This window comes from Paraburkholderia sp. Ac-20342 (genome assembly GCF_017104985.1).
Lineage (GTDB): Bacteria > Pseudomonadota > Gammaproteobacteria > Burkholderiales > Burkholderiaceae > Paraburkholderia.
Genome location: NZ_JAAGPQ010000048.1, coordinates 1 through 57,671 on the forward strand (window position 1 = coordinate 1; position 57,671 = coordinate 57,671).

The following is a 57,671-nucleotide window of genomic DNA, read 5'->3' on the forward strand; positions in this document are numbered from 1 at the left end:
GCCCGCACCCGCGCGGCCCGCCGAGGCCGCCACCGAAGCGCCGGCGACACCCTCGCCCGCGATGCCCGCCACGAGCGCGCCGAAAAACGTCTCGCACATCGATTGCACGATTCCCAAACCCGATTATCCTGACGTTTCGAGGCGGCGCGGCGAGAACGGCACCGCGATCGTGCGCTTCGTCGTCGGGCTCACGGGCCGGATCGAAACCGCGCAGTTGCAAAGCAGCAGCGGCTCCGCGCGGCTCGACGAGGCCGCGCTCGCCGCCGTCCACGCGGGCGCGTGCCGGCCCTACCTCGAAAACGGCACGCCGCTGCGCGCCGCCTACTCGCAGTCGTTCGTGTTCGGGCTGAGCGAATGACCGATTAAGCGCATGACGCCGTTGCCTCGAAGGACCACAGCCAGGGAGCCAGGAAAACCGCCATGCAACATTACGGACTCGCGAATGTCTGGGAAACCGGCGATCTCGTCACGCGCTTCATTCTGAGCGTGCTGGTCGTGATGTCGGTCATGTCGTGGACGGTCATCATCATGAAGCTGCTGCAGGTGCTGCGCATCCGGCGCATCACGCGGCAGAGCGACGCGCGCTTCTGGAGCGCGGACCGCTTCGACGACGGCCTGCGCAGTCTCGGCGACCCCGAGGCGGACGCGCATGACAACCCGCTGCTCGCACTCGCGCTGGCGGGCCACGAGGCGGCCACGCATCATCGGCAGACGCAGCAGCATCTGCACGACCGTATCGACGTGTCCGACTGGATCACGCGCGGCCTGCAGGACACGATGGACGACACGGTCGCGCGCCTGCAAAGCGGCCTCGCGATCCTCGCCTCGATCGGCAGCACCGCGCCCTTTGTCGGACTGTTCGGCACGGTGTGGGGCATCTACCATGCACTGATCGTGATCGGCGAGACCGGGCAGACCTCGATCGATCACGTCGCGGGACCGGTCGGCGAATCGCTGATCATGACCGCGTTCGGGCTGTTCGTGGCGATTCCCGCCGTGCTCGGCTACAACGGGCTCAATCGCGCGAACCGCGCGATCGTCACGCGCCTGAAGCGTTTCGCGCACGGCCTGCACGCCTACTTCGTGACCGGCGCGCAATTGCCGTCGAGCGCGGGCCCGCCGATGCGCGTCGTGCCGCGCAACGGCGACGCGAGCCGCGACGGAGACCTCGAATGGCAATGAGCCCGTTCTCCGACGACGACGATCAAGGTCTGATGAACGAGATCAACATGACGCCGCTCGTCGACGTGATGCTCGTTCTACTGATTATTTTTCTGGTCACGATTCCGGCGATGCAGCATGCGGTCAGGATCGACCTGCCGCACGCGAGCAGCCAGCCCGAAGCGCTGAAGCCCGCGCACGTCGACGTCGCGGTGCAGGCGGACGGCTCGCTGCTGTGGGACGGCCAGCCCGTCACCGATGCCGGCCTGCGCGCGCGCATCGCCGAGGCCGCACAGGCGACGCCGCAGCCCGAGCTGCATTTGCGCGCCGATCGCAAGGTCGCGTACGAGCGCGTGGCCGAGGTGATGTCGGCGGCTCAGAGCGCCGGCTTGACGAAGCTCGGCTTCGTGACCGATCCGCAGCGGCGCAAATAGCGCGGACCCATACTTAAGGACCGGCTTATCGGCGGCGAAAGAATCTCTGAATTCAAATCGGCCGGCGACTCCGCTATCGTGGTAGAGGTCCGAACAGGCATCACGATAGCGGAGCCGCGCGATGCAAGCCCTTATCTTCGACGTCGACGGCACGCTCGCCGACACCGAAACCGCTCATCTGCACGCATTCAATGCCGCGTTCGCGGAAGCGGGCCTCGACTGGTTCTGGGACGAGGCGCTCTATGCGCGCCTGCTCGAAGTGGCGGGCGGCAAGGAGCGTCTGCGGCATTACTGGCGCATGGTCGACGGCGCAGAAGCCGAGGGCGCGCAAGCCGCCCGGGTCGTCGACAAGCTGCACGCGCTCAAGACCTTCCACTACACCGAGCAGGTGCGCCGCCACGGCTTGCCGCTGCGCCCCGGCATCGCGCGCCTGCTCGACGAAGCCGCCGCGGCCGGCCTGCGCGTCGCGATCGCGACGACCACGACGCCGGCCAACCTCGACGCGCTGCTGCGGGGCCATTTCGGCGCGGCCTGGCGCACGCGCTTCGCGGCCATCGGCGACGGCGCGACCACGCCGGCGAAGAAGCCCGCGCCCGATGTCTATCGCTACGTGCTCGAACAGCTCGGTCTCGATCCCTCGGCTTGCCTCGCCGTCGAAGACTCCGGCAACGGCCTGCTCGCGGCATGCGCCGCGCAGGTGCCGGTCGTCGTCACGCCGACCGCGTACACGGCGCACCACTCTTTCGACGGCGCGCTGGCCGTGCTGCCCCATCTCGGCGATGCGCGCCTGCCGCTCATCGAGCCGGTGCGCGGCGAACGGCATCGCTGGGTGGATCTGGAGACGCTGCGGCGCTGGCATGGCGACGCGCTGCGTCATGCCGCGCCGCATGCGCAGCCGGGCGCGAGCCCAACCAATGCGGGAACCCCATGACGACGAACAGCCATTGCAAAGCCCTGCTGTTCGACCTCGACGGCACGATGATCGACACCGCGCCGGACATCGTCGCCGCCGTCAACCGCATGCTCGACGAATTCGGTGCGGCGCCGCTGCCGTTCGACACAGTAACCTCGTTTATCGGCAATGGCGTGCGCAATCTCGTGCGCCGCTCGCTAGCCGCGGCGGGCCTCGACGAGCGCGTCGGCATCGACCGCGCGCAGCCGGTATTCGAGCGGCACTATGCCGCGACGAACGGACAGTTGGGGCGCGTCTTTCCCGGCGTCATGACGGGGTTGCGCGAATTGCGCCAACACGGTTATCGCGCCGCCTGCGTGACCAACAAACCGCAGGCGCTCGCGGCGCCGCTGCTGGAAAAGAGCGGACTCGCCGCCTATCTGGACGTGCTGATCGCGGGCGATACGCTCGCGAGCATGAAACCGTCGCCGCAACCGCTTTGGCATGCATGCAGGCTGCTCGACGTCGATCCGCAACGTTGTGCGCTGGTCGGCGATTCGTCCGTCGATATCGCGGCGGCACGCGCGGCCGGGTTGCCGGTGTTTATCGTCAGCTACGGATATGGTTGGCGCGGCGGCAACCGCGAAAGTGGCGCGTTGCAAGGCGATGCGCTGATCGACTCGTTCGAGGCGTTGCCGGCGCTTCTCGCGCGGCGGCCGTTGACCGCTAACCATGCATAAGCACGCAAACAGCAGCACAAGCCCGACGCAGCGGCCATTTTCCAGCGACTCGGCGAGTGCTTGCGGAGCAAGCACGCCGCTGCTTCAGACACTATCCGACGCCACCGGCAGCCCCTCGATCTTCCAGCGCAGCATGCCGCCCGCGAGATTCGCGACCTTGCCGAAACCGGCCTTGCTCAATAACACGCTGGCCTGAGCCGAACGAACGCCGGAGCGGCACACCGCCACGACCGGCCGCTCGCGATCGAGTTCGTCGAGCCGGCCCGTCAACTGGGACAGCGGCACAAGCTTCGCGCCCGGCAAATGCCCGAGACGATCGATGAATTCCGGCGCCTCGCGAACGTCGACAATCTGGAACGACGCGCCGTGTTCGAGCAGCGCCATCGGCTCGATTTCCCACACGCCGCTAAAGCGCAGCGTGAGCGGCGCCCAATCCGGCATTTCCGCCGCCATCGCCGCCGCGCCGTCCTGCGGTTTTCCGCAGCGCAGATTGGCGGGCACCGCCACGGCCATCAGCTTCGGATGCGGCAGATTCAGATTGTTCATATGACCGGTGAAGTCGCCGAGGTCCACGTCGCCACCGAGGCGCGGATTGAAGCGCCGCTCCTCGGCCACGCTCGTCACGGTAATGCCGCGATAGTCGTGCGCGGGATACAGCAGGCAATCGTCGGGCAGCGTCAGGATCTGCTCGCGCACCGAAGCGAACAGTTGCTGCGGGCTGCCCTGCTGGAAATCGGTGCGGCCGCAGCCGCGAATCAGCAGACTGTCGCCGGTAAAGGCCATGCTCCGGTCGTCCAGAACATAGGTCAGGCAGCCGTTGGTATGGCCGGGCGTCGCGCGCACGCTCAGATGACGCGTGCCGAAATCGATGCGCTCGCCGTGCCGCAGCGGCCGGCTCACGCCCTCGGCCTCGACCGCCTCGGCGAGCGCAATCCGGCTGCCGCAACGCTGCTGCAAACGCCACGCGCCGGTCACGTGATCGGCGTGGACGTGCGTGTCGAGTGTCGCGAGCAGGCGCAGGCCCAGTTCGCCGAGCAGCGCGAGATCGCGCGGCACCTGCTCGTAGACCGGATCGATCAGCAGCGCCTCGCCGCTGTCGCCGAGCAGGTAGGTATAGGTCGACGAAACGGGATCGAATAGCTGGCGAAAGATCATCGCGAACCTCGGAAACAGGGAAGGCGCGGCGGGCCTTCGTGCGAGTCGGGCATAGAGGGCACTGCGGCGGCGCGCGAGTTACCGTACGAGTTACCGCTCGGGCCGGCGCCGTGCCCGCGTTTCAGCCCGGCTGTTTGGTGGTGCGCAGATACGGCTTGATGGTCTTGAAGCCGGGGAAGCTCTGCTGCGCCTCTTCGTTGCTCACCGCCGGCGTGATGATGACGTCCTCGCCCTGCTTCCAGTTGACCGGCGTGGCGACCTTGTACTTCGCGGTCAACTGCATCGAGTCGAGCACGCGCAGGATTTCGTCGAAGTTGCGGCCGGTGGTCATCGGATAGGTCAGCATCAGCTTGATCCGCTTGTCCGGACCGATCACGAACACCGAGCGCACGGTGGCGTTGGTCGCGGCCGTGCGCCCTTCGCTCGTGTCGCCGGCATCCGCCGGGAGCATGTTGTAGAGCTTGGCGACCGCCAGATCGGTGTCGCCAATCATCGGATATTTGACGGCGGCGCCCTGGGTTTCCTCGATGTCGGCGGCCCATCTTGCGTGGTCTTCGACCGGGTCGACCGACAGGCCGATCAGCTTGGCATTGCGCCGCTCGAACTCGGGTTCGATCTTCGCCATGTAGCCCAGCTCGGTGGTGCACACCGGCGTGAAGTCCTTCGGATGCGAGAACAGAATGGCCCACTGGTCTCCAATCCACGTATGGAAATCGATGGTGCCCTGCGTGGTGCGCGCGGTGAAGTTGGGCGCGACGTCATTGATACGAAGTGACATATTGCCGTCCTGTGAAGTAAGGGTTGAGAGGAAGACTCGAGCCAGGCCGGTCTGCATCTGCAACGGTCCAGCGCGGGCCCGAAAAAACGGCGGAAAACACCAGACGCTCATGATCGACGAACTTCGCCGCCGGCCGCAAGAGCCGGTGCGATGTTCGGCGATGTTCATAAGTGACGAATACAGAACTGCGCGAAGCCACGAGGTCCCGCCTGTCAAACGAATCGGCGCGGCCTCGCCTTGACAGAATGATAGTCGGGAATGCGGCCCGGCATCGGTGTACCGACGACGCAGCAAATTGCTGCGTCGGTCGAACTTCGCGCGGGAGGGGGAAGCGCTACGGGGATAGCGTATGCGCGAGGTTGGCGGCCGGGTTGCTTCAGGCGCGTTGCTTCAGGCAGGCCTCAAGCGGGCTTCAGGCGAGCGCTCAATCAAGAGCGTCAATCGGGCGACGCGTCGCACGCGCAATCGAGCGAAGCCGCCCTCGCGGGCCGTTCCGCCGCGGCAAGCCGTTGCAGCGTCACCATGCCGAGCAAGGCGAGTCCGAGCCCCAGCGTGAAGTCGGCGTGCACACCCGCGCGGTCGACGATGGTGCCCCCGACCGCCGAACCCGCCGCAATCGCCACCTGGATCACGCTGATGAACAAGGCCGAGCCCGCTTCGGGCAAGTCGGTCGTGCCGCGCTGAATCCATACGCTGAAGCACAGCGGAAGTGCGCCGAATGCGATGCCCCACAGCAGCATCCCCACAGTCTCGCCGATGGGCGAATGCTCGAGCAGCAGCATCGACGACATCGCACCGAGCAGCAGCAACACCATCGCGGCAACGGACTTCTTGAGATGGTCCGACACCGCCATCGACATCAACGCATTGGAGAAGAAGCCGATCAGGCCGAATCCGAACAGCAGCAGCGTGATGGCGCTCAACGAGAAGTCGTGCTCCAGCAGCGGCGCGATGTAGGTGTAGGTCGAGAAATGCGCGCCGAACACGAGCGCGACCATCAGCATGCTGAGCCGCATATGAGAGCGGCCGAGCAGTGTCTTGAAGTCTGCGATGCGCAACGCCGATGCCGACGGCAACGCGGGCACGAGGAACACCTGCGCCAGCAAGGCGAGCGACACGAGGCCCGCGGTGGCGGCGAAGGCCATGCGCCACGAGGCGAACGACGCGATGAACGTGCCGAGCGGCACGCCGATCACCGTCGCGAAGGTGACGCCGGTCAGAATGGTCGCGGTCGCCCGGGCCGCGTCTTTTGCCTGCACGAGTCGCGGCGCCGCCGCCGTCGCCAGGGTCCAGAAGCCGCCCAGCGCGGCGCCGAGCAAGGCGCGGCCCACCAGCATGACCGGGAAATTCGGCGCAATGGCGCACACGATGTTCGCGATCAGCAGCACCGCGGTGAGCAGCAGGAAAACGTAGCGGCGGTCCGTGCGGCCGGCGCCGACGATGAGGGTCGGCGCGAATATCGCGGCCATCACGCCGGGCGTGGTGACCATGAGACCTGCGACGCCGGTGGACACGCTCAGGTCGTGGGCGATTTGCGGCAGCAGGCCGACCGGCAGAAACTCGGCCGTCACGAACGCGAACGCGCTGACGGCAACGGCAATGACGGATAGCCATTGACCGGCGGACGTCGAACCGCCTTCGAGGGAGGCTGGGGTTGAAGCTCGGGTTGAAGCGGTGGGTGTATCGATATGCATGGGGACACTGATGCCAGATTGAAGGCCCACACTTTAAGCCGGGTTTCGATCCGGAAAAAGTATCGTCTGCTGAAAAGACTAGCTGGCGTGGCTGAACAATGTCGGTGCGAGCCGCCAAAGCGCGAACGGCACGGTCACGAAGCGCGAAGCGCCGCGTACTTTTGACCGACACGAATTTGACCCGATCGCAAATATTTCCAGACAATATTCAAGATCCGAACCGCATGGCCGTAAACATCGTTGTGCGCCGTGCCTGACTCCACGGCATCCGACATCCATTTCGCTTAGCTAACTAATTGCAATGCTGAAGAATTTGACGATTCGCGCCCGACTCGCGCTGGCCATGGGTTTTCTGGCGTCTTTGCTGATTATCGGGGCCGCACTCGGCGCCGTCGGCATCTGGATGAGCAATGCGGATCAGAAGCAGATGTACACGAATCAACTCGCCTCGTCGGTCACGCTGTCGGAAGCCAGCGTGAACTATGCGCGCGGCCGGCTCGTGCTCGACCGGATTGCCGTCGAGCCCACGCGCAGCGACGTCGCCGATCTGCTCAAGCGCGCCCGCGGCTTCTTCAGCAAGTCCGACACCGCATGGGAAGCGTATCGCGCGCTGCCGTCGAGCGGCGAGGAAGCACGCCTCGCCACCGATCTGACCGAAAAGCGCAAGACGTTCGAGGCGGGAATTCTCGCCAGAACCTTCAACGCGATCGACACCCATGACACCGCGACCCTCAGCGATATCGTCGCCCGGCAGTTGACCCCGCCGTTCAATGACATTGCCGAAGGCATTTCGTCGCTGCAAAAGCTGCAGGGACAACAGGCCAAAGCCCTTTACGAAAGCGCACAGGCGCGCTTTCATCTGATCATGTCGATCACCGGCATCGGTCTGCTCGCGGGACTCGTCCTCGCGTTTTTTGCATGGAACACCCTGCGCGCGGCGATCGCGCGCCCGCTCGACGAAGCGCTCGCGCATTTCCGCGCGATTTCGTCGGGCGACCTCACGCAGCACGTCGAGGTTCGTTCCCGCGACGAAATGGGCCAGCTCATGGATGGCCTCAAGGGCATGCAGCAGAAACTCACGACCACGCTCGCCACCGTGCGTCACGGCACGCAGTCCATCGCGACGGCAACGGCGCAGATTTCGGCCGGCAACACCGACCTCTCGCAACGCACGGAAGAACAGGCCGCGTCGCTCGAAGAAACCGCGTCGAGCATGGAGCAACTGACATCGACCGTGCGCCAGAACGCGGACAACGCGCGTCAGGCGACCGAACTCGCACGCACCGCCTCATCGGTCGCGCACGAAGGCAGCGCGGTGGTCTTGCAGGTGATCGAAACGATGGACGGCATCAATGGCAGTTCGAAGCAGATCGCCGACATCATCGGCGTGATCGAAGGCATTGCGTTCCAGACCAATATCCTCGCGCTGAACGCCGCCGTCGAGGCGGCTCGCGCGGGCGAACAGGGACGCGGCTTCGCCGTCGTCGCGGGCGAGGTTCGCACGCTCGCCCAACGCAGCGCGACGGCCGCCAAGGAAATCAAGGCGCTCATCAACGAATCGGTCGAGCGCGTCGGCAACGGCACGGAACTCGTCGGCCGCGCCGGCCACACGATGAACGAAATCAACAACGCGGTGCGGCGCGTGACCGACATCATGTCCGAGATCGCGGTGGCCTCCGAAGAACAAAGCGACGGCATCGAGCAGGTCAACCGGGCCGTCACGCAGATGGACGAAGTCACGCAGCAGAACGCGGCGCTCGTCGAGGAAGCGGCTGCCGCGGCGGTTTCGCTCGAGGAGCAGGCCGCGCGTATGTCGGATGTGGTGAGTGTCTTCCGTATCGCGCCGGTGGCGAAAGTCTGAGTTCGCCGCGGTTTCCGTACGGGCTCAGCGACCGTTACGGCTGCGCCATGCCGCGAACCTGTCGAGCGTTTCCTGTTTCGTCGCCGGATAGAGACCGACGATGGTTTCGCCCGCCTTCACCTGCTCCATCACGAAGTCCTCGAATGCGGTCATCTCGGTGGCTTCCGCCGCGATCTCTTCCACCAGATGCGCGGGAATGACGATCACGCCGTCGTTGTCGCCGACGATGACATCGCCAGGAAACACGGGCGCGCCGCCGCAACCGATCGGCACGTCGATATCGAGCGCTTCGTGCAAGGTCAGATTAGTCGGTGCCGACGGACGCGTGTGGAACGCGGGCATGCCGACGCGCGCAATATCGTCGGCGTCGCGGAAACCGCCATCGGTCACCACGCCCGCCACGCCGCGCTTCATGAGCCGCGTCACGAGAATGCCGCCGGCCGACGCCGCGCGCGGATCGTTACGGCTGTCCATCACGAGGACCGCGCCCGCGGGGCACGTCTCGACGGCCTTGCGCTGCGGATGCTCGGGGTTGCGGAAAACTTCCAGCCCGTTGCGGTCCTCGCGCGCCGGGATATAGCGAAGCGTGAACGCCTCGCCCACCATGCTCCTGTCGAGCCGCGCGAGCGGAGTGACACCCTGAATCACCTGCTGGCGAAAGCCGCGCTTGTAGAGCGCGGTTGCGAGCGTGGCGGTGCTGATCTTTTCCAGTTGCTGGCGCAATGCGGCGGTCAGAATCGACATATCGGTTGCCTCTTTTGTGAAAGTTGAATGCGAGCGGATGCGGTTCGATGCGAGCGGATGCGGTGATTCAGGCCGATTCTCGCACCGTTGCGTCAGCGTGGTGCCGAGTCCGGGAAGAACCGGCGCCTGTACCATACCGCGTTCGATGACGCGCAGTCACTCCCGAGCGTATTCCGATGACGGCCTCGTCCCTCACAGACGTTGCCGATCAAGGCACTCCTGCTCTCGTCGATTGAAACAGGCTGCTGCCTGACTACAAACGACCTGGCGAAAACCCCAAGGCGGAAATGCCGGACTCGCTCAACTGACCTCTACCGGCTTTTGTTGACAGTTTTCCACGATGTTGCGAAATGCGCTAACTCGCACACGGCATGTTGCTGCGCCTGCCAGGGAGTACTACGGCATTCGCAACGGCTTCAGCGATTCATTCTTTTGTAATACGCGATTCGACGCCATGACAGGTTTGCTCGCTGATCGTGCAATTCAAAACTGCCAGAACTGTCGAGGTTATCAATGATTGACCGGCAAACCGCTTTCATCACTTTCTACGACGAGCAAACAGGTCAGGTGAAATTTTGCGTCGTTCCACGTCCATTTGTGCAGACCGCGATCAACCGCGTCATGGCTATTACAGTACCGCCGGACGCGCCCGAACATTCCTCAGCCCCCTTCACCGACGACGACGCACGCAAGCTAGGTGGCATGGCCATCATGGCTCTTGCCGGGCCTAATCCGGAATTGCGATCGCGCTTGCAGATATCTACCGAAGCGCCAGTCAATTGGTCGCATCGTGATCCATCGAAAAAGACCCAATGCAGAGGCTCTTAATGCAACCCAAACGCCCAACATGCATCATCACTCTCCACGACGAAGAAACACAAACGATCTCCCATCATCACGTCGCGCAAAGCGCGGTCACCAGCGCAATGGCGAAAAGCACCAGCTTCGATGTTCCAATCGCGGATTTCGGATACACGCTCGACGATGAGTTTGCGCGCAAGCTTGGTGCAACGATCCTTCTGACTTTAGCTGGACGCTATCCCTCGCTGCAAAGCCACCTCGCCATCACAACGAATGCAAGCGATAGCGACAAACCGCCAGCCACGTAATTCTCGATGCCTGCGCACACGCCAGCAAAACGGCAGCCATCTCCGGTTCCTCGGTCACGCTCTACGGCATTCTCGATAGCGGACTCGAATACCTCACCCACGCATCGTTGTCGAACGGACAAACCCATAGCATCACGCGCATGGCGTCGGGCGACATGTCCGGCCCCTGCTGGGGCATCACCAGCAACGAAAACCTCGGCGGCGGCTTGCAGGCGCGTCTCGGCGAAGCCGCATGGACGCTGTTCGACAATCTGCACAAGAACGGCATGGTCATGCTCGGGCCGAACGCGCAGGCGATCAACCCGGTTCTGCAGGGCGCGAAATCCGCGGTGTTCGGCGCGGTCGACTATGTCGCCTACGGCGCGGCGGCCAACGGCGAATCGGTGAAAGTGATCTTCCCGAGCAGCGGCACCGTGATCGCGCCGCGTCCGATGATGATCCTCAAATCGTCGCATGCGCAGGCGGACGCGCGCGACGACATCGACACGCCGCGCCAGCGTCTGAAAGACCTCAAGCTGCTGCAGCAGGATGGCGGCGGCAACACGAAATCGCGAACCGAAGTGCTCTCGCGTTTTAACGCACTGTTCGGCGAACACTGATGGCCGGCGTGCTCGCGCAGCGTCCCGCCACGCGTCGGACGTAGCGTTTGCGTCGCTCTGGACGCGACGGCTCGATACGCTGCATTGATCCGTCTCTGCACCACTGCGCCTCTGCAACGACCTCCGTATCCACCTCTGAATCGCACCGCACCGGCTATCGCAATACGCCAGCGCGGTGCCGCCACGAACGTTACTGGCTACAGAAGCTCGGCTGGTACTTGTAGACCCAGGCCGTTTTCGTCGAACTCGGCGACTGCACCCAGTTCGTCATGCCCTGAATCGTGTTGAAGATCAGCTGCGAGCGCGCAGTGACCTTGTCGGTAAACACACCCTTGTCGCTCACGTCGACTTCGAACGAAATTTCCGCAAGTGCCGGCGTGGTCGAGCCATTCGCATACCAAACGGTCATCGTGAAGTCGGCATCTTCCTGACCGATATCGCTGGTGGGGCCATCGAAGGTCAGTTCATGGATCGACAGACCGCTCACCGGCACAAGCGGCTGCGAGCTGATGCTGTCGAACGCGTGCGTAGTCGGGAACAGATCGTTGATATCGCTGAGGTGGTTGATGTTCTTCGAATCCGAAAGCGGCTCGCTCGTGGAATGCGAGAAGGTTTCGTTCGACGGCGGCGTGATGTCGTCTTCGAGCTTGCTGCTTGCCTTCGATGAACTGCCGGTGACATCGGTATTGGCCGACGTGCTTTCGTTCGGCGAACCGAACTTCAACTCGATCTTGCGATCGCCGCTTTCGTCGCGCTCACGCATCGAATAGCCGGTCTGCCTGACGACGCAGGTGCCCGGCGAATCGTAGTACAGCACGGTGCGGTCGTGGTCGGCCTTGAAGCTCTTCTTCACGGTGCTGTCGAAACCATTGGCCGCGAGGCTCGCCTGCAGGTCGGTCAGAAAGCGGTTGGCGGTATCGACGGGAGAACTGTCGAATGCGGACGGCATAAGCAGTACCTTGTATTCGCGGCTGCCGACGCTCGGTGCGCCGGCGTGGGCGACCTGGGACGCCGCGAAGAGTGCGAGGGCTGCTGCATGATTCCACTTGATCTTTGTCATTCAGGCTCTCATTAGTTGAAGGAGTACAGCACAAATGAAATTAGAGATTTCAGGTGACCAAGTTATGAAGTGGACAGATAATTCTTTTGCGAATGGCTCAAGATATTCACTACGCAAAATCAAGGCCTATTTCCAGGCTCATTTCAATTCATGCCAGTCAGATATTCAGTCACTCCGTATCTATCGCTCTGCCTGTTACACTACGAAGAGAACGGCGACCTTTATGCAAAGGCAATTGCAACGCCTGCGACGTCACTTCATAAATAGAGGACAAGTACTTCAATGACGCTTTCGAAAAGAAAATTCGGCCGCACGGGCTGGGACGTGTCGGAAATCGGTTTTGGGGCATGGGCGATCGGCGGCTCGTGGGGCGATGTCGCGGAAGACGATGCCAAGGCCGCGCTCAACGCCTCTCTCGATAACGGCGTCAATTTCATCGACACCGCCGACGTCTACGGCGACGGCCGCTCGGAACGAATCATTCGCGACGTATTGCGGCAGCGGGGTGGCGAACGTCCCATCGTCGCCACCAAGCTCGGCCGCCGGCTCGACCCGCACGTGACCAGCGGCTATATGAACAAGCAGGCGCTCGAAGGCTTTATCGACCGGAGTCTGTCGAATCTCGGCGTCGACACGCTCGACCTCGTGCAATTGCATTGCCCGCCGACCGAAGTCTATTACCGCCCCGAAGTGTTCGACGCGATGGAGAGCTTCGTCGCTGCCGGCAAGATCCGCTTCTACGGCGTGTCGGTCGAAAAAGTGGAAGAAGCACTGAAGGCGATCGAATATCCCAATGTGGTTTCGGTGCAGATTATCTACAACATGTTCCGTCAACGTCCCGCCGGTCTGTTCTTCGATCAGGCACAAAAGAAGAACATCGCGGTCATTGCGCGAGTACCGCTCGCGAGCGGCATGCTCACAGGCAAGATGTCCGCCGATTCCGTTTTCGCGCCCGACGACCATCGCGCCTTCAATCGCCATGGCGAGGCGTTCGACGTTGGCGAAACGTTCTCCGGCGTACCCTATGACGTCGCGTTGAAAGCGGTCGACGAACTGCGCGGCCTCGTACCGGTAGAGGCATCGATGGCACAACTGGCTCTGCGCTGGATTCTCATGGAAGAGGCCGTCTCGGTCATTATTCCGGGCAGCAAGAACGCAGCTCAGGCGGCGTCGAATGTCTCGGCGGCAAGCCTCGCTTCACTGTCCGAAGAGGCCATGCGACGTGCGCGGGAAGTCTACGAGCGCCATATTGCGCCTCATGTTCACCATCGCTGGTAAAGCGCCGAACACGCGACAGGGTTTCGCGTGGCCAAAGTGGGCGGCAGGTTGACTTCCTGCACCGAGACTTCTCGCATTCGCTGCATGCAGTCGCAAGCCGCCCCACTCGTTATGTCTCTGGCGCCAATTTGCGCGCCCTACTCCATCACGCCAGCGCGATAGACCGTGACCTGCCTATAAGGCTTCTCGCGCGTCACAATCATGCTCTCACGATCGGGCATATTGATCTGGTTCGGAAAGCCGCCGGCTTCGAGGCAGAGTCCGGAATTCCGCCTGTATGTCGAGCCGTCTCTCCCTCGTACTCCTTCGAGCCGGTTTCCGCTATAGAACTGCAGCCCTGGCTGGTCAGTCTCGACCGAAAGCACACGCCCGCTTTCGGGTTCGACCACCTTCGCTACGGTACGCGGTTTGCGGGTCCAGTCCGCTTGCTCGTTCCCCGCGCGATCAAGCACATAGCAATGGTCAAAACCGTAGGCGAGTTCCAGTTGCCGATTCGACGCGTCCAGCCGCGAACCGATCGTCGCGCCCTCGCGAAAGTCGAACGGACTGCCTTCCACGAATGCACGCCGTTGCGGAATCAGTTCCTCGTCAATTTCAAAGTACTCACCGGAATCTATGGTCAGGCGATGATTGCGAATATCGCCATCATGCCGCCCCGACAGATTGAAATACGGATGACTGGTCAGGTTCAACGGAGTCGCGCGATCGGTATGGGCGGTGTATTCGATAGTCAGTGCGTGATCTTCACTCAACGTATAACGCACCTCGACCTGCACGTTTCCCGGAAAACCTTCTTCTCCCTCACGCGATTCCAGCCGCATGACCAGGGATTGCCCCTCGTATTCGGCCATCCACAACCTGGCGTGAAACCCGCCGGCACCACCATGCAGCAGGTTCTGCCCTTCGTTTGGCGTGAGCCTGTAGTCGATATCGTCAAGTGCGAATCTGGCACCTGCGATCCTGTTAGCCCAACGGCCCACGAGCGCGCCCATATAAGCACCCGCGGCCAGGTACTCCGCCGGCGTATCGTGCCCGAGCAGGATCTCCGCGCATCGGCCGGTCCTGTCCGGCGTGAGCCACGATACGAGCGCCGCGCCAAGTTCGCTGATCCGTACACAACCTCCCTGCGAATTTGCAAGAAGATACGTTCGCACGTTTCGTCCATCGGGGAGTGTTCCCCAAAAGGCAGCCTTGTTCATGTTTTTCCCGCTTTTTTGCCCATTGATCTCACAACGACGCGTATGACGGGCGCGTGGTCCGGGTCAAGGACACAAGACGTTCGACCGTGAAACTGACCCGGCGCGTCAGCGTCTTTCCCGCGCCGAGAACCGTCAGCCCGCACACGTTATCGCCGTCCTGAATGCAGTTGTGTTCCGACTGGTCATTGACCACCTGAAACGAAAACGAATCTTCCTGAGGATGCGCGCGAAGCCGATAACAGTCCGTATTGCCCACGATCGCGAGAGAAAACTGGCGCGCGGGCCATTCAACCAGCGCTCTCCCGCCCCAGCGAGTAAACGTGTGATCGATCTTTGTCGCCGGCAAATGGTGCGTCACTCCGAACTGCCAGGCCACCGGCGTCGGCACGAGCCTCGGCGCATGGCCGCTTTCTCCGGCCAGCCAGATTCCGCCTGCTGGTGCACTAATGCGCGTATCGAGATCCCGCGTCAGGACAGGCCTGATATCGATTCCGCACTGTAGCGGCGCACGGCCGCAATTCTCGAGTTCCACGGTGATGGCCAATGTCGGCCCATCAAGCTCGTAGGTCTGGATCGCCCGACAGGAACCGGCAACTTCAGTTTTGAGACGGGCGGTTCGCTCGTCGGCGGATTCGACGTTCCAGTCATCCGCGAGCACGACGTAGGCAAGCGGAAACGGTCGTCCGACACCGGTCAGCCGCCCCCCCGACGACTTCCTCGCAGCCCCGAGTACCTTTCCCGGCTTCGTTATCCGAATCAACGGCTGACACGATAGCCCACGAGCAATCGGCATATGACCCGATCGTTCCGCCCGTCGAAAAACGGGTGTCCAGATGCCCCGGTCATGCCAGTCCAGTTGCGTGATGCCGCCGTGCATCCCTGCCTCGATGCCGAGCCGCAGATAAGCGTTCGAAAGCATCGTTTGCCGGTGCATCCTCTCCGCTGCGCCGCAATCGGGGCCACCGAGTCTCGCGGCCTTCACGAAGACAGGTTCTCGTAAATCCGCTTCCCATGTATCGAGCACGTTCCTCTCCCCGATCAGACAGACTGGATGGCAACCGGAAACGCTCAGACCATCGTGACAGGATCGCCGCCGCCATGCTGCTCCGGCCTGCGCTGCCCGCCGTTCGACGGCTCTTTCGAGCGGGGCCCCAGACCGGCGCCGCCCGTGCGGCGGCGTCCCGCCTGTCGCTCGATCATCCGTTGCAGAAGGCAGAACACGCAGAGCAGTGCGCCGATGACAATGCGCGTCCACCACGAACTCAGCGTTCCGTCGAAAGTAATCAGCGTCTGAATCGTGCCGAGAATGCCGACGCCGAAAAGCGAACCGATGACGTAGCCGACGCCCCCCGTCAATAGCGTTCCGCCGATCACCGTCGCGGCAATAGCGTCGAGTTCCATGCCCTGCGCCTGAAGCCCGTAGCCCGAGAGCACGTACAGCGTAAAGATCACGCCGCCGAGCGCCGCGCAGAAACCGCTCAACGCATAGACGGCGATCTTCGTTCGCGCGACCGGCAAGCCCATCAGCAACGCGGAACGCTCATTGCCGCCGATCGCATAGACGTTGCGCCCGAAGCGCGTAAAGTGCGCGATAAAAATCGCGACGACGAGCGCCGCGATGCCGATCAGCGCCCCCGCATTCAGGGAACCGCCGCCCAGCGGCAGGCTCAATGACGCAACCGCGTGGAAAGTCGGCTCGTTGATCGTGATGGACTGTGTCGTAATCAGAAAGCACGCGCCGCGCGCAAGAAACATCCCGGCCAGTGTGATGATGAACGGCTGCAGACGGAAGAAGTGAATCAGCACTCCCATCGCCGCGCCATACAGCGTGCCGAATACGAGCACGATCGGCACGACGATCCAGATGGGCCAATGCAGCCACTCCGCGCCCACCGCGCACAGTATCGTGGTCAACGCGACCACCGCCCCGACCGACAGGTCGATGCCCCCCGACAGGATCACGAACGTCATGCCGATAGCCACGACGAGCAGGAACGCGTTGTCGACGAGCAGGCCCGTGAGTACCTGCATCGAAAAGAATCCGGTGTACATGACGGAGCCAAAGCCGAACAGCGCGACGAACAGCACGATCGTGGCGACGATGGGCAAGGTTCTCGGATCGGCCAGCCGGCCAGTCAACTTTCTCATGATGTGCTCGTTCCGGTGGATGCGCGCTGGCGCGCCGGGGAAAAAAGATTCTTCATTGGTTTGAGCAGCATCGCCCGCGCGGCTTCCGACTGGATCACGCTGACCACGATCACCACGACCGCTTTGACGACGAGCGTGGCCTCGGGCGGCACGCCGATCGAATAGGTCGTATACGTCAGCGTCTGGATAATCAGGGCCCCGAGCACCGTGCCGCCCAGGCTGAAGCGCCCGCCCAGCAGCGACGTACCGCCGAGTGTCACGGCCAGGATCGCATCGAGTTCGAGCAGCAACCCGGCATTGTTTCCATCAGCACTCCGCACGTTCGAGCTGATGATGATCCCGGCCACCGCCGCCATCAACCCGCAGATCACATACACGCCGAACACGATCGCGCTGGAGCGCAGCCCGACCAGCCGCGTTGCAACGGGGTTGATGCCGATGGCGCGCACGAAAAGTCCGAGCGCCGTGCGGTTCACGAGCAGCGTAAGCACCACGCTGACGACGAGCGCGATCCAGACCGAGCACGGCACCATCGCCAGATAGCCATCGCCGAGCCTGAGGTAGCCTTCCGCGCCGATGGGAATGATCTGCCCGCCGGTCAGCAGTTGCGCCACGCCTCGCCCGGCCACCATCAGGATGAGCGTGGCGATGATCGGCTGCATGCCGACGAACGCGACTAGCAGGCCGTTCCACATCCCGGCCAGCAGCCCGACGGCGAGCGCCGCGCCAAGCGCCATGCCGACGCGCGACGGGTCCGCTTCGAGAATGACCGCGGCAGCCGCGCCGGCCATCGCCACCGTCGCCCCGACCGAGATGTCGATGCCGCGCGTCGCGATGACCAGCGTCATGCCGAGCGAGACGATCACGAGCGGGGCGGCACGATTGAGGATGTCGATCGGTGCGCCGAAAAGATGGCCGTCGAGAATCGTCAGGGAAAGGAAACTCGCGCGATGCGCAACGTCGAGAAGAATCAGCAGGATCAGCGTGAGGGCGGGCCAGAGCAACTGATGCCGCGCCAGCGCGTGGAGCCGTTTCATGACTGACCTCCTGCAATGAGTTGATACACCTGGTCCTCCGAAAGATGTTCGCCGGCAATCTCGGCGACCTTGCGCCGGTCGCGCAAAACGGCGATCTTGTGGCTGACGCGCACCACTTCGCTCATTTCAGAGGAGATGAACAGAATCGCGAGGCCTTTCGCGCACAGCGAGCGCACGCGGTCCATGATCTCGAACTTCGCGGCCACGTCGATGCCGCGTGTCGGCTCGTCCAGAATCAGGAGTTTGGGCTCCGTGGCAAGCCAGCGCGCCAGCAGTACTTTCTGCTGATTGCCGCCCGACAGCAGCCCGATCGGCTGCTCGGCGTCGTGTGCCTTGATGCCGAGTTGCGCGATGTACTGCTCGGCCATTTTCCGCTGGCGGGCGTAGCTCAGCAGACGCCACCAGCCGCGTCGCGCCTGCAATGCCAGGATGATGTTCTCCCGGATCGACAATGCGGCGACGATGCCTTCCTTCTTGCGGTCCTCGGGACAACAGGCGATGCCGTGGCGCACCGCGTCGCGCGGCGAAGCGAGCTTCACGCTGTGCCCGTCGATCCGCATCGTTCCGGTGTCCGCGCGTTCGGCGCCGAACACGAGCCGCGCGGTCTCGGTGCGGCCCGAGCCGAGCAGTCCCGCAAGGCCGACGATCTGGCCGGGGCATACGTCGAGATCGACGGGACTCATCAGCCCGCGCCGCCCTACTCCCTGCATGGAAAGGAAAGGCGCAGCCGCGCTCGCCGAACGTGCAGCGTCCGACGCATCGGCCTTGAGCGCCTCGTTCGCGCCTTCGCGGCCGGTCATCTTGGCCACCAGTACGTCGACGGGCAAGTCTTTGGCCAGATACTCGCCTTCGCGCGTGCCATTGCGCATCACGGTAATGCGGTCCGATACCGCATAGGTCTGTTCGAGAAAGTGCGTCACGAACAGAATCGCCATGCCCGCTTCCCTCAAGCGGCGCAGCACGGCGAAAAGCCGCGCGACTTCGCCGTCGTCGAGACTCGAAGTGGGTTCGTCGAGAATCAGCACGCTCGCGTCAACCGACACGGCGCGCGCAATCGCCACCATCTGCTGAACCGCAATCGGATAGGAGTCCAGCGAACGCGTAACGTCGACGAACAGATCCAGCGCGGCCAGGGCCTCGCGCGCTTTGGTATTGATCGCCTTCCAGTCGATCGTTCCGCGCTTCTTCGGATGCCGGCCGGCGAAGATGTTTTCGGCCACCGACAGGTTCGGACAAAGATTCACTTCCTGGTAGAGCGTCTGGATGCCGGCCGCTTCGGCTTCGAGCGGCGCGGCGAAGCGGACCGGCCGCCCACCAAGGCGAATCTCGCCGAGATCATGCGGAAACACGCCCGTCAGCACATTGATGAGCGTGGATTTTCCCGCGCCGTTCTGGCCCATCAGCGTGTGAATCTCACCGGGGAATAGCCGGAAATCGACCTGCTGCAACGCCTTGACGCCCGGGAACGTCTTGTCGATGCCGGTCATTTCGAGAATGGGTAGGTCGCTCATGATCTTCTCGAATAATCTTCGCGAGACCCGCGCAAGGCCGCGCCGAAATGGTTAGGGAACCGTAGTGAATCACCCGGGCGCTTCATGCGCGCCGTCGCAGTTAACTCGGACCGCGCTTGCCGCACCGGAATCGGCCGCACCGCATGGTAGCGCACGGCAAGCGTTCAGTGACCGAAGGCCTCGACCTCGACGTGCCTGCCGAGCAGGAACGCGTCGGCGACGAGGCGCAACGGACGCACGTCCACGTCGTCGATGCCCTGCGCGATAAGCTCGTGAAAGCGCTCGTAGAGCGCCGCGTATTCGCGCTCGGCTTCGAGCTCGACCGGCTCGCCCGCGATAGCGAGGCGCTTGCCGCCCGCCGCGATCGAGAGCAAACCGTCGGTCGTTTCGACATCGATTTCCCATTGCTCGACAGGGCCGTGGCGCCAGTCGAATTCGGCGCGCACCGGCACGCCGTCGGTATCGATGCAATCGAGTTCGGCGGCGATCGGCGTCGAGCAGTCGCGCGGCACATGCAGCGTCGCGCCGCGCAGCAGCACCTCGCGCGGCAAGATGCGCGTGACGATCGAGAGCGCGTTGATGCCCGGATCGAACACGCCGAGCCCGCCCGGCTCCCAGATCCATTGCTGGCCCGGATGCCAGCGGCGCACGTCTTCCTTCCAGCGCACGTGCACGGCGCGAAGCGTTCGCCCGGCGAGCCACGCGCGCGCCGGTTCGACGGCGCTCGCACAGCGCGAATGCCACGTCGCGAACAGCGTACGGCCGCGTTTTTGCGCAAGCTCGCGCAATGCCTCGACTTCGCTCACGCTCGCGCCCGGCGGTTTTTCGAGCATCACATGCTTGCCTGCTTCGAGCACGGCGCGCGCCTGCGCATAACGCACCTGGGGTGGCGCGCAGAGCGAGACGGCGTCGAGGTCGGGCTCGGCGGCCAGCAGCGCGCCGATATCGGTGTAGTTGCGCACGCGCTCCACCTGCGCATTGCGGCTCGCGCTGGCCACGAGCTCGAAGCCCGCATTGCCGGCGATGGCGGGCAGGTGCTGGTCGCGCGCGATCTTGCCGACGCCGACGATACCCAGCTTGTACGACGCATTCATGAGTGTCTCCGTCACCTTGTTATTCTGACTGGAACTGGATCGCTACCGGGCTATTTCGCCCAGCGCAGCACGAGCGGGTCGAGCCGGCGAGCGATATCGACCAGTTCCTTGCGCGTCTCGGGATGCATCGAGGGTAGCGGATGACGCGGCAGTTCGCAGTCGATCACGCCGCCTTCCTTCATCAGCGACTTGCAGGCGAGCAGACCCGCCTGGCGGTTTTCGTGATTGATCAGCGGGAGCCACTTCTGATAGAGCGCGAAGGCTTCGTCGGTGCGGCCCTGGCGATGCGCTTCGATAATCGGGCGAATGCCGTCCGGAAAGCCGCCGCCCGTCATCGAGCCGGTTGCGCCCGCGTTGAGGTCCGCGAGCAGCGTGATGCCTTCTTCGCCGTCCCATGGTCCTTCGGCCGCCTCGCCCGCGAGCCTGATGAGTTCGCGCAGTTTGTTCGCCGCGCCTGGCGTTTCGATCTTGAAGTACGAGACCTGCTCGATCTCGCGCGCCATGCGCGCGAGGAACGCGGCGCTCAGCACCGTGCCGCTCGCGGGCGCGTCCTGGATCATGATCGGAATGTCGATCGCGTCGGACACGCGCGCGTAGAAGTCGTAAATCTGCGGCTCGGGCACGCGAAAGGTCGCGCCGTGATACGGCGGCATCAGCATGACCATCGCCGCGCCCTGCTCCTGCGCGCGCCTGCTGCGCGCGGCGGCCACGTTCGTGCCATAGTGCGTGGTCGTGACGATCACGGGCACGCGGCCCGCCACGTGTTCGAGCACGCTGCGCGTGATGATCTCGCGCTCGTCGTCCGAGAGCGAGAACTGCTCCGAGAAATTCGCGAGAATGCACAACCCGTCCGAGCCCGCGTCGATCATGAAGTCGACGGCGCGCTTCTGGCTGCGCAAATCGAGTTCGCCGGTTTCGGTAAAGGTTGTCGGCACGACGGGGAAAATGCCCTGATAACGGGGCGTACGGCTCGTAGTCATATCGTCAGTCTTGCTTGAGAAAGAATCAGCGTCCACGCTTTCACGACCCGCTCGCGGCACGCGGCGGCGTGCGCAACGCCGCGCGCACGGCGAACGTCACGAGCACCGCGAACACGAGCGTGGCCGCGAGAAAGTATAGGCCGGCCGCGAGGCTGCCCGTTGCGTCCTTGATGAGCCCGATGCCATAGGGGCCGAAATAGCCGCCGAGATTGGCAAGCGAATTGATCGTCGCGATCCCGACGGCCGCGCTCGCGCCCGTCAGAAACTCGCCGGGCAGCGCCCAGACCACGGCCTGAATCGAATAGATCGAGAAAGCGGTCAGGCAGATAAACAGCAGTTGCAGCGCCGGCGCGCGGAACCATGCGCTTGCGGCCATCGTCAGCGCCGCGGCGGCAGAGACCACGACGATATGGCCGTAGCGTTCGCGATGCCTGTCCGAATGACGCGGCACGACGAGCAGCCCCACCACCGCGAACAGATACGGCACGGCGGAAAGCAGGCCCGCCGTCGAATCGCTCACGCCGAACGCCTTGATGATGGTCGGCAACCAGAGCGACAAACCATAGATGCACAGCGGAAACGGCAGGAACAGCAGCGCGAGCAGCAGCACGCGGTGATCCTTGAGCGCACTGAACGGATTGCGATGCGTGTCGAGCTGGTAGGCGCGCCGGTCGGCGGCAAGCTCGCGCTCGATCCAGCGGCGCTCAGTTTCGCCGAGCCAATGCGCGTGCGCGGGCGACTCCGGCAACAGACGCAGCGTGGGAATGCACAGCAGCACGGCCGGCAAGCCGCTCACGACGAACAGCGTCTGCCAGTTCGACATGCCGAGAAAGCCGTGCGTTTCGAGCAGCGCGCCGGCGATCGGGCCGGTAACGATGCCCGCGATGGGCTGAGCGAGTACCAGCAGACCGATCACGCGCGCGCGGTGGCGCATCGGAAACCAGTGTGTGAGGAAATACAGAATGCCGGGATAGAGCCCGGCCTCGGCCGCGCCCAACAGAAAGCGCAGCGCATAGAAACTGGTCGGGCCGCTCACGAGCGCCATCGCCATCGTGATCACGCCCCACGTGAAGAGAATTCGCGCGAACCATACGCGCGCGCCGAAGCGCGCGAGCGCGAGATTGCTCGGCACTTCGCAGAGGAAATAGCCGATAAAGAAGAGGCCCGCGCCGAGTCCATAGGCGGCATCGGACAGGCCCACGGCCGCGTTCATATGCAGCTTCGCGAAGCCGACCACCGTGCGATCGACATACGCGACCACGTAGATCAGCGCGAGAAACGGCACGAGCCGGCGCGCGATATGGCCGACGATCTGCTTTTCCTCTCCGCTTTCAGCGGCCGCCGGCGCGACCGCCTCACCGGATTGCAACGCGTTCGTCATACTGTCTCCTTGATTGCGCTCGCCAGCCGACGTCGTGCCGCGCCGCCGGCTGGCGCGTCGGGCACGCGGATGGCCGCGTCGCGCACGGCCATCGAGCGGGCGTCAGCCGGCGAGCCGAATCGCCCTGATTAGTTTTTTAAATCCGTCAATGCGAGTGGCGCGGCACAGCCGACCCACGCTTGCCGACGAGAAAGTCGAGATCGCAGCCCTCATCGGCTTGCAGCACATGATCGACATAGAGGCGCGCGTAACCGCCCTTGCCGATCTGCTCCGCCACGCCGGGCGCGGCGGCGGGATCGACGTCGCTCAAGCGGCGCTTCAGTTCTTCGTCGCTGATGTCGAGATGCAGGCGCCCCGCTTCGCAGTCCAGTTCGATCCAGTCGCCGTTGCGCACCGCCGCCAGCGGTCCGCCCGCCGCCGCTTCGGGCGCGACGTGCAGCACCACCGTGCCGTAGGCCGTGCCGCTCATGCGTGCATCGGAAATCCGCACCATGTCCTTCACGCCCTGGCGCAGCAGCTTGGGCGGCAAGCCCATGTTGCCGACCTCGGCCATGCCGGGGTAGCCGCGCGGGCCGCAGTTCTTCATCACGAGAATCGAGTCCTTGTCGACGTCGAGCGATTCGTCGCCGATCGTCGCCTTGTAGTGGTCGAAGTTCTCGAATACGACGGCACGGCCGCGATGCTTCAAAAGCTCGGGGGTAGCCGCCGACGGCTTCAACACCGCGCCGCGCGGCGCGAGATTGCCGCGCAGGATGCAGATGCCGCCGTCCGCGATAAGCGGATTGTCGATCTGGCGGATCACCTCGTCGTTGTAGTTGGGCGCTTCGCGCACGTTGTCCCAGAGGGATTTGCCGTTGACGGTCAATGCGTCGGGATGCGGCAGCAGCTTCGCTTCGCCGAGCCGGCGCAGCACCGCCGGCAGGCCGCCCGCGTAATAGAACTCTTCCATCAGGAAGCGGCCAGAAGGCTGAAGATCGACGATGGTCGGCGTATTGCGGCCAATGCGCTGCCAGTCTTCGAGTTCGAGATGCACGCCGATGCGGCCCGCAATCGCCTTCAGGTGAATCACCGCATTGGTCGAGCCGCCGATCGCCGCATTGGTGCGAATCGCGTTCTCGAACGCTTCGCGCGTGAGGATCTTCGAGAGCGTCAGGTCTTCGAGCGCCATCTGCACGATGCGGATGCCCGACATATGCGCGAGCACGTAGCGGCGCGCATCGACGGCGGGAATCGCGGCGTTGTGCGGCAGCGAGACGCCGAGCGATTCGGCCATGCAGGCCATCGTCGAGGCCGTGCCCATCGTGTTGCAGGTGCCCGCCGAGCGCGACATGCCCGCTTCGGCCGCGAGGAAATGATGCAGGTCGATCTCGCCCGCCTTCAGCGATTCGTGCAGCCGCCATACCGCCGTGCCCGAGCCGATGTCCTGGCCTTCGAGCTTGCCGTTCAGCATCGGGCCACCGGTCACGACGATGGCCGGCACGTCCACGCTCGCCGCGCCCATCAGCAGCGCGGGCGTGGTCTTGTCGCAGCCGCACAGCAGCACGACGGCGTCGATCGGGTTGCCGCGAATCGCCTCTTCCACGTCCATCGCGGCGAGATTGCGCGTGAGCATGGCCGAGGGGCGCAGGTTCGATTCGCCGTTCGAGAACACCGGGAATTCGACCGGAAAGCCGCCCGCCTCGTAGATGCCGCGCTTCACGTGTTCGGCGAGCTTGCGGAAATGCGAGTTGCAGGGCGTCAGCTCCGACCACGTATTGCAGATGCCGACGATCGGCCTGCCGTCGAATTCGTGCTCGGGAATGCCCTGGTTCTTCATCCAGCTTCGATACATGAAGCCGTTTTTATCCGTGGTGCCGAACCACTGTTGGGAGCGTAGTTTGGGTTTGGTTGCCGACATGGGTGCGTGGTGTGGGATTCAATGTTCGGCTTAGTCTAGGGATAAACGCGATATCCTTCTAATGAAATATTCGCTCTTTCCCATATCAAAACCGGCATTGGTATAAACACCTAAGGCCATGGGAAACCCCGCGGGCCCACGATTTCCGCCTGCTACACCCCCGATGATCGGCACATTAAGGCGTGCGAGCCGCGCAAGTGACGGGCCGCCGCATCGAGATCGAGCCGCTGCTCACGCACGAGCCGTGCAGCGAGTGAAACCGATATGCGGAGTACTGCTTAGGTATGTTGCCGGCTCGTGGAACGATCCGCGGCGCGCGGACGGATTCCGCGCGCCGGCCACGTCGTCTAAACGAAAACGTCCAGCCGTTCGGCAAGCTCGCCGAATCCTTCGAGCACCATGTCCGGCGACATTCGCTGGCACTGCTCGCGATCGCCGTAACCGTAAGCGGCCCAGCACGCGTGAGCGCCGATATTGCGCGCGAGCCCCAGATCGGCATGCGTATCGCCGACCACGACGATCTGCTCCGGCAAGACATCGGGAAACGCCGGCGCGATCAAGGTGCTATAACACGCCGGATCGGGCTTCTTCGCGATGCCCGGTGGATCGCAAACGAGCAGATCGATAAAGCGGCCAATGCCGAAATGATCGATGGCCTGTTGCACCGCGGCTTCCGATTTGTTGCTGGCGATCACCATCGCCACGCCCTTCCGTTTCAAAGCCGCCAAAGTCCGCTCGACGTCCGGAAAGATAAACGAGTGAGCGAGACCATGCTGCAGATAGAGCGCGCGATACGTCGCCGCCCACTGCCCGGCTCCGTCCGTGCCGAGGCGCCCGTCCGTCAGCATCGACATCGCTTCGCTCATCACCACACCGGCCGCGATCGCGGCTTCGAGGCGATCGGGTGCGGGCCGCTCGACACCATAGTGATCGAAAGTCAGATTGATGCAGTGACGAATGGCGTCATGACTGCCGCACAGCGTACCGTCGAAATCGAGGATGCAAAGTCTGATCATAAAAACCCGCAAAATAATGAAAACGTCGTCACTGACAGAGTGATGAGCGTAGCCGCCCGCATACGCTATCGTGTTACCCTTCAACAGGTCAGTGCCCGAGTGTCGGCGTACCCAGGTACGAGCGGCAATTCACAACGCGACACTCAATAATTCAGATAACGATTGCAAGCTCCATGGCTCCGGTTAGTTTAAACGACGTCGCTCGCGCGGCCGGCTGTTCCGCCTCTACGGTTTCGCGCGTACTGCGCACGCCGCACGTCGTGCGCGATGAAGTCGTGCAGCGCGTGCTCGCGGCCGTGCGCAAGCTCGGCTACACCCCGAACAACGCGGCGCGGGCGCTGCGCTCGCGCCGCACGCGAATGATCGGCGCCGTGCTGCCCACGCTTGAACATGCGATCTACGCCCGCCTCGCCAATGCGCTCGAAAGCGATCTCGCGGCCGATGGCTACTCGCTGATCGTCACGACCTCGGGATTCGACGCGCACAAGGAACTGGAGCAGACGCAACTGATGATCGAGCGCGGCGCGGAAGGCGTGGTGCTCGTGGGCGATGCGCACGAGCGCGCGCTCTACGAATTCCTGAGCCTGCGCAACGTGCCGTATATCAACACCTATGTCTATACGCGGCAAGCGGCGCATCCGTGCGTCGGCTTCGACAACCGGCGCGCGGCGCGGCAGGCCACCGACTATCTGCTGAGCCTCGGCCATACCGGGATCGCGATGCTCACCGGCGTACGCAAGGACAACGACCGCGTTCGCGCGCGCATCCAGGGTGTCGAGGAAGCATTGAAGGAACGCGGCCTGACGATCGCGCAGGAACGCATCATCGAAGGGCCTTATTCGATTACGGCCGGACGCAACGGCATGCGCCGGCTGCTGAATCTTGCCGTGCGGCCCGAGGCCGTCATCTGCACGAGCGACATTCTCGCGTTCGGCTGTCTCGCGGAATGCGTGAGCGCGGGCATTGCCGTGCCGCGCGAACTGTCGATCACCGGCTTCGACGACCTCGACTTCGCCGCGCATCTGAACCCGCCGCTCACGACAATGCAGGTTCCCGCGATTGAAATGGGCACCCAGGCCGGGCGCTTTCTGATCGATACGCTGGAAGGCAAGTCGCCGCTCGACCGCGTCGAGCTCGAAGCACGGCTCATCATTCGCGGCACCACGGGACAGCCGGCCGCTTCGAAGAAACGCCGCGCATGAGCAAGCGCGCGGCTGCGCGGCGCGCGGACCATACGGCCCGCGAGGCTGCCTTATAGTCCGCTGCGCCGGACCATCATCGTCGTCGTCCTGCCTTGTTGCACGCACTCGCCGCGCTGATTGAACACGTCGATCGCGAGCACCACGATGCCACGGTCGGCGCGCTTCGTCTCGCGCTTCGATTCCACGCGCATCACGGCCGTGATACGGTCGCCGCTCAGCACGGCCTGCTTGTAGTCCCACGTCAGCGAAAGCGTGGCGACCGCCTGCAAGCGCCACGCACAACGCATTTTCATCGCATCGACGAGCGAGACGATCAACAGGCCATGCGCGATGCGCCGCTCGAAGCCGAGCGCGCGGGCCGCCTCGTCGTCGGTATGAACCTCGTAGAAATCGCCGCCGACGCCCGCGAAGGCGACGATGTTCGCATCGGTGATCGTGAAGCCGCCCAGCTCGACCGAGTCGCCCACATTCAGGCCGTCGAAGTCGCGCCCTGCCATGCTCATGTCCTGATTCGCTGCGTTCACGGCGTCACCACCCATTTGAGAATATGCTCGGCCACGCTCACCAGTTCGCCCTCCTGATTGACGATGCGAATCTCGGCCACCGTGCGGCGGCGTTCGGGATCGACATCGCGAATCGTATAGTCGAGCCTGAGCGTATCGCCCGCGAAAACGGGCTTCAGAAAGCGCACGCGGTCGTAGCCGAGCGACACCGGCGTCTCGCGCTCGCGCACGCCTTGCACGCGCTCCACGATCGCCGTCGAGCAGGCCGACATATAGGCCACCATCAGTGCGCCGTGCGCGATCACGCGGCCATACGCGCTGGCGGCCATGGCCTGTTCGTCGACGTGGTTCGGCGAGTGGTCGCCGCTGACATCGGCAAATGCGCGAATTGCCTCGGCACTGACGTGTTGTTCGAGCGAAACGGTATCGCCCGGCTTCAGATAGAAATCGCTCATTGGCCTCTCCGATGGCATCAGGCCGGCGCGTTCGTGTTCGCGAGACCGCGTCCGGACACGACGCCCTCGTTGGCGAGCGTCTGGATCCGGTCGGCGCCATAGCCGAGTTCTTGCAGAATCTGCTGCGTATCGTGTCCGATCTCGATGGCGAGGTGCCGTACCGCGGGCACTTCTCCGTCGTAACGCAGAGGATGATTGATGAGCGTCGCCGTGCCGCCCTTGATATCGACCGTTTCGAACACGCGGTTGTGCTGCGCCTGAGGGTTGTCGCGCAAGTCGCTATAGTCCTGCACGGGCGCCCACCACATGGCCTTGGCATCGAGCGCTTCGGCCAGCGCATCGAGACGGTAGCGCTTCACCGCGTTCGCCGTGGCACGCGCGTAGGCATCGCGCTCCTCGTAGGGGTTGCAGTTCGCGAGCGCGCGCAGCCCATCGTCGTCGAGCGCTTCGGCAAACACCGCGGGATTGTTCAGCGAGATCGCCACCGCGCGATCGTCCGCCGTGCGATAGATGCCATACGGCGCCTGATGGAACCACGTCGACAAATGCGCGTCGCGCTCGAATACGGCCGCGCTTTTCTCCGCGGTCAGATAGTTGGTGATCGCTTCGGCCTGCAAATCGATGCCCGCGTTGAACAGGTTGCCTTCCACGCGCGTGCCCTCGCCGGTCTTCATGCGCTTCACGTAAGCGCCGAGAATGCCCATTGCGAGCAACGCGCCGCCATGCTGGTCGCAGATCGCCGCACCGACCGCCGTCGCGCCGCCGCCCGAGGCGGCCACGAGCCCGGTGCGTGCCTGGATCATCAGGTCCTGGCCGGGCATGTCGCGCATCGGGCCGGAACCGCCGAAGCCGCTCGCCGACGCGTAGATGATGCCGGGCTTGCGCGCCTTCACCGCGTCATAGCCGAGGCCAAGGCGATCGAGCACGCCGGGCCGGAAGTTCTCGACCACGGCGTCGGCCTCGTCGATCAGCTTCAACGCAATCTCGCGGCCTTCCTGCGATTTCAGGTTCAGTGCGATGACGCGCTTGTTGCGGTTCGCGCAGAGAAAGAACGCGCTGACGTCCTCGACGAACACGCCCGCGCCGGACCAGTGCCGCTCGTAGGCACCGCCGATCGCCTCGATCTTGACGACGTCCGCACCCATGTCGGCGAGATATTGAGTCGATGCCGGCCCTTGCAGATAGTGGCAAAAGCTGACGATGCGCATACCTTCGAGCATTGTTTTCTCCAGAAAACGATAGATTGAAATCCGCTTGTTGAAATCGGCCTAGCGCGCGGAGTTGGCCGCGAGCGGCAGCGACGCCGCCGCGTGAGCACGCTTCACGCTGCTCGCCAGCAACACGGCCACGATCAGCGCGCCGCCCATGAACAGATACGACGAGGCCGGGTCGCCCGTGAGCCCCGTCAGATAACCGACCGCGTAGGAGCCGAGGAACGAGCCGAGTGCGCCCACGCTATTGATCAATGCTAACGCACCGCCTGCCACGGTCCGCGGCAGGACTTCGGGCGCAATCGAGAAGAACGGCGGAAAGACGACGTACATGGCGATACCGGCAACGGTCAGCAGAGCGAACGACAGCCAGAAATTCGACGCGCCCACGAAGTACAGCGCGAAGAACGCCAGCGAGGCGATCGCGAGCGGCACCGCGACGAAGAGCTTGCGGTTCTGCAGGCGATCCGACATCCACGCGACCGGCAGCATGCAGACCACGGCGCCGAAGTACGGCACGGCCGACAGCCATCCCGTGTTGACCATGCTGAGCGTCGCGCCGTGCCGCAGGATCGACGGCAGCCACAACAGGAAACCGTAGAAACCGAGGCTCTGGAAGAACAGCACGCCCGCCAGCTTCCACACCGCGGCCGTGCGGAACGCTTCGCGATAGTTCTTCACCGGCGCGAGGTCCTTCTGCTCTTCGGCCAGCGAGTTCTCGATCGCGGCCTTTTCCTCGGCGCTCAACCAGCCCACTTGCGAAGGCCGGTCGCGCACGACGGCAATCCAGACGAACGCCCACAGCACCGCCGGCAGGCCTTGCGCAATGAACATCACGCGCCAGCCCCACGACTGCACGAGATAGCCCGACACGACCGACATCCACAGGATGGTCGCCGGATTGCCGAGCAGGAAGATCGTGTTGGCCCGCGAGCGCTCGCGCCTCACGAACCAGTTCGACACGTACACGAGCATGCACGGCATCACGGCCGCCTCGACGATCCCGAGCGCGAAGCGCACGGCCATCAGCATCGGCACGCTGGTGACGACGCCCGTCAGCGCGGCGAGGCCGCCCCACGCGATCAGGCTGAAGAAGATCAGGCGCCGCACGCTGCGTCGTTCCGCATACATGCCGCCCGGAATCTGGAAGAAGAAATAGCCGAGAAAGAACAGCGAGCCGAGTAGCGAAGAGGTCGAGCGGCTGATGCCGAGATCGTGGTCGATGCCCGCGGCGGCCGCGAAACCGTAGTTCGCGCGATCGAGATACGCGAGGCTGTAGGTGATAAACGCGACGGGCAGGATGATCCACCATCGCTTGATGGGAAGGGTTGTTCCGGCCATCTCCGGTCTCCTTGTGTTCTGGTTTGCTGTCGATTCGGCCGCGATGCGCGGCCCGTTGCTCGCGTCCTGATCTATCTCTGACAACGATTGCAAGAACAATAGGCCCGATTTGGCATCGTTGTCAATCCACTCTTTTTCATTTCGATCACCCTGTAAACCCTGGCATTTCTCTAAATAGCCTTATATTAAGGACCTTTAGGAGATTTTCACGTTGCCGGCTCTTGCCACTGGGTCTTGCCTTCGCAGGCAAATTGACGCACAGTGACAACGTTGTCAAATTCCTGCCTGGCTCTGTCATTACGCCGGGCATATCCATGACAGGAGAAAACATGAGCAGCTGGTTGAACGACGGCATCGAAGCGGCCGTAAACAAGGTACGCGCCCAGGCAAGCCGCGGCGGCGACTTTCCGCATATCACCGAGGCCGGGCAATGGTGCACGACGCCCGACGGCGTATGGACCGGCGGCTTCTGGGCGGGCCTGCTCTGGCTCAGCTACGAAGAACAGAAGAGCGACGCACTGCTCGCGGCCGCGGTGTCGTTCACCGAGCGCCTGCTGCCGCGCGCGTCGGACCCCGTCAACCACGATCTCGGCTTCATGTTCTATCCGAGCGCGATCAAGGGCTGGCGTCTCACCGGCGACGAGCGCTATTTCCAGGCCGCGCTCACCGCCGCCAACAGCCTCGCCGGGCAGTTCAATCCGCAAGGCGGCTTCATTCCGGGCTGGGGCTTCTTCGGCAGCGAAGACTGGTCGGGCTCGGTCCTGATCGACACGCTGATGAATCTTCCGCTGCTCGTCTGGGCCGTCAATCATGGCGCCGACGCGCAGTTGCTCGAGGTCGTGCAGCGCCATACGAAAACGGCGCTCGCCAACCATCAGCGCGAGGACGGCTCGGTCTTTCATGTGTACAAGTTCAATACCGCCGACGGCACGCCGATTGCCGGCGACACCTACCAGGGTCTCGACGCATCGAGCGCATGGTCGCGCGGCCAGGGCTGGGCGCTCGCCGGCCTCGCGATGCTCGCGGACATGACCGGCTCGCAGGAGTACTTCGCAGCAGCCCAGCGCGTTGCCGACTACGTGGAAAAGCACTTGCCGGAAGATCGCGTTCCGCCGTGGGATTACTCTGCGGACGGCGTACCGGTCAAGGATTCGTCGGCGGGCGCGATCACCGCGTATGGCCTCATCCGGCTCTGGGAACTCAGTTCCGATGCGCGCCATCTTGCCCTCGCCGAAGCGATGCTCAAAGCGCTGTGCGAAGATTGCCTCGCGAGCGACGACCGCGCGCCGATTCTCGCGCATGCCACGGCGGATTTGCCGCACGGCCTCGGTATCGATGAATCGGTCATCTATGGCGACTACTATTTCCTCAAGGCACTGCTGACGTTGCGCGGCATCAAGGAACAGAATGGGCAACGCGGAAGCGGCGCAGGCTCGCTCGCACAGACCTCGAACGGATAGAACACGACAAGACTCGACGCGAGTGAATCATCATGGAAACGACCACGCAAACGATCACGCAGGAACACTTTGACGCCGTCGCCGTACTCACGCTGAACCGGCCCGAGCGCATGAACGCGCTCAGCAAGCCTTTGCTGCAAAGTCTCGACGACGCGCTGACACGCCTTGCCGACGATGCGCAAACGCGCGTCGTCGTGCTGACGGGCGCGGGCACGAAGGCTTTCTCCGCGGGCGCGGATATCAACGAGCAGCGCGACTTCTCGCCCACGGACGCCTACGAGCATATGCGTTGGGGGCAGGCGATTTTCGATCGCATCGAGACGTTTGCCAAACCGACGATCGCCGCCATCAACGGCGTCGCCTTCGGTGGCGGCCTCGAGCTGGCGCTGGCGTGCGACCTGCGGATCGTCGCCGACACTGCGCGGCTCGGCCTGCCCGAAATCACGCTGGCGAGTTTCCCGGGATGGGGCGGAACTCAGCGCCTGCCCGCGCTGATCGGCGCGTCGCGCGCCATGCGAATGATGCTCACGGGCGATCCCGTATCGGCACAGTGGGCACTCGATGCGGGTTTGGCGAACGAGGTGGCCAACGCGGACACGCTGCGCGATCAGGCGCTGACGCTTGCGAACGCGATCGCGCGGCATGCCGGCGAAGCGCTGGCCGAGTTGAAATCGGTAGTGCGCACCGGATTGCGCGAGGGTCGCGCAACCGGCCTCGAAGCGGAAGCTCGCGGAGTGGGCCGGCTGTGGGGCTCGGCCGCGCAGAAGGAAGCACAAGCGGCTTTCTTTGCCAGAAGAAAGCGCGCTGCGCCGGATGCGGGATGAGGCGCCTGTACATAGAGAAGAAGACACCATAAAGCTTCCGCCTGGAAGTTTTATGGTGAATCGAGCCTGAGAAAAATATCGGCAGCACTCCGGAAGCATTGATCTGAAGAAATGCGGCGGACGCCAGCCGTTGCCTCCCAAACACCCGCCAAACCACACCCAGTCCATTCGCAGTACTTCGAAGCGACTGTTCTCGCCCGCCACCCATGCAACCTCGCGCCGGTTGCGATAAAAGTGGCCGCCCCGTCAAAGCCCCGCAGCATCCCTCAAAGCCACCTGCAATTTGCACTCGACCCGCCGTGCGGGACGATCCACGCCGGCAAAAAACGGAGCGAACCTCGTCACGCTCCGGATCGTCTACCGCGCTTCGCTGCCGACCAGCTCGTCATGCCGAAGCGAACTGCCGTTGACATTGACCGACCTCTGAGCCGTGATGCCGGTGCCGTCGAACAGAACTTCAACGGTATCGCGGAATGCGGTCTCGGGGAAAATCCAGACCATCTGCAAACGCTTGTCGTCGAGCCACGTCGCGCGCGCGACCACCGCGCTGTTATTCATCTCGTAACCGTGGTGCAGATCGCTGCCCGGCATATCGGTTCGACCTTCGATCCAATGCCCGATTCCGGCCACGATCATGTGTGCCCCGCGCGCATCGAACTGCGTGAAGGAGCATCGATCGTCCGAGCATGCGAACTGGACCGCTTCGACACCATACCGATTCGCTTCGATCTCGAAGCGTCGCGCGCCGGTCCATGCCGCCGTCGCGGATTTCCTGAGCGGCTCCTTCCAGAGAGTCGGCGCCTCTTCGTGCTGCCAGTGCGCGAGCTTTTCGATAAGCCGCTTATCGGCCGAGGCGGAAGCAGAAGCCGCGGTATCGCCATTCGTGAATGCCGCGGGAAAATGCTGTTCGATATGAGGAAAGAGCCTGAAACTGCCCTGGATCGCCCCCATCACGGCAAGCGCCGCGTTGTGCTCCGGAAATACCGTCACCATCTGCACGAATCGTCCGATTGCGCTATAGCTGCCGTCCGGCCGGGTCCACCAGTGATAACCATATTTGAAGGGCTCGCCATGCGGCTGGGTCGCCACGCGCACCCAATCTTCCGGCAGCACGCGCTGCCCGTTCCACACGCCGTCCTGAGCATGCAGCATGCCGAGCTTGAGCAGATCGACCAGCCTGGCCGAGAATCCGTTGCCGCCGGGATTGATGCCGTCCGGGCTGACGTCCCACGTTTCGCCCGTCACGCCTAGCGGTTCGAGCAGACGCGGCTTCAGATAGTCGTGCGCCAATTGACCGGTCACACGGCTCAGGATCGCCGAAAGCATGTAGCTGGCCGCGCTCGTGTACACGAAGGTCGAACCCGGTTCATGAGCGAGCGGAATCTTGAAGAATTCGGCGATCCAGCTGGTATTCAGAACGCGCCACACCGCGCCCGATGTTTCGCTTTCATGCCCGGCGCGCATGGTCAGCAAATCTTCGACCGTCATCTGCGCGAGCCAGCCTTCCACGGGACCGGCATAAAGCTCCGGAAAGAACGAGACGACTTTGTCGGTCAGCTTGAGTCGGCCCTCTGCAAGCGCGAACGCGATTGCCGACGCGACAAAGCTCTTGGTCGCCGAGTGCATGATGCGCGTGCGATCGGCCCGATAAGGCCAGCGATACCCTTCCGCCACGACGCGGCCATCACGGCTCAGCATGAAACCGTGCAGATCGAGACCCGCGGCCTCGACATCGTCGAGAAACGAGACCACGGCATCGGCATTCACGCCGGTCATGGATGGCACGGCACGCTCCAGCCCGTCGCTGAAAACATTCGACGGCGACGCTGAAGGCAGCCCATTGGAAACAGCGGTCGACTCTGGCATAGGCACCCTGATTCAATGACAAACAGACATGACACGGTCTCCCTCATCGGGGCTGACCACACGAAAAGACTGTAGCGGCGCGAACCGGATTGAGGAAGTCGCTACAGCCGATCACTATGTGTAATTCCGATCACCCCGCCGCCGCCCGGCCTGTACGCTCACGGGCATGCGATCGCGGCATCGCATCAGTCGCCGGCCTTTTCCCGGGCCGCGTTGTGAAGGTGCATCTTGAGAAAATTGGCCGCGGCCTCGCGCTGGTCGGACAGCAGAAGATCGATCAAGGTCAGGTGCTCGCGGCAACGTCTCTCCGCCTGATTGCGATCGACGGCTTTCCGATACTCCATCAGGCGACGCAACCGGTCGAGACGCCGCAGGCCATCGAGAATGAACGCATTGCCCGAGCAGGCGGCAATGGTTTCGTGCAGCCGGCTATTCGCGTCGAACAGCGCGGCGGGCGAAGCCGTGCGCACCTCACCGTTGACGAGCGCCTCCTGCTCCGCACGGCATTGCAGCAGCGCCTCGCGATCGAGCCGAAAAGTCGGCTCCAGAATGCCGGCCGATTCGATCAGCAACCGGTAGCGATAGCCCTGCCGATAGGTTTCGGCCGAAGTCAGCATCGGCAGGAACATCCAGCCGTGCCCGGGCCGCCGTTCGATCCAGCCCTCCTGCGCCATGCGGCGCAGGATCGCATTCAGTTGCGCGCGGGTCACGCCGTAACTGCGCATCAACGCGTTTTCCGTGAAGCGGTCGGCCAGCTTGCCGGCCAGCCGGTCTTCGGCGATCGCGAGATAGACCGCTTCGTCATCGCCGGCGGCGGCCATCTCACCGGCGTCGGCCGACCTGCGGAATGCCGCTTCCGAGACGGCATAGCCGCCGTCGGGATGCGCCATGACGATCTCCTGCACCGCAAGGCGCTTCAAGGCTTCCCGCACCGGCGAGCGCGACACGTTGAACTGCTCCGCGAGGGTCCGCTCGGGCAGGCGTGTCCCGGGTTCGATGCCGGCAACGCGAATGTGCTGATGAATATGTGCCGCGAGCGCATCGGCTAATGGGCGGCTCATTCTGTCGTCCAGAGTAATAGATTTGCCGGGGATTGTAGCATGCCACTATCAGGTATTTTGATTGATAAATATACCTCTCTCACCGCTTTGCCGACCGAACAGGCTTTCAATACACCTCCATGCCACTGCATATTTCTCGGGATATTCTGCGCGATAGCACCGTAGCGACCATAGAACGGGTATACCCCAGTGGTACAAATCATCTTCAAAAGACCAATCGAATGGTATATTGAAAAAACAAAATACCAAACAGATTTCATGTGCGGCAACCCGCGGCACGCACGGAAACGGAACCCTCATCGAAAGGCAAACCTTCATGTTTCGCACCTTGAATCCGGCCACCGAATCCGTCGTGGCAACGTTCGACGCCGCTTCGCCGGCCCGCATCGAACAGGCGCTCGACGACGCCGTCGCCACTCAGCGGCCGTGGTCGCAAGTGCCGATCGCGCAGCGCGCGGCAGTCGTCGCGCGCATCGGCGAAGTACTGCTGCGTCGCAAGGAAACGTTGTCGCAACTGATTACGCTGGAGATGGGCAAGCCCATCGTCGAGGCCGAAGCCGAGATCGAGAAGTCGGCCGCGACCTGCGGGTTCTATGCCGCCAACGCGGCGCAGTTCCTCGCCGACGAACCGGTCGCCAGTGCCACGGGCAGCCAGATCGTCTACGACCCGCTGGGTGTCGTGCTCGCGGTCATGCCGTGGAATTACCCGATATGGCAGTTCATCCGCTTCGCCGCGCCCGCGCTCTGCGCCGGCAACGGGATCATCCTCAAACACGCCGGCAACGTGCCGCAATGCGCGCTTGCGATCAACTCAGTATTCGCCGATGCCGGTGTGCCGCCGGGACTCGCTGCGTCCCTGCTGATCCAGCCCGAGAACGTGGCGGCACTGATTAGCGACTCGCGAATCGCCGCGGTCACGCTGACCGGCTCGACCGCGGTCGGCAAGCTCGTCGCCTCGCAAGCGGGCGCCGCCATGAAAAAGCAGGTACTCGAACTCGGCGGCTCCGATCCCTTCATCGTGCTGGCGGACGCGGATGTGGAGCGCGCCGCGCAAGCGGCCGTCAAGGCACGCTTTTCGAACACCGGTCAAAGCTGCATTTCCTCGAAGCGCTTTATCGTCGACGCAGCCGTCGCGGATCGCTTCGTCGAGTTGTTCTGTGCCGGCGTGGCTCAACTGAAAGTCGGCGCCCCCACCGATCGCAGCGTAACCATCGGGCCGCTCGCGCGCGCCAATCTTCGCGACGAGCTGCATCGCCAGGTTGAACTGAGCGTTGCCGCCGGTGCCGTGCTGAAAACCGGCGGACAGCCGCTGCCGGGCCAGGGCTTTTTCTACGCGCCGACCGTTCTCGACCACGTGACGCCCGACATGGTCGCCGCTCGCGAGGAAACCTTCGGCCCCGTTGCGGCGGTCATGCGGGTCAAGGATACCGATGCGGCCATCGCGCTGGCGAACGATACGGAGTTCGGTCTCGGCGCCGCGCTCTGGACCACCGACCTGACGCGGGCACAGCAACTCGTGCGGAAGATCGAGGCGGGCGCCGTTTTCGTCAACAGCGTGGTGGCGTCCGACGCGCGGCTGCCGTTCGGCGGCATCAAGCAGTCCGGTTACGGGCGCGAACTCGGCGCCGTCGGCATGCGTGAATTCACCAACATCAAGACCGTCTGGATCAATCCGGCTCGCTGAGCCCGATCCACCCTCAGGAGAACATCATGACGATCAAAACACCATCGGGCGCGGCCCTGCTGCGCCCCGAAGACCTGCCGCGCTACGATCGCGGCGGCGGCGCGAGCACGACGCCGCTCGTCGGCAAGAACGTCGGGTCCGCGAGCTTCATCACCGGGTACACGTCGTTCGAGCCGGGCATGGAAATCCCGTTTCACAGCCATAACTGCGAGGAAAGCGTGGTGCTGGTCGAGGGCGATGCGATCCTCGACATCGACGGGCTCGAATACCGTTTGAAGCCGCTCGATACGACCTTTATTCCGCCGAACGTGCCGCATCGCTTTCGCAACATGTCGAAGACGAATCCCATGAAGATCCTCTGGATCTACGCGCGGCTCGATGCCACCCGCACGCTCGTCGCCAGCGGCGAAACGCGCCCCGTCTCGGCCGAACATCAGACTCCCTCTCCCTGAGCGTCAACATCCGCCATGCGTATTCTCGTTTGTCCCGGCGACGGTATCGGTCCCGAAATCATCGCCGCCTCCATGACCGTTCTCGCCCAGGCCGATCGCGTGTTCGATCTGCGTTTGCAATACGACGTCGAAGACATCGGCTTCGCGAGCCTCGCAAAATACGGCACGACCCTCAGGCCGGAAGTACTCGAAAAAGCTGCCGGTTACGACGGCCTGATTCTCGGCACCATCTCGCACGCCGACTACCCGCCGCCGGACCAGGGCGGCCGCAATGTCTCGGCGGCATTCCGCTGCGATCTCGATCTGTACGCGAATATCCGCCCGGCCCGTACGCGCCCGTTTCTCAGCTCGAACCTTCGCGAAGGCAGGCAGATGGATCTCGTCATCATGCGCGAAGCGACGGAGGGGTTCTATCCCGATCGCAACATGCATCTCGGCTGGGGCGAAATGATGCCGTCGAAAGATATGGCGCTGTCGGTCCGCAAGATTACGCGCCATTGCAGCGAGCGCATCGCGCGGCGCGCTTTCGAACTGGCCATGAAGCGCAAGCGGCGCGTCACCGCGATTCATAAGGCCAACAGCTTCCACATGACCGACGGCCTGTTCCTCGAATGCGTGCGCAACGTGAGCAAGGATTTTCCGGAAGTCGAATTCGACAATCTTCTGATCGACGCCTCGACCGCGCACCTGGTGCGCTCGCCGGAACGCTTCGACGTGATCGTCGCGACGAATTTCTACGGCGACATCCTGAGCGACCTCGCGGCCGAATTGTCCGGCAGTCTCGGGCTGGCCGGCTCGGTCATGGCCGGAGAAACGCTCTGCTGCGCACAGGCCCAGCACGGTTCCGCACCCGACCTCGAAGGCAAGGACACCGCCAACCCGACGTCGATGATGCTGTCGGTCGGCATGCTGATGCGCTGGATCGGCGAACGACGCCGGCTGGCGAACTTCGTGGCAGCCGCAACGGCCATCGAAGCCGCCGTGGACGCCACCCTGGAAAACCCGCTGACTCGCACGGCGGACCTGGGCGGCACGACGGGTTGCAGCGCTTTCGGCAAGCAGGTCGCGCAAGCGCTCGCTGGCGCGTAATCAGGCCAGAGAACGTCGCTCGCCACTCGTACAGGACTGCATCAAGCAGGCAAGCGGGAGAGCCTTTCATCGGGAGCGCACGGCAACGCAAGCGGTCGTGTGCCTCGCCAGGAAAAAGACGCAGCAATAGCGGAGAACGGAAGATGCAAGTCGAATCGATCGGGCGAAACGGCGTTCACACGGCCCAGGAAGCAAGAACCGAGATACAGCGAAGTGCGCTGCGCAAGAATACGTGGCGCTTCATGCCATTGCTTCTGGTCGCGTTCATCATCAACTATCTGGACCGCACCAGCGTCGGTTACGCGGCCCTGACGATGAACTCAGACCTGCGCCTGACGCCCGCGCAGTTCGGATGGGGCGCCGGCATCCTGTTTGCCGGCTATTGTTTTTTTGAAATCCCGAGCAACCTGGCCTTGCATCACTACGGGGCCCGGCGCTGGCTCGCCCGCATCATGATTACGTGGGGACTCGCCGAAGCGGCGACCTCGCTCGTGCAAGGCCCGACCAGTTTCTACATCATGCGCTTCCTGCTCGGTGTCGCCGAGGCCGGTTTCTTTCCCGGGGTCACGCTGTTTCTTTCGTGCTGGTTCCCGCCACGGGAGCGAGTACGCGTGCAGGCGCTGTTCGCGCTCGGCATTCCGCTGTCGGCGATCATCGGCGCGCCGCTGTCGACCTCCATTCTACGGTGGGGCGGATTCGCGGGGATGCATGGCTGGCAGGCCATGTTTATCATCGAGGGCTTGCCGGCCGTGCTCGTCGGCTTCGTCGTGTATGCCGTCCTGCGGAACAAGCCGGAAGACGCCCACTGGCTGACACCGGACGAGCGGACCGAACTCGCCCAGATGCTCAATGAAGGCACGGGTCAGCACATCAAGAAAGACCTGACCTCCGCCTTGAAGGACCCGCGCGTTCTCATGCTGGCGGCCATTCAGTGCGGCTTCGTGCTGGGCGGCTATGGGGTGGGAGTGTGGCTGCCGCAAATCCTGCGGGGCCACGGCCTGCGGCTGTCGGAAATCGGCCTGCTCGCCACCATCCCGCCGCTCGCCTCCGCCTGCGTCCTGCTGACCTGGTCCTATGTCGTCACGCTCAGGGGAAGGCCCGTGACGAACCTCGCGATCATGTGCCTGATCGGCGGCATCGGCCTCGCACTGGCGGCGCACTTCAACTCGCTGGGGGTCGTCATGCTGGGCATCACCCTGACCTCCGCGTCGACCATCTCGGCCGTCGGCATTCTCTGGACGATCCCCACCACCTTCCTGAGCGAGCGGGCCGCGGCGGGCGGACTCGCATTCATCAATTCGATCGGGACACTCGGCGGCTTTGCGGGGCCGTACATCATCGGCATACTCAAAGAGACGACCGGTGCTTTCTCGGCCGGCATATGGGCAATGTCGGTTTTCCTGTTCGTCTCGGCGATTCTCGCCGCCGTCCTCGTGCGCCTCGTCGAGAGCAAGTAAATCGCGCCCGCTCCGATCGGCCTGATGATTCCCTACCCATTCCCATGCGCCTCGCCTACGACTTCAGAACCAGTAGTTTTCGAACAGCGGCAGAACTCGACGCATGGCATCGGCAAAGTTCCGAGCCGGCTCTCGACCCCGATCTGCCGATCGTCGATTGTCATCATCATCTTTGGCAGCGCAAGAACGGAGACTATCTCGTCGACGACTTTCTCGCGGACCTGACGACCGGCCACCATATTCGAGCGACCGTTTTCGTGGAAGGCGGCACCTCCTATTGCGAGCATGCAAGTCCGGCGTTGCGCCCCGTCGGAGAAACGCGGTTTGCGGTGGCATCCGCGCTCGCGGCGCCCGCGCGATGGCGTAACGCAATCTGCGCCGGCATTGTCGCGAGAGCCGACATGATGCTGGGCGACCAGGTGGTGCCGGTGCTGGAAGCGCAGCATGAAGCAGCGGCAGGCCGCTTGCGGGGCATCCGTTTCCCGATCCGCTGGGATGCAGCCGGCATCGGCATGTGGGGACAGACGTACGCGCAAGGACGCAGCACCGACCGATCCTTTCGCGCGGCATTCCGTCACCTTCGCGCGTTCGACCTGAGTTTCGATGCGTTCGTCTATCACCATCAGTTGAACGAAATCGCCGCTCTGGCGGGAAGTTTTCCCGAGACCCGCATCATCGTGAACCACGTCGGCGGTCCCTTGGGCGTCGGTCCTTACGAGGGCCAACGCGATGCCGTCTTTGCCGAATGGAAGTCGGGGCTCGCACAAGTCGCCGCGCATTCGAACGTGTATATGAAGCTGGGCGGACTCGGCATGCTATACACCGGCTTTCCATTCCATCTGAACGCGGTGCCCCCCGGCTCGGAAGTACTCGCACGCTCCTGGGCCCCGTATGTTCACGAATGTCTGGAAGCGTTCGGTGTGACTCGCTGCATGTTCGAAAGCAATTTCCCCGTGGACCAGCAGAGCGCGAGCTACGGTGTCGTCTGGAATGCATTCAAGCGCTTGACCGCGCGATGCTCGCCTGACGAGAAACGCGCGTTGTTTAGCGCAACGGCGGCCCACGCCTACCGTCTTGCGCTGAGTTGATTCGATTCATGCACTCAGAATTTATAGGAACTGGTCAAGAAAACCAGGCGGCCCGGATTGAGCGTGACGAAATCTACGTAGTACACAGCGTCCTGGTAAAGCGTGCGATTAAAGACGTTCTTGATGCCAAGAATGGTCGACCAGTTTTTGGTTTGATAATGCACATTCAGATCGGTCTGCATCTGCCCGGGAATCTTGTACACCAGCGGTTGCACCGGTATCTCGTAGCTGCTGCGCGCCTGCAGGCCGATGCCGGCCCCCCATCCCCGCAGATGCTCGGACTGCAGATCGTAGCTCAGCCACAGGCCGCCCATATGACGCACGGGTGGAGTATTGTTTGTCGGTAACTGCTGCCCAGTGGTGTACGTATAGTTGAACGTCAGGTTCAAGCCGGGCAGTACCTGGCCCGCCACATTTATTTCGGCACCCCGATAGGCTTCATTTTCCGCCGGACGGTATCCGCTGGGAGATCCCGGTGCCGGATAGAACGTATTTGACATTGCGGTCCGAAATACGTCGGCCGTGACACTCAGTTGATCGTCGAGCAGATTGAGCTTGACGCCGGCCTCTACCGAACGCCCCAGTGCCGGCGGCACGAGCACGCCCTGAATCAGAGGACTGAATGTATTGGGAACGAAACTCCGGAAGGTGTTGGCGAAGACGGACACATCATCGCTCAACTGATACAGCACACCGATATTAGGCAACCAGGCCGATTGCGCCGGCTGACTGTTCGACCAGGAGGTTCCGCGCGCGAGACTCGCCAATACGCGCAGTCGCCCCCAGCTCATCTGGTCTTGCAGATACAGGTTGTTGAAGTACTGCCTTGAACTGATGTTGTAGAAATCCCCTGCGACCGGCGGGAGTGTCGGCGAAGGAAAAGGGGCGAGGACCCCGGAGGCGATTTCATTGATATTCGTCCGGTAAATCTGGTACTCCCCCCCGAACATCAGGCTATTCTTGACGGCGCCGATCTGGAATGCCGTTTTTATATGATTATCAGTTTCAATCGAAGATGAACTGGTGGTGTATGTCCCGCCCGAATAGGGCATTGATGTCAGGTCGTATCCGAAGGGGAAATAATTATTTTCACTCCAGTCATTGATATTCTGATACTGCGTCCGGCTCTCGACTTCCCAGTCATGCCCCAGTTTCTGTTTGATGTCATAAAACAGCGTGTCGGATTTAATGAACTGGTTGTCCGGAGGGGTAGCACGCGCGTCGAGTCGAAGCGGCCCATCCGGGCCGACAAAAGTAATGGCCGTGGCCGGGAGGTTCTGGGCCTGATGCTGATAGCCGACAACGATGTCCGTCCCCCCCGATTTCCAGCCCAGCGTCGGCGCCACATAGAACGTCCGGTTACCATCGTATCCGCCATAGCTTTCACCAGAACGCTCACCTGACACCACCAGCCGGTAGGTCAGATGGTTATCCGGCGTCAGTGGCCCGCCCAGATCGACTGCGCCCAGCCAGTCCCCATACGATCCCGTCTGAACGGTTAATTCGCGAACCGGGTCCGCGGTCGGCTGCTTCGTCACGATATTGACCACGCCGCCCGGATACATGACGCCGGCCACGATCGAATCCGCGCCCTTGATCACCTCGATCCGCTCGATACCGGCCATGGGAATCGAAAGCGCGGTCTGGTTCCCGCTGACGTCATTGATTCCGTTTCTCATGACATTGGCCGTGAAACCTCTGGAAATAACGGCCGCACTATTTCCCTGAGACTGGCTCACGATCGGCAAGCCGGCCATCTCGAGTGCGTCCAGAACCGATTGCGTCTGGTGGCTTTTGAGTTGATCCGCCGTAATCACCTGGATCGACTGCGGCGTTTCGCTAATCGGCGTGTCGGTACGCGTAGCGGTATTGCTCGAATACGCGAGGAAGCCCGTGTTATCCGAGGGGACATTGCCCGTTACCGTAATCGCCGGCAACACCGTAGCGGCATCCGTGGCACCCGTTGCCGCCTGTTTTGACGACGCCGAGATGACCCATGTCCCCTCCTGCTTCTGTTCGGCTTTGAGATTCGTGCCTTTGAGCAGTTGATCCAGCGCGTCATGGATACTCAGCGTGCCCGACACCGCCGGCGCCATGCGATTTGCCACCGATGCGTCCGACGCAAGAATGTTAACTTTGCCTTGCAGGGAGAGCTTCGCCAGTGCTTCCGACAAGGGCAATGCCGGCAAATCTATTTTCACCGTTTGCGCATTCGCATATCCACTCGCAACCGACAGACAAGCCACGGCGACATAGTGCTTCCATGTTGTTTTTCTCGACGTCTGTTGCTTCATGGTTTTCTTGTAGCGTGTTTGAAAATTCACCACCTCAGCGACGAACCCGAGCGTTGCCGCCTTGTCCGTCAACGCCAGGCGATCGTATCCCCCTCGACAAACACCTGCCTCCCTTGCGGCCGGTGCCGTCTGACGATCCCGAGGTTCTTTTTCCACGTCCCGCATTTAAACCACATCCGGGAACAATTTTCAAATGCGCTACAGGAAAAATGGCGCCTTGATTCGCATCAAGGCGCCATTTTTATCGGCTTCGGCGGCCACGCGCTAAAGCCGATGCATCTTGCCGGTCTATCTATTTGCTGGAAGGAACGGCGCCTGCCGCACCGCCTTCGCCGCGCGCAGCGGCTGCCTGCCGCCGCTCCTCGCTCTCGAGCCTGAACGCGCGCCGCCCCGTGCGCGTGCCCACGACCAGCACGAACGACAGCACGGTCGTACCGACCAGATAAGCCGGCGGAACGAACCGGGCATCGGTAAAGCGCGAGACCACCGAGATATAGAACGGCGCGAGCCCGCCAAACAGCATCACGCCGATGTTGTAGGAGATCGCCACGCCCGTCGAGCGGCCCTGCACCGTGAAGAGCCTCACCAGCATGCCCGGATGCGCGGCGCCTTGCAGCGTCACGAACAGAATGCCGACCAGTTGCACGAGTATCAGCCGCGTCGCCGTGGGCGTGGCCAGCAGGAACCAGAACAGCGGGAACACGCAGATCAGCCAACTGCCGATAAAGAAGCAGAACACCCGGTACGGTCCGACACGATCGGCCAGCGCGCCGAATACCGGCGACAGCACGCACGAGATGATGCTCGTGACGAACACCGCCTGCAGCGAGGAACTGATCGGCAGATGCAGCTGGCTTTGCGCGTAGTGCGGCAGGTACGCATGCCACACATAGAGCAGCGACGTGCCGCCCATGATGATGCCGATCGCGCAAACGAGCGCGTCGCCATTCTCGCCGACGAAGTCGCGTATGCGGCGACCGAGCGGCAGACGCGCGACGGCATTCGCCTGCATCTGACGGAACTCCGCCGACTCCCCGACGCTATGCCGGATGTAGAAACCGAACGGCCCGACCAGCGCGCCGACCAGGAACGGCAGGCGCCAGCCCCAGGCCAGCATGGCCTCGTGCGACAGATGCCGCGACAGCAGATAGCTGCACCCCGAAGACAGGATGGCCGCGATTCCCCACGTCAGCATGTTGAAACTGCCGTAGAACATCTTCTTGCCCGGCGGCGCCATTTCGTAAATCGTCACTGACGAAAGCGCGAACTGCGCGCCGACCGCGAAGCCCTGCACCAGCCGCCCGGCCACCACCAGCAGCGGCGCGGCGATCCCGATCGCGGCATAGCCCGGCGTCAAGCCGAGCAGCAGCGAACCGACCGACATCGCCACCATGATCATCGACAATGCCTTGACCCGGCCGGCCCGGTCCGCGTACATGCCCATCACGGCGCCGCCGATGGGCCGCACCAGAAAGCCGACGGCAAACGTCGCGAACGTGAGCAACAAGGATTCGGCGCGACTGACGCCGACGAAGAACGTCTGTGCGATCAGCGTCGAAAAGTAGCCGTACACCATGAAGTCGAACCATTCGAGCATGCCGCCGACTATGGTCGATACGATGACTTTCCGGAGCTTGCTGGTTTCGCTGTTTTTATCATTGGTCATATGACGGGCCTCCACCGTGCATCGTGCGAAATACCTTATAAAGAATGAGAAAACGCCTAGAAGCCCGCGGCGAGTCCGTCGCGCCGCGAATCGCTCGCGGCCACGTAGCCGCGCTCCGGGTCGTCGCGATCGAGCCTCCAGATGAACTGGCCCGAACCGAAGTCCATATACGGGTCGTTCATGCTCTTGATCTGATGGCCGCGTTCGCGCAGCCCCTGCACGGTCGCGGGATCGAGCGTCGCTTCGAGGTCGAGCGTGAAGTCGCGGTTGATCTTCCAGCGCGGCGCATCGCATGCGGCCTGCGGCTGCTGGCCGTAGTCGAGCATGCGCACCACCGTTTGCAGATGGCCTTGCGGCTGCATGTCGCCGCCCATCACGCCGAAGCTCATCACCGCTTCCTGCCGGCCATCGACCTGCTGCGTGAGGAACGCCGGAATGATGGTATGAAACGGCCGTTTGCCGCCCGCCACCACGTTCGGCGATTTCGGGTCCATCGAAAAGCCCCAGCCGCGGTTATGCAGCGCGATACCGGTGCCGGGCACCACCACACCGGAGCCGAAGCCCATGTAGTTCGACTGGATGAAGCTGACCATCATGCCGCGCTCGTCCACGGCCGACATATAGATCGTGCCGCCCGAGGCGGGCATGCCGAAGCCGAAATGCGTCGTGCGCTTCGGGTCGATCAGCTTCGCGCGCGATTCGAGGTAAGCGTCGTCGAGCATCTGTTCGGGCGTGACTTCCATCGAACGCGGGTCGGCCACATAGCGATAGATGTCCGCGAACGCGAGCTTCATCGCTTCGATCTGCAGATGCTGCGACTCGACGCTGTCCACCTTCAGCGATTTCACGTCGAACTGCTTGAGAATGCCGAGCGCGATCAGCGCGGCAATGCCCTGCCCGTTCGGCGGAATCTCGTGCACGGTATGGCCGCGATACTCCTTGCCGATCGGCTCGACCCAGTCCGCGCGACAGTTGCGCAGATCGTCCAGCGTCATCGCACCGCCGCACTCGCGCGAAAACGCGGCGATGCGCTCGGCAATCTCGCCTTCGTAATAGGCGCGCGGCCCCTGCTCCGCGAGCAGGCGCAAGGTCGCCGCGTGGCCCGGAAAGCACACGCGCTCGCTGACCTCGGGAGCGCGTCCATGCGGCATGAACGTGCCGGCAAAACCGGGCTGATTCTGCAATTCGGGAATCGCGGCATTCCACTTGCGCGCCACCACCCCGGCCACCGCGTGGCCGCGTTCGGCGATTTCGATGGCCGGCTCCATCAGATCGGCGAACGGCAGCGAACCGAACTTCGCATGCAAGGCTTCCCAACCGGCGATCACGCCCGGCACTGTCGCCACGTCCCAGCCGCGTCGGGGCCGTTTCGCGATGCCGTTTTCCTCGCCGTAGCGGCTGCGGAAATAGTCGAGGTTCCACGCGGCGGGCGCCGCGCCCGACGCGTTCAGGCCATGCAGCTTCTGGCCGTCCCACACGAGCGCGAACGCGTCGCCGCCCAGGCCGCACGAGACCGGCTCGACCACGGTGATGGCCGCCGCCGCGGCGATGGCCGCGTCGACGGCGTTGCCGCCCTTCCACAGCATGCGCAGGCCGGCCTGCGCGGCGAGCGGATGCGAGGTCGAAACGATGTTGCGGGCGAACACGGGCGAGCGCGGTGTCGGATACGGGTTTTGCCAGTTGAAGCGCGTCATGGAGAAGAAAACCGGTTGGCGATAAAGCAATGACGAACGGCCAGAAGGGTCAGAAAGGCCGGATGGTGCAACGCTGCCGTCGGGCTCAGGCGGCTCTCGCCGCTGCTTGAGCAGGTGCCGAAGCAAGCGCCGGCGCGTCGAGCGGCGCCGCCACGAACTGGTAGAGATCCTTAGGATTCTCGGGCGCCGGAATCAGATCGATATCGCGGCCGATACCGTACTGGTTCGCGGCATCGCGCAGATAGCGCAGCGCCGAGAAATCTTCGAGCGCGAAGCCCACCGAATCGAACACCGTCACTTCCGAGGCGCTCGTGCGCCCCGCCACCTCGCCCGACAGCACGCGCCACAGCTCGATCACCGGGAATTCCGGCGGCAGTTGCTGGATATCCCCTTCGATGCGCGTTTGCGGTTCGAACTCGACCACCACGCGCGCGCCGATCAGCACGTCCGCATGCAGTTCGGTCTTGCCCGGGCAGTCGCCGCCGACGGCGTTAACGTGCATGCCCGGCTCGATCATGTCGGGTGTGAGAATGGTCGCGTTGGTCTTGTCGGCCGTCACGGTGGAGACGATGTCGGCGCCGCGCACGGCCTCGGCCGCGCTCGCCGCGCGCACGAGCTTCAGCCCCGGCACGTCGGCGAGATTGCGCATCAGCTTGTCGGTGGCCGCCGGGTCCACGTCGAAGAGGCGCACTTCCTCGATGCCGAGCATCGCGCGAAACGCGAGGATCTGGAATTCGCTTTGCGCGCCGTTGCCGATCAACGCCATCGTGCGCGAGTCGGGTCTTGCCAGCGCCTTCGCGACGAGCGCGGAGGTTGCCGCCGTGCGCAGCGCCGTCATGATGGTGAATTCGCTGAAGAGCACGGGAAAACCCGTCTCCACTTCCGCCAGCACGCCGAACGCCATGACGGTCAGCATGTTGATGCGGGTGTTCTTCGGATGGCCGTTCACGTACTTGAAGCCGTAGAGCGTCGAGTCCGACGCCGGCATCAGCTCGATCACGCCGCCCGGCACATGGTTCGCCACCCGGGCGGACTTCTCGAATTCGTTCCAGCGCAGGTAGTCCGCGCGAATGTACTCGGCCATCTCCGTGATGAGCCGTTGCGTGCCGACCGATGCGGCCAGATGGCGCATGTCGCTTACGTCGATATATCTAGTCATGTTCTCACTCGTCAGTCTGGTGCGATGGTTCAGGATCAGGCGCCCAGCAGATAGCCGCTGCGCAGGGTCTTTTCTCCGGTCACGCGGCCCAGCGGATCGCCCGCCCGCACGTAGCGCACGTCGCGCCGCATGTAGAACACGCCGCTCGTGCTGCTATGCACGGCCGTGCGCGTGCCCTCGACCGGATCGACGACCACGAACATCTCGTCGCCGGCCTGCACGTGCGCGCCCTCTTCCACGCGATGCAGCAGCACGCCCGTGGCCGGCGCGTAGAACTGCTCGCTGCCGGCGAGCGGCGTGGCGGGATGCGGCAAGGGCGGCAGCGGTTCGACCGCTGCGTCGATCATGCCCGCATAGGTCAGGTACGAAATAATTGCTTCGGCATCCTGCCGAGCCAGTTCGTCGCTGACGTCGCGTTGGCCGCGATGCTCGACCGTCACCGAAACGCATCCGTTGGGAATCGGATAGCGCCCGCGAAAGCGCTCCTGCAATTGCCACCATGTGAGGCTGTGCGCCTCGTCGAACGACTGGCCGCCGGAATCGAACGCCAGCAGCGAGGCCCGCGCGCCGAGATAGCGCGCGAGCGGCTCGGCCTCGTTCCAGATGGCCTCGCCCGTGTAGATGTGCATGGCCGCCTCGCGCGAGCAATGCAGGTCGAGCACGATGTCGGCGTCGATCGAGAGCTGCATGAGCGTGCGCTGCAGGTCGTCCACGGGGTGGCGCGGCGCGGCCTTGTCGAGCAGCTCGCGCCAGGCTTCGCGCACCACTGCGCGGTTGTGGAGCGCGTCGCCGTTCAGCCGGCCTTCGATGGCGTCGCCGTTCAGCCGGCCTTCGATGGCGTCGCCGATCTGCGCCGCGAGCATCGGAAAACCGCGATTGAAGTTGCGGCCGCTCGCCAGGTCGAAACGGCCAAGCGGGTAGCCGAGCACGGCCTGGCCGAGCCCGATCGGGTTGGCCACGCTCAGCACCACGCACTCGGCGCGCAGGCTGCCCGCTTCCTCGAGTGCCCGCAGGCGCGTCTTCAGCCACGCGGCGACCAGCATGCCGGGCACTTCGTCCGCATGCAGGCCGGCCTGCACGTAAACCTTCCTGCCGGTGCCCGACGGGCCGAAGCGATCAACATACAAATGATGCGCCGTACCGTCGGCGCCCGGCAGCAGCCGGTGAGTGTCGCGAATTGACATGGACCAGGAGTTCCTCGGTTGCGATGCGCGGCTGAAAAGGCAGCGCATCATGGATGACACCATCTTAAGTACGCGCGGCAAGCTCAGGAAGCCAGCTCCGGGCTATCGCGATCCACGATTCAGATCACTAGTATCCAGTTCGCATCTGGTTCGCATTGGGTTCGCGCCCGGTTCGCAAGCAGTTGGCATTTCGCTTGCATTCCGCGCGGGGCGCGCGCCCGCTGCGCTACGTCTTCGCGCCGCTCGTCACGCCGCGCCGCAGGCGCGCGTAGGACGCGAGCATGCTCGCCAGCAGTTGTGCCGAGGTGGTGAGCGGCGACGCGCTGCGACGGGTCAGACAAATGTCGCCAGGGCTGAAGGTTTCGCGAACCGGAATCCGGATCAGCGAGCCGGAGAACAGCTTGAAATCGACCAGCACGCCGGGGTCCATCGTCAGATAGTCGGTTTCGCTCACGAAATAGAGCGATTCGAGCAGCGTCTCGGCCGTGATGACGATCTTCGGCACGCCGAGCCCGCGCTCCGAAAATATGCCGACGAGCCGGTTGGCGGCAAATCCGGTAATGCCTTCGCGTTTGAAGCCGATCCACTCGCAGTCGGCCAGCTCGTCGATCGAGGTGGCATTCGCCTTGGGATGCCCCGCGCGCGCGATCACGGCGGGCGACGAGCGATAGAGCCGGTCGATCTCGAGGTCGGCATCGTCGATATCGGGCGAGAGCGGACAGAGCGCGAAGTCCAGACGGCCGTCGCGGATACGCTCCAGCAGCATCAGCGACGGGCCGCTCGAGATATGCACGAGCACGTTCGGGTAGTCGGCCATGAAGCGCTTGAGCACCGGCATCAACAGATCGGCGAGCGGTTCCGAGGTGACGCCGAGCGCGATTCGCCCCGACGGCATGCCCTCGACCTCGCGGATGTCCTGCCCGATCCGTTCGCAGTTCTTGAGGATCGCGGTTGCGCGCATGAGCAGCATTTCGCCGAACGACGTGAGGCTGATGCCGAGATGCGAGCGCGTCAGCAGCGACACCGAGAGCTCGGCTTCGAGGCTCTGGATCGCATGCGTCAACGCGCTCTGCGCGATGCCGAGCGAACGGGCCGCGGCCCGGAAACTGCCCTGCTCGACCACGGTGCAAAATGCCTTCAGCTGGCCTAAGGTCATCTGAACTTCTCCATTGAGCGGATCGGCGGGCGCGCTGCCGGGTGCGGGTGCAGCGCGGTGTTGCGGTGGCCGCTCACCGGCGTGGACACAGACACCGGCACCGACGCAAACCGGGCGCACCGCCCGCGGGTCCGGCATCGGCCACGCACGGCGTCCTGGCCCGCCTTCAACGCAACGCGACCGTGTGCGCTGCCGCTCCGTCCACGCGGGTCATTCGCGGCAGCGCGCCCTGCGCGCGATCCGGGTCGAAATAGGCGTCGTCGGGCTGGCGCGGCGGCGGTACCTCGCGCACCTGCACGCGAAATCCGCTCTCGCGGTCGCCCCGCAGTTCCGGCACGGCTCGCAGCAGGCGTCGCGTGTACGGATGACACGGGTCGTCGAACACGGCGTCGCGGGTGCCCGCCTCGACGATATGGCCGCGCAGCATCACCAGCACATGCGAGGCGATCTGCTCGACCACGCCGAGATCGTGCGAGATCAGCAGGCACGCGAAACCGTAGCGCGCCTGCAACGACGTGAGCATGTCGAGCACCTGCTTCTGCACGGTCACGTCGAGCGCCGACACGGGCTCGTCCGCGATGATGACGGCGGGACGGCTCACCAGGGCGCGCGCAATGGCGACGCGTTGCCGCTGGCCGCCGGATAGCTCGTGCACGAAGCGCTGCGCATGCTCGGCAAGCCCCACGTCGGCCAGTGCCGAGCGCACCCGTTCGTCGCGCTGCGCCGCGTCGAGCGTCCGGTCCGCGCGCAGCCCTTCGGCAACGAGTTCGCCCACGCGCATGCGCGGATCGAGCGACGAGTACGGGTCCTGAAACACGATCTGGATGGCGCGCCGCGCCGCCTGCAACGACTTCGGCCCGCCGTCGAGATAGGTCGCGCCATTCAGCAGCACGTTGCCCTCGGCCGGGTTCACGAGGCCGAGCACCGCCTTCGCGAGAGTCGTCTTGCCGCTGCCTGATTCGCCGACGATCGCGAGCGTTTCGCCGGCACGCAACTGCAACGACGTGGGAAAGACGGTGCGTACGCGCGCGGGCGCGCCACCGTGCGGCCGCAGCTTCGCGCGCAGCCAGTTCGCGAGAGTCGCGCGCGGCGCGGCGTAGTCGATCGCGACGTCGCGCATTTCGAGCACGGGTGGCACGCTTTCGCCTGGCGCTTCACCTGGCGCCTCACTTGGCTCATCACCTGGCGCTTCACGCGACGTGTCGGCAAGCGATGCAGTACGGCGCGGCAACGCATCGAGCAGCGCCAGCGTATAAGGATGCGAAGGTCGCGACAGCACGCGCGCGGCCGGCCCCGTTTCGACCGCGACGCCTGCGCGCATGACCAGCACGCTCTCGGTATAAGCGGCGACAAGCGCGAGATTGTGGCTGATGAAGATCAGCGCCGTTCCTTCCTCGCGCGTGAGTTCCGTCATCACGTCGAGCACTTCCTTCTGAACCACGCAATCGAGCGCGGTGGTCGGCTCGTCCGCCACTAGCAGCTTCGGGCGCAGCAGCATCGCCGAGGCGAGCATGATCCGCTGCCGCATGCCGCCCGAAAATTCGTGCGGATAGCGCTTCATGCAGTCTTGCGGATTGCGCACGCGCACCCGTTCGAGCATGACTTCCGCGCGGCGCACCGCTTCGTCGCGCACGAGTCCGCGCCTGCGCACCAGCGCCTCGGTCAGTTGCACGCCGATCCTGAATGCCGGATTGAGCGACACCATCGGCTCCTGAAACACCATGCCGATACCGACGCCGCGCGCCTCGCACCATTGCGCGCGCGTCTGCTCGCGCAACGAATGGCCGTCGAAGCGGACGTCGCCGCCCGCGATCCGCGCGGAGTCGGGCAGCAGCCCCAGCAGCGTCTTGCCGATCATCGTCTTGCCGCTGCCCGATTCGCCGACGATCGCGAGCGAACGGCCCACGTCGAGATCGAAGCTGACGGCATCCACGACTTTCTTCGGCGCGCCGCCCGGCACGTTGAAGGCGAGCGTCAGGTCGCGTACGCTCAGCAGCGGCGCGCCGGACCCGGGCAACGCGGACACGTCGGGCCGCGCCGTGTTCGAAACAGGCGCGCTCATCGCGTCACTCCTTTCATGCGTGGGTCGAGCAGATCGCGCAGCGCATCGCCGAGCATGTTGATGCCGAGCAGCGCGAGCGAAATCGCCACGCCCGGAAAGATGGCGAGCCAGATCGCGCGGTCGATCGCATCGCGGCTGTCGGCCAGCATGCCGCCCCAGGTCGGCGCGGGCGGCGGCACGCCGAGGCCGAGAAAGCTCAGCGCGCTTTCCGCGAGCAGCGCCGAGCCGAACAGCGAGGTCGCGAAGACCAGTAACGGCGCGACCGTATTCGGCAGGACATGCCGCCACAAGGTCCACGCGCCGCCATTGCCCATCGCCTGAGAAGCGACGACGAAGTCGCGGCTGCGCAGCGAAAGCGTGCCGCTATGGGCGAGCCGCGTGACCGAGGGCGTGTAGGCCAGTCCGAGCGCCAGCACGACCGCGCCTTCCGAGGCGCCGAGCACGGTCATGATGCCGAGCGCGAGCAACAGGCCGGGAAACGCCATCAGCGCATCGGTCAGCATCAGCACCAGCCGGTCGAACCAGCCGCCGACATAGCCTGACACGGTGCCGAGCGTCGTGCCGACGACGAGCGCGAACAGCACCGAGCCGATGCTGACCGTCACGCTGACGGCGGCGCCCGCCATCACGCGCGCGAGAACGTCGCGGCCGAATTCGTCGGTGCCGAACCAGTGGTGCAGGCTCGGGGCCGCATAGCGCGTAACGAGATCGACCGCGGTCGGATCGTAGGGCGTATAGACGAGACCGAGCAGCGCGGTCAGCACGAGCCAGCCCACCAGTACCGTGCCGATCGCGAGATTGAGCCGTTTGAACAGGGAGAGTTTCATTTACATTTTCAGGCGCGGATCGAAAACCGGATGCAGCAGGTCGACGATCAGATTGACGAGCACGTAGAGCAGCGCGATCACGAGCAGACAGCCTTGCACCACCGGATAGTCGCGCGCGTAGATGCTTTCGACGAGCAGACGGCCCATGCCCGGCAGCGTGAAGACCGTTTCGATCACGGCCCCGCCCGCCAGCAGATGGCCGAGCACAAGCCCGATCACGGTGAGCGCCGGACCGAACGCATTCGGCAGCGCGTGGCGCATCAGCACGCGCGGCTCGGAAAGGCCCTTGGCGCGCGCGTGCGCGATGTATTCGAGCCGCAACACTTCGAGGCTGCTCGCGCGCATGATGCGGATGATTACCGCGATCTCGCCGAGCGCGACCGCCACCACGGGCAGCACGAGATAGCGCACGGTGCCCCAGCCCGCATCGCCGAAGCTCTGGTAGCCGAAGGTCGGCAGCCAGTGCAGCTTCACGCCGAACACCCACATCAGCAGAATGCCGACCCAGAAGCTCGGCAGCGACACGAACAGGATCGCGGTGAAGACGATCGCGGGGTCCGCGCGCCGGTTCTGCGACCATGCCGCGATGAGACCCGCCGGAATCGCGATCAGGCTGGCCATGAACGTCGCGGCCAGCACGATCTCGGCGGTCACCGGAAAGGTGGTGGCGATCAGTTCGGAAACCGGCTGATGCCGCACGATCGACATGCCGAGGTCGCCATGCATCAGATGCGAGAGCCACAGCAGAAACTGATCGGCGACGGAGCGGTCGAGCCCGAACTGGTGACGCATCTGCGCGAGCAACGCCGGGTCGTTGATGTCGCCGAGCATCAGCGTGGCGGGGTCGCCGGGAATGGCGCGCATCATGCCGAACACGAGCACGGTGACGATCGCCACGGTCGGCACCGCCATTGCAATGCGCTTGAGTAGATAGGACACCATGCTGATCCTTAGTGCTTGATGATGTTGAATACGCGGATGCGCCGCATCGGCCACGAAGCCACGCCTTCGAGGCGGCTGCTCACGAGCAGCAGGTCCGGCGTGTAATACAGCATGATCATCGGCACATCGGCGATCATCATGGCGTGCAGCTGCTCGAAAACCTTCCTGCGCACGGTTTCGTCCGTCTCGCCTTGCAGGCTGCGCAACAGCGCGCGCGCCGCGGGGTTCTCCCATTGCGCCATCGGAATCTTGGTCTTGTCGCCAAGCACGTCGCTATACATCAAGGCCGGATCGAGACGCGCGGAGTAGTCGAACGCCATCATCTGAAAATGACCCGAATGAAAGTCCGCTTCCTGCTTGCCCCATTCGACGATGTCGAGTTTCGTCGGAATGCCGGCCTGGGTCAGCAGCGATTGCACATACACCGCCAGCGTGTACATGGACTCGAAACTGCGGTTCGTCTCCAGCGTCAGCGGTTGTCCCTTGTAGCCCGCGGCCGCAAGCAGCTGCTTCACCTGCGCGAGATTCTTCGTGTAGCCCACCGAGTCGGCCCGCGTGAACAGCGTGTTCGCGTCGGGCACGAGCGACGGGTTGTAGTGTGCGTGCCCGTCGGTCACCGCGTTGACGATGCCCGGCAGATCGAGTGCGAGGGCAATCGCGCGCCGGATGCGTACGTCGGAGAGCAACGGGTCGCGCGTCTGCATCAGCAGCGCCGCCGGATCGGTGCCGGGCCCGGTGACGAGACGCCAGCGCGGGTCCGGAGGCAGCACGCCGTTCTCGCCGACCGATGTCAGATCGATCTGGCCCGCGACCAGCGCCGACTTCTGCGCGGCCGCATCGGGAATCACGACGAAACGCACGTCGCCGTGCGCGAGCTTCGCGCCGGCGTAACCGCTGGACGGTTCCGGGCGCGGACGATAGCCGGCAAACGGCTTGAGCAGCACATACTGTCCGCGCTTCCACTCCGAAAACACGAACGGCCCGGTGGCTACCGGCTTGAGCCAGTGACCGTCGGCATCGACGCTCGACGGACTCAGCACGGCGAGCGGACAGCGCGGATCGACCATGCGCGTCAGAAACAGCGCGTAGGGCCGATCGAGTTCGAACACCACCGTATGGGGGTCCGGCGTGCGGACCTCGACGACGCGCACGCCGCGGCTGCCGTCGTAGGCATTACGGCACTCGAAGCCGGAGCTGCGCTTCATCAGGAATTCGAAACTCCACTTGACCTCTTTCGAGGTCATCGGCGTGCCGTCATGAAACAGCACACCGTGGCGCAGATGGAACGTATAGGTCCGGCCATCGGGCGAAATGTCCCAGCTATCCGCGAGCATCGGCCCCACGCTCTGGTCGGCCCGCAAGGCGACCAGCGATTCGACGACGTTGCCGAGGATATTGTCGGTCGTGGTGTTGCGGGCGACGTTGCCGGGCATCGAGGTCGGCGTGTCCGCGACCTGGGCCACGCGAATCTCGCTTTGCGCCGCCGTGTTCATCTCGGCCATGGCGAGGGCCGGCAGCAGTCCGATATGCGCGCACGCGAGCACGCCGAGCATCGCCACGGCGCGCCTTGCCGCCGTCAGACCCGCGAGCCTGCCTGCCCGGAAGCGGCGCGATGTCATAACGGTATCCCGAGCGATGTCCTGAGCAGGTGCCCTGCGCAAGCAAAAGAAAGCGGCCATGGCGCTGGCGTGCTGACATTCGAATCTGACATCCGGTCTCCTGATCGATATCCCTGTCGCGCCGGGCAAACCTGAGTGCCACGGTGTGCGGTGCGCGAGCGCGTTTATCGCGCCGCTGACGACGATGCTAAGCACACGGATAGGCGCAAGGAAGTCTGGTCAAAATATCGCGATCCATATTTCCGATCACCGGATGAAGCACACGCGTACCGCGAAGCCCAAAGCGGCAACGGCAAACGGAGGTCGGGAAAACTGCCGGGAAAGCCGGCGCGCTATGGCCGCGTTATGGTGGCGCCGGCAGCCTGCGTCGAGGCGACGACGGCTACGGGACCGGGTGCGAAAGAACGAGCACGAGCACGCTCGCGGCGCGGAATCGACGCTGCGCCGGTCGAGCCTTCGAGTGAGCGGACTGGCGTGTCAGAGAATCTGCCGATGCGCCATGCGCGAGTACGAAATCATCATGGTGATGAGTTCCTGCATGACCGGCGTGGATGGCGCATTGCGCCTGCGAACGAGGCAGACTTCGCGCGGATCGAAACCTTCCTTGATCGGTATGGAAATCAGCGAGGATTTATACAGTTTGAAATCGACCAGCGCGCGCGGCTCAAGCGTCAGATAGTCCGTTTCCGAAACCATGTGCAGTGTTTCGAGCAGCGACTCCGCGGTAATGACGACCTTCGGAACCCCCAGGCCCTGCGACCTGAACAGGCTGACGAGCCGGCTCTCGGCTCCGCCGATGATATTGCGCGTCAGCAAGCCAATCCATTCGCAGTTAGCCAGTTCCCGGATCGACGTTGCGGATGCCTTCGGATGCCCTTTGCGCGCGATGATACCGGCCGTCGATTCGTAAAGACGCTCGATGTTCATGTCAGCATCGGTGACCTGCGGCGAGATGGGGAAGATCGCGAAATCGAGCCGGCCGTCGCGAATCCGTTCGAGCAATTGCAATGACGATCCGCTCGAAACATGCACGCGTACACGCGGGTAGCTCGCCATGAATCGCTTGAGCACCGGCAGCAGCACTTCCCCGAGCGGCTCCGATGTCATGCCGAGCGAGATCGTGCCGGTCGGTTCCCCGCTCAACTGCTGCATATCTTCGGAAACGCGATCGCAGTCGCTGATGATCGCCCGGGCGCGCGCCAGCAAACGCTCTCCATGCGGAGTCAGGCTAACGCCCTGATGCGAGCGGCTGAGCAGCGTAACGCCGAGTTCGGTTTCAAGACTCTGGATGGACTGAGTCAGCGTGCTCTGCGAGATGTCGAGAGAGCGTGAGGCCGCGCGAAATCCACCTTGATCGAATACCGTGCAAAAGACCCGAAGCTGATTCAACGTCATACGGAAGCCTGTTCAACCGAAGAGCGCCACTGAAGGGAGAACGTGCGATCGTAGCACATCGATCCGCGCCATCCGAGGTCCCGATCCGCTCGACGGCCGCGGCACTCCGCGTTCGCACCCACCCTCCCCGCGCGCCGCGATAGCGGCTCGCCAGGCGGACGATCAGGCCTATCGCGATCTCCAAAAGCAATCGTTATCGCCAATATGGCGTG

The 57,671-nt window shown here is 63.7% G+C and carries 50 protein-coding genes; 18 read left to right on the forward strand and 32 right to left on the reverse strand.

Annotated features, from left to right (window positions below; genetic code table 11):
• The 5 genes from G3N58_RS20190 to gph all read left to right on the forward strand — a co-directional run.
• The coding region (locus tag G3N58_RS20190; protein WP_206000025.1) for an energy transducer TonB at positions 1 to 358 on the forward strand (358 nt) is incomplete at its 5' end.
• 62 nt (positions 359 to 420) lie between these two features.
• Complete coding sequence (locus G3N58_RS20195) at positions 421 to 1,182, forward strand: MotA/TolQ/ExbB proton channel family protein (RefSeq protein WP_206000026.1); 762 nt, start codon at positions 421 to 423, stop codon at positions 1,180 to 1,182.
• The gene (locus G3N58_RS20200; protein ID WP_167039383.1) at positions 1,173 to 1,595 is read left to right on the forward strand and encodes a biopolymer transporter ExbD; all 423 of its coding nucleotides are present in this window, start codon (positions 1,173 to 1,175) and stop codon (positions 1,593 to 1,595) included. The genes G3N58_RS20195 and G3N58_RS20200 overlap by 10 nt, the downstream gene beginning before the upstream one ends.
• A 121-nt stretch (positions 1,596 to 1,716) precedes the next feature.
• Positions 1,717 to 2,526 (forward strand): HAD family hydrolase, encoded by an 810-nt coding sequence (locus tag G3N58_RS20205; RefSeq protein WP_206000027.1) that lies wholly within the window; start codon positions 1,717 to 1,719, stop codon positions 2,524 to 2,526.
• Positions 2,523 to 3,227 (forward strand): phosphoglycolate phosphatase, encoded by a 705-nt coding sequence (gph, locus tag G3N58_RS20210; RefSeq protein WP_167039379.1) that lies wholly within the window; start codon positions 2,523 to 2,525, stop codon positions 3,225 to 3,227. Before G3N58_RS20205 ends, gph begins: the two co-directional genes overlap by 4 nt.
• An 84-nt stretch (positions 3,228 to 3,311) precedes the next feature.
• Here gph and G3N58_RS20215 read toward each other — a convergent pair whose 3' ends face one another.
• From G3N58_RS20215 to G3N58_RS20225, 3 genes are all read right to left on the reverse strand, one after another.
• The gene (locus G3N58_RS20215; protein WP_206000028.1) at positions 3,312 to 4,382 is read right to left on the reverse strand and encodes an MBL fold metallo-hydrolase; all 1,071 of its coding nucleotides are present in this window, start codon (positions 4,380 to 4,382) and stop codon (positions 3,312 to 3,314) included.
• 121 nt (positions 4,383 to 4,503) lie between these two features.
• A complete protein-coding gene (locus G3N58_RS20220; protein ID WP_167039375.1) occupies positions 4,504 to 5,160 on the reverse strand; it encodes a peroxiredoxin in 657 nt (218 codons plus the stop codon).
• Positions 5,161 to 5,597: 437 nt separating this feature from the next.
• Complete coding sequence (locus tag G3N58_RS20225) at positions 5,598 to 6,854, reverse strand: MFS transporter (protein ID WP_206000029.1); 1,257 nt, start codon at positions 6,852 to 6,854, stop codon at positions 5,598 to 5,600.
• A gap of 301 nt (positions 6,855 to 7,155) precedes the next feature.
• Here G3N58_RS20225 and G3N58_RS20230 point away from each other — a divergent pair, with 301 nt between their 5' ends.
• Positions 7,156 to 8,715, forward strand: a complete 1,560-nt coding sequence (locus G3N58_RS20230; protein ID WP_205989095.1) for a methyl-accepting chemotaxis protein — start codon at positions 7,156 to 7,158, stop codon at positions 8,713 to 8,715.
• A 24-nt stretch (positions 8,716 to 8,739) separates the two neighbouring features.
• On the opposite strand, the gene G3N58_RS20235 is transcribed toward G3N58_RS20230, so the two are convergent.
• Complete coding sequence (locus G3N58_RS20235; protein WP_167039369.1) at positions 8,740 to 9,459, reverse strand: ribonuclease activity regulator RraA; 720 nt, start codon at positions 9,457 to 9,459, stop codon at positions 8,740 to 8,742.
• A 513-nt stretch (positions 9,460 to 9,972) separates the two neighbouring features.
• On the opposite strand from G3N58_RS20235, the gene G3N58_RS20240 reads away from it, so the two are divergent.
• The 3 genes from G3N58_RS20240 to G3N58_RS20250 all read left to right on the forward strand — a co-directional run bounded on the left by G3N58_RS20240 (position 9,973) and on the right by G3N58_RS20250 (position 11,167).
• The gene (locus tag G3N58_RS20240; RefSeq protein ID WP_167284220.1) at positions 9,973 to 10,287 is read left to right on the forward strand and encodes a hypothetical protein; all 315 of its coding nucleotides are present in this window, start codon (positions 9,973 to 9,975) and stop codon (positions 10,285 to 10,287) included.
• The gene (locus G3N58_RS20245; protein ID WP_205989094.1) at positions 10,287 to 10,568 is read left to right on the forward strand and encodes a hypothetical protein; all 282 of its coding nucleotides are present in this window, start codon (positions 10,287 to 10,289) and stop codon (positions 10,566 to 10,568) included. The genes G3N58_RS20240 and G3N58_RS20245 overlap by 1 nt, the downstream gene beginning before the upstream one ends.
• 155 nt (positions 10,569 to 10,723) lie before the next feature.
• Entirely contained in the window at positions 10,724 to 11,167 is a 444-nt protein-coding gene (locus tag G3N58_RS20250) for an ABC transporter substrate-binding protein (protein WP_346777790.1), read from the forward strand.
• A 190-nt stretch (positions 11,168 to 11,357) separates the two neighbouring features.
• Here G3N58_RS20250 and G3N58_RS20255 read toward each other — a convergent pair whose 3' ends face one another.
• Entirely contained in the window at positions 11,358 to 12,227 is an 870-nt protein-coding gene (locus tag G3N58_RS20255; protein ID WP_206000030.1) for a hypothetical protein, read from the reverse strand.
• A gap of 282 nt (positions 12,228 to 12,509) precedes the next feature.
• Between G3N58_RS20255 and G3N58_RS20260 the strand changes: the two genes are divergently transcribed.
• On the forward strand, positions 12,510 to 13,505 hold the full coding sequence (locus tag G3N58_RS20260; protein WP_167048861.1) for an aldo/keto reductase: 996 nt from the start codon (positions 12,510 to 12,512) through the stop codon (positions 13,503 to 13,505).
• A gap of 137 nt (positions 13,506 to 13,642) precedes the next feature.
• Here G3N58_RS20260 and G3N58_RS20265 read toward each other — a convergent pair whose 3' ends face one another.
• The 10 genes from G3N58_RS20265 to G3N58_RS20310 form a co-directional block, all read right to left on the reverse strand.
• Positions 13,643 to 14,704 carry an aldose epimerase family protein gene (locus G3N58_RS20265; RefSeq protein ID WP_206000031.1) on the reverse strand — a complete coding sequence of 354 codons (1,062 nt, stop codon included), beginning with the start codon at positions 14,702 to 14,704 and terminating at the stop codon, positions 13,643 to 13,645.
• 28 nt (positions 14,705 to 14,732) lie between these two features.
• The gene (locus G3N58_RS20270; RefSeq protein WP_206000032.1) at positions 14,733 to 15,728 is read right to left on the reverse strand and encodes an aldose 1-epimerase; all 996 of its coding nucleotides are present in this window, start codon (positions 15,726 to 15,728) and stop codon (positions 14,733 to 14,735) included.
• Positions 15,729 to 15,772: 44 nt separating this feature from the next.
• Positions 15,773 to 16,852, reverse strand: a complete 1,080-nt coding sequence (yjfF, locus tag G3N58_RS20275) for a galactofuranose ABC transporter, permease protein YjfF (protein ID WP_167048867.1) — start codon at positions 16,850 to 16,852, stop codon at positions 15,773 to 15,775.
• Positions 16,849 to 17,889, reverse strand: coding sequence for an ABC transporter permease (locus G3N58_RS20280; protein ID WP_167048869.1), 1,041 nt, complete (start codon positions 17,887 to 17,889; stop codon positions 16,849 to 16,851). Before G3N58_RS20280 ends, yjfF begins: the two co-directional genes overlap by 4 nt.
• Positions 17,886 to 19,400 (reverse strand): sugar ABC transporter ATP-binding protein, encoded by a 1,515-nt coding sequence (locus G3N58_RS20285; RefSeq protein WP_206000033.1) that lies wholly within the window; start codon positions 19,398 to 19,400, stop codon positions 17,886 to 17,888. Before G3N58_RS20285 ends, G3N58_RS20280 begins: the two co-directional genes overlap by 4 nt.
• Positions 19,401 to 19,564: 164 nt before the next feature.
• Positions 19,565 to 20,494 (reverse strand): Gfo/Idh/MocA family oxidoreductase, encoded by a 930-nt coding sequence (locus G3N58_RS20290; RefSeq protein WP_167048873.1) that lies wholly within the window; start codon positions 20,492 to 20,494, stop codon positions 19,565 to 19,567.
• Between the two features lie 50 nt (positions 20,495 to 20,544).
• The gene (locus G3N58_RS20295; protein ID WP_205989087.1) at positions 20,545 to 21,474 is read right to left on the reverse strand and encodes a dihydrodipicolinate synthase family protein; all 930 of its coding nucleotides are present in this window, start codon (positions 21,472 to 21,474) and stop codon (positions 20,545 to 20,547) included.
• A gap of 40 nt (positions 21,475 to 21,514) precedes the next feature.
• The gene (locus tag G3N58_RS20300; protein ID WP_206000034.1) at positions 21,515 to 22,855 is read right to left on the reverse strand and encodes an MFS transporter; all 1,341 of its coding nucleotides are present in this window, start codon (positions 22,853 to 22,855) and stop codon (positions 21,515 to 21,517) included.
• 145 nt (positions 22,856 to 23,000) lie between these two features.
• Positions 23,001 to 24,752, reverse strand: coding sequence for an IlvD/Edd family dehydratase (locus G3N58_RS20305; protein WP_206000035.1), 1,752 nt, complete (start codon positions 24,750 to 24,752; stop codon positions 23,001 to 23,003).
• 347 nt (positions 24,753 to 25,099) lie between these two features.
• The gene (locus G3N58_RS20310; RefSeq protein ID WP_206000036.1) at positions 25,100 to 25,768 is read right to left on the reverse strand and encodes an HAD family hydrolase; all 669 of its coding nucleotides are present in this window, start codon (positions 25,766 to 25,768) and stop codon (positions 25,100 to 25,102) included.
• Positions 25,769 to 25,941: 173 nt separating this feature from the next.
• Between G3N58_RS20310 and G3N58_RS20315 the strand changes: the two genes are divergently transcribed.
• Entirely contained in the window at positions 25,942 to 26,970 is a 1,029-nt protein-coding gene (locus G3N58_RS20315; protein ID WP_167048883.1) for a LacI family DNA-binding transcriptional regulator, read from the forward strand.
• Positions 26,971 to 27,020: 50 nt separating this feature from the next.
• On the opposite strand, the gene G3N58_RS20320 is transcribed toward G3N58_RS20315, so the two are convergent.
• The 4 genes from G3N58_RS20320 to G3N58_RS20335 are packed head-to-tail and all read right to left on the reverse strand — an operon-like array spanning position 27,021 to position 30,480.
• On the reverse strand, positions 27,021 to 27,494 hold the full coding sequence (locus tag G3N58_RS20320) for a MaoC/PaaZ C-terminal domain-containing protein (RefSeq protein ID WP_205193308.1): 474 nt from the start codon (positions 27,492 to 27,494) through the stop codon (positions 27,021 to 27,023).
• A complete protein-coding gene (locus G3N58_RS20325; protein ID WP_167048885.1) occupies positions 27,491 to 27,928 on the reverse strand; it encodes a MaoC/PaaZ C-terminal domain-containing protein in 438 nt (145 codons plus the stop codon). Before G3N58_RS20325 ends, G3N58_RS20320 begins: the two co-directional genes overlap by 4 nt.
• A gap of 17 nt (positions 27,929 to 27,945) precedes the next feature.
• Positions 27,946 to 29,148 (reverse strand): CaiB/BaiF CoA-transferase family protein, encoded by a 1,203-nt coding sequence (locus tag G3N58_RS20330; RefSeq protein ID WP_167048887.1) that lies wholly within the window; start codon positions 29,146 to 29,148, stop codon positions 27,946 to 27,948.
• Between the two features lie 48 nt (positions 29,149 to 29,196).
• Positions 29,197 to 30,480 (reverse strand): MFS transporter, encoded by a 1,284-nt coding sequence (locus tag G3N58_RS20335; RefSeq protein WP_167048889.1) that lies wholly within the window; start codon positions 30,478 to 30,480, stop codon positions 29,197 to 29,199.
• A gap of 329 nt (positions 30,481 to 30,809) precedes the next feature.
• On the opposite strand from G3N58_RS20335, the gene G3N58_RS20340 reads away from it, so the two are divergent.
• A complete protein-coding gene (locus G3N58_RS20340) occupies positions 30,810 to 31,940 on the forward strand; it encodes a glycoside hydrolase family 88 protein (protein WP_206000037.1) in 1,131 nt (376 codons plus the stop codon).
• Positions 31,941 to 31,972: 32 nt separating this feature from the next.
• Entirely contained in the window at positions 31,973 to 32,764 is a 792-nt protein-coding gene (locus tag G3N58_RS20345; RefSeq protein ID WP_206000038.1) for an enoyl-CoA hydratase/isomerase family protein, read from the forward strand.
• 357 nt (positions 32,765 to 33,121) lie between these two features.
• Here the strand turns inward: G3N58_RS20345 and G3N58_RS20350 are convergent, their stop codons facing one another.
• Together G3N58_RS20350 and G3N58_RS34530 are read right to left on the reverse strand one after the other, a co-directional pair.
• Positions 33,122 to 34,540, reverse strand: coding sequence for a serine hydrolase (locus G3N58_RS20350; protein ID WP_240162838.1), 1,419 nt, complete (start codon positions 34,538 to 34,540; stop codon positions 33,122 to 33,124).
• Between the two features lie 275 nt (positions 34,541 to 34,815).
• On the reverse strand, positions 34,816 to 35,691 hold the full coding sequence (locus tag G3N58_RS34530; protein WP_167284207.1) for a GntR family transcriptional regulator: 876 nt from the start codon (positions 35,689 to 35,691) through the stop codon (positions 34,816 to 34,818).
• 316 nt (positions 35,692 to 36,007) lie between these two features.
• Between G3N58_RS34530 and G3N58_RS20360 the strand changes: the two genes are divergently transcribed.
• The 5 genes from G3N58_RS20360 (at position 36,008) to G3N58_RS20380 (ending at position 41,461) form a co-directional block, all read left to right on the forward strand.
• Positions 36,008 to 37,375, forward strand: a complete 1,368-nt coding sequence (locus tag G3N58_RS20360) for an NAD-dependent succinate-semialdehyde dehydrogenase (RefSeq protein ID WP_206000039.1) — start codon at positions 36,008 to 36,010, stop codon at positions 37,373 to 37,375.
• A gap of 26 nt (positions 37,376 to 37,401) precedes the next feature.
• A complete protein-coding gene (locus G3N58_RS20365) occupies positions 37,402 to 37,827 on the forward strand; it encodes a cupin domain-containing protein (protein ID WP_167048900.1) in 426 nt (141 codons plus the stop codon).
• A 15-nt stretch (positions 37,828 to 37,842) separates the two neighbouring features.
• A complete protein-coding gene (locus G3N58_RS20370) occupies positions 37,843 to 38,916 on the forward strand; it encodes an isocitrate/isopropylmalate dehydrogenase family protein (protein WP_206000040.1) in 1,074 nt (357 codons plus the stop codon).
• Positions 38,917 to 39,059: 143 nt separating this feature from the next.
• The gene (locus G3N58_RS20375) at positions 39,060 to 40,373 is read left to right on the forward strand and encodes an MFS transporter (protein WP_206000041.1); all 1,314 of its coding nucleotides are present in this window, start codon (positions 39,060 to 39,062) and stop codon (positions 40,371 to 40,373) included.
• Positions 40,298 to 41,461 (forward strand): amidohydrolase family protein, encoded by a 1,164-nt coding sequence (locus tag G3N58_RS20380; protein ID WP_206000042.1) that lies wholly within the window; start codon positions 40,298 to 40,300, stop codon positions 41,459 to 41,461. The genes G3N58_RS20375 and G3N58_RS20380 overlap by 76 nt, the downstream gene beginning before the upstream one ends.
• A 14-nt stretch (positions 41,462 to 41,475) precedes the next feature.
• On the opposite strand, the gene G3N58_RS20385 is transcribed toward G3N58_RS20380, so the two are convergent.
• From G3N58_RS20385 to G3N58_RS20435, 11 genes are all read right to left on the reverse strand, one after another.
• Entirely contained in the window at positions 41,476 to 43,920 is a 2,445-nt protein-coding gene (locus tag G3N58_RS20385) for a TonB-dependent receptor (protein WP_206000043.1), read from the reverse strand.
• A 127-nt stretch (positions 43,921 to 44,047) separates the two neighbouring features.
• Positions 44,048 to 45,421 (reverse strand): MFS transporter, encoded by a 1,374-nt coding sequence (locus G3N58_RS20390; protein WP_206000044.1) that lies wholly within the window; start codon positions 45,419 to 45,421, stop codon positions 44,048 to 44,050.
• A gap of 56 nt (positions 45,422 to 45,477) precedes the next feature.
• Positions 45,478 to 47,115, reverse strand: a complete 1,638-nt coding sequence (locus G3N58_RS20395) for a gamma-glutamyltransferase family protein (RefSeq protein ID WP_206000045.1) — start codon at positions 47,113 to 47,115, stop codon at positions 45,478 to 45,480.
• Positions 47,116 to 47,200: 85 nt separating this feature from the next.
• Entirely contained in the window at positions 47,201 to 48,274 is a 1,074-nt protein-coding gene (locus tag G3N58_RS20400) for an ornithine cyclodeaminase (RefSeq protein ID WP_206000046.1), read from the reverse strand.
• A gap of 35 nt (positions 48,275 to 48,309) precedes the next feature.
• Positions 48,310 to 49,458, reverse strand: coding sequence for a M14 family metallopeptidase (locus tag G3N58_RS20405; protein WP_206000047.1), 1,149 nt, complete (start codon positions 49,456 to 49,458; stop codon positions 48,310 to 48,312).
• Positions 49,459 to 49,684: 226 nt separating this feature from the next.
• Positions 49,685 to 50,614: a LysR substrate-binding domain-containing protein gene (locus G3N58_RS20410; protein ID WP_205989076.1), complete on the reverse strand. Its 930-nt coding sequence runs from the start codon at positions 50,612 to 50,614 to the stop codon at positions 49,685 to 49,687.
• Between the two features lie 166 nt (positions 50,615 to 50,780).
• Positions 50,781 to 52,676, reverse strand: coding sequence for an ABC transporter ATP-binding protein (locus tag G3N58_RS20415; RefSeq protein ID WP_206000048.1), 1,896 nt, complete (start codon positions 52,674 to 52,676; stop codon positions 50,781 to 50,783).
• A complete protein-coding gene (locus G3N58_RS20420) occupies positions 52,673 to 53,503 on the reverse strand; it encodes an ABC transporter permease (RefSeq protein ID WP_206000049.1) in 831 nt (276 codons plus the stop codon). The genes G3N58_RS20415 and G3N58_RS20420 overlap by 4 nt, the downstream gene beginning before the upstream one ends.
• Positions 53,504 to 54,445 (reverse strand): ABC transporter permease, encoded by a 942-nt coding sequence (locus tag G3N58_RS20425; protein WP_167284197.1) that lies wholly within the window; start codon positions 54,443 to 54,445, stop codon positions 53,504 to 53,506.
• 8 nt (positions 54,446 to 54,453) lie between these two features.
• Entirely contained in the window at positions 54,454 to 56,064 is a 1,611-nt protein-coding gene (locus G3N58_RS20430; RefSeq protein WP_206000050.1) for an ABC transporter substrate-binding protein, read from the reverse strand.
• Positions 56,065 to 56,541: 477 nt separating this feature from the next.
• Positions 56,542 to 57,459, reverse strand: a complete 918-nt coding sequence (locus G3N58_RS20435) for a LysR substrate-binding domain-containing protein (protein ID WP_167048926.1) — start codon at positions 57,457 to 57,459, stop codon at positions 56,542 to 56,544.
• Positions 57,460 to 57,671: the final 212 nt, after the last annotated feature.

Coding starts and splice junctions, on each gene's coding strand:
- G3N58_RS20435 (WP_167048926.1), bottom strand. CDS start 57,459: ATGACGTTGAATCAGCTTCGGGTCTTTTGCACGGTATTCGATCAAGGT.
- G3N58_RS20235 (WP_167039369.1), bottom strand. CDS start 9,459: ATGTCGATTCTGACCGCCGCATTGCGCCAGCAACTGGAAAAGATCAGC.
- G3N58_RS20345 (WP_206000038.1), top strand. CDS start 31,973: ATGGAAACGACCACGCAAACGATCACGCAGGAACACTTTGACGCCGTC.
- G3N58_RS20395 (WP_206000045.1), bottom strand. CDS start 47,115: ATGACGCGCTTCAACTGGCAAAACCCGTATCCGACACCGCGCTCGCCC.
- G3N58_RS20370 (WP_206000040.1), top strand. CDS start 37,843: ATGCGTATTCTCGTTTGTCCCGGCGACGGTATCGGTCCCGAAATCATC.
- G3N58_RS20295 (WP_205989087.1), bottom strand. CDS start 21,474: ATGACTACGAGCCGTACGCCCCGTTATCAGGGCATTTTCCCCGTCGTG.
- G3N58_RS20195 (WP_206000026.1), top strand. CDS start 421: ATGCAACATTACGGACTCGCGAATGTCTGGGAAACCGGCGATCTCGTC.
- G3N58_RS20400 (WP_206000046.1), bottom strand. CDS start 48,274: ATGACTAGATATATCGACGTAAGCGACATGCGCCATCTGGCCGCATCG.
- G3N58_RS20380 (WP_206000042.1), top strand. CDS start 40,298: ATGGGCAATGTCGGTTTTCCTGTTCGTCTCGGCGATTCTCGCCGCCGT.
- G3N58_RS20375 (WP_206000041.1), top strand. CDS start 39,060: ATGCAAGTCGAATCGATCGGGCGAAACGGCGTTCACACGGCCCAGGAA.
- G3N58_RS20420 (WP_206000049.1), bottom strand. CDS start 53,503: ATGAAACTCTCCCTGTTCAAACGGCTCAATCTCGCGATCGGCACGGTA.
- G3N58_RS20410 (WP_205989076.1), bottom strand. CDS start 50,614: ATGACCTTAGGCCAGCTGAAGGCATTTTGCACCGTGGTCGAGCAGGGC.
- G3N58_RS20425 (WP_167284197.1), bottom strand. CDS start 54,445: ATGGTGTCCTATCTACTCAAGCGCATTGCAATGGCGGTGCCGACCGTG.
- gph (WP_167039379.1), top strand. CDS start 2,523: ATGACGACGAACAGCCATTGCAAAGCCCTGCTGTTCGACCTCGACGGC.
- G3N58_RS20290 (WP_167048873.1), bottom strand. CDS start 20,494: ATGAATGCGTCGTACAAGCTGGGTATCGTCGGCGTCGGCAAGATCGCG.
- G3N58_RS20405 (WP_206000047.1), bottom strand. CDS start 49,458: ATGTCAATTCGCGACACTCACCGGCTGCTGCCGGGCGCCGACGGTACG.
- G3N58_RS20220 (WP_167039375.1), bottom strand. CDS start 5,160: ATGTCACTTCGTATCAATGACGTCGCGCCCAACTTCACCGCGCGCACC.
- G3N58_RS20385 (WP_206000043.1), bottom strand. CDS start 43,920: ATGCGGGACGTGGAAAAAGAACCTCGGGATCGTCAGACGGCACCGGCC.
- G3N58_RS20260 (WP_167048861.1), top strand. CDS start 12,510: ATGACGCTTTCGAAAAGAAAATTCGGCCGCACGGGCTGGGACGTGTCG.
- G3N58_RS20285 (WP_206000033.1), bottom strand. CDS start 19,400: ATGAGCGACCTACCCATTCTCGAAATGACCGGCATCGACAAGACGTTC.
- G3N58_RS20360 (WP_206000039.1), top strand. CDS start 36,008: ATGTTTCGCACCTTGAATCCGGCCACCGAATCCGTCGTGGCAACGTTC.
- G3N58_RS20305 (WP_206000035.1), bottom strand. CDS start 24,752: ATGTCGGCAACCAAACCCAAACTACGCTCCCAACAGTGGTTCGGCACC.
- G3N58_RS20300 (WP_206000034.1), bottom strand. CDS start 22,855: ATGACGAACGCGTTGCAATCCGGTGAGGCGGTCGCGCCGGCGGCCGCT.
- G3N58_RS20415 (WP_206000048.1), bottom strand. CDS start 52,676: ATGAGCGCGCCTGTTTCGAACACGGCGCGGCCCGACGTGTCCGCGTTG.
- G3N58_RS20330 (WP_167048887.1), bottom strand. CDS start 29,148: ATGCTCGAAGGTATGCGCATCGTCAGCTTTTGCCACTATCTGCAAGGG.
- G3N58_RS20215 (WP_206000028.1), bottom strand. CDS start 4,382: ATGATCTTTCGCCAGCTATTCGATCCCGTTTCGTCGACCTATACCTAC.
- G3N58_RS20240 (WP_167284220.1), top strand. CDS start 9,973: ATGATTGACCGGCAAACCGCTTTCATCACTTTCTACGACGAGCAAACA.
- G3N58_RS20200 (WP_167039383.1), top strand. CDS start 1,173: ATGGCAATGAGCCCGTTCTCCGACGACGACGATCAAGGTCTGATGAAC.
- G3N58_RS20225 (WP_206000029.1), bottom strand. CDS start 6,854: ATGCATATCGATACACCCACCGCTTCAACCCGAGCTTCAACCCCAGCC.
- G3N58_RS20335 (WP_167048889.1), bottom strand. CDS start 30,480: ATGGCCGGAACAACCCTTCCCATCAAGCGATGGTGGATCATCCTGCCC.
- G3N58_RS20280 (WP_167048869.1), bottom strand. CDS start 17,889: ATGAAACGGCTCCACGCGCTGGCGCGGCATCAGTTGCTCTGGCCCGCC.
- G3N58_RS20250 (WP_346777790.1), top strand. CDS start 10,724: ATGTCCGGCCCCTGCTGGGGCATCACCAGCAACGAAAACCTCGGCGGC.
- G3N58_RS20245 (WP_205989094.1), top strand. CDS start 10,287: ATGCAACCCAAACGCCCAACATGCATCATCACTCTCCACGACGAAGAA.
- G3N58_RS20310 (WP_206000036.1), bottom strand. CDS start 25,768: ATGATCAGACTTTGCATCCTCGATTTCGACGGTACGCTGTGCGGCAGT.
- G3N58_RS20230 (WP_205989095.1), top strand. CDS start 7,156: ATGCTGAAGAATTTGACGATTCGCGCCCGACTCGCGCTGGCCATGGGT.
- G3N58_RS20350 (WP_240162838.1), bottom strand. CDS start 34,540: ATGACCGGCGTGAATGCCGATGCCGTGGTCTCGTTTCTCGACGATGTC.
- G3N58_RS20365 (WP_167048900.1), top strand. CDS start 37,402: ATGACGATCAAAACACCATCGGGCGCGGCCCTGCTGCGCCCCGAAGAC.
- G3N58_RS20390 (WP_206000044.1), bottom strand. CDS start 45,421: ATGACCAATGATAAAAACAGCGAAACCAGCAAGCTCCGGAAAGTCATC.
- G3N58_RS34530 (WP_167284207.1), bottom strand. CDS start 35,691: ATGAGCCGCCCATTAGCCGATGCGCTCGCGGCACATATTCATCAGCAC.
- G3N58_RS20255 (WP_206000030.1), bottom strand. CDS start 12,227: ATGACAAAGATCAAGTGGAATCATGCAGCAGCCCTCGCACTCTTCGCG.
- G3N58_RS20340 (WP_206000037.1), top strand. CDS start 30,810: ATGAGCAGCTGGTTGAACGACGGCATCGAAGCGGCCGTAAACAAGGTA.
- G3N58_RS20325 (WP_167048885.1), bottom strand. CDS start 27,928: ATGAGCGATTTCTATCTGAAGCCGGGCGATACCGTTTCGCTCGAACAA.
- G3N58_RS20430 (WP_206000050.1), bottom strand. CDS start 56,064: ATGACATCGCGCCGCTTCCGGGCAGGCAGGCTCGCGGGTCTGACGGCG.
- G3N58_RS20265 (WP_206000031.1), bottom strand. CDS start 14,704: ATGAACAAGGCTGCCTTTTGGGGAACACTCCCCGATGGACGAAACGTG.
- yjfF (WP_167048867.1), bottom strand. CDS start 16,852: ATGAGAAAGTTGACTGGCCGGCTGGCCGATCCGAGAACCTTGCCCATC.
- G3N58_RS20315 (WP_167048883.1), top strand. CDS start 25,942: ATGGCTCCGGTTAGTTTAAACGACGTCGCTCGCGCGGCCGGCTGTTCC.
- G3N58_RS20205 (WP_206000027.1), top strand. CDS start 1,717: ATGCAAGCCCTTATCTTCGACGTCGACGGCACGCTCGCCGACACCGAA.